The sequence below is a fragment of the Microbacterium sp. DMC48 genome (assembly GCF_056313825.1).
The window spans coordinates 450,101-505,885 of sequence record NZ_JBQUZN010000005.1; the positions used below are offsets into that span (position 1 = coordinate 450,101).

54 protein-coding genes, 1 tRNA gene and 1 other RNA gene (2 of these 56 only partly in view) are annotated in these 55,785 nt (G+C 70.3%); 22 read left to right on the forward strand and 34 right to left on the reverse strand.

Features of this window, described 5'->3' with window-relative positions; genetic code table 11:
• On the forward strand, positions 1–492 hold the 3' portion of the coding sequence (locus tag ACT53O_RS11270; protein WP_476152452.1) for an NAD(P)-binding domain-containing protein. Its footprint begins 666 nt before the window's first position; only the last 492 of its 1,158 coding nucleotides appear in the window; its start codon lies off the left edge, out of view; it ends in the stop codon at positions 490–492.
• A gap of 6 nt (positions 493–498) precedes the next feature.
• Here the strand turns inward: ACT53O_RS11270 and ACT53O_RS11275 are convergent, their stop codons facing one another.
• From ACT53O_RS11275 to ffs, 5 genes are all read right to left on the reverse strand, one after another.
• On the reverse strand, positions 499–3,042 hold the full coding sequence (locus tag ACT53O_RS11275) for a glycoside hydrolase family 65 protein (RefSeq protein ID WP_347417581.1): 2,544 nt from the start codon (positions 3,040–3,042) through the stop codon (positions 499–501).
• A gap of 29 nt (positions 3,043–3,071) precedes the next feature.
• Positions 3,072–3,812, reverse strand: coding sequence for an HAD family hydrolase (locus ACT53O_RS11280; RefSeq protein ID WP_036315470.1), 741 nt, complete (start codon positions 3,810–3,812; stop codon positions 3,072–3,074).
• Between the two features lie 34 nt (positions 3,813–3,846).
• Positions 3,847–5,037, reverse strand: coding sequence for an acetate/propionate family kinase (locus tag ACT53O_RS11285; protein ID WP_036315461.1), 1,191 nt, complete (start codon positions 5,035–5,037; stop codon positions 3,847–3,849).
• The gene (gene pta / locus ACT53O_RS11290; protein WP_039411671.1) at positions 5,034–7,184 is read right to left on the reverse strand and encodes a phosphate acetyltransferase; all 2,151 of its coding nucleotides are present in this window, start codon (positions 7,182–7,184) and stop codon (positions 5,034–5,036) included. Before pta ends, ACT53O_RS11285 begins: the two co-directional genes overlap by 4 nt.
• Positions 7,185–7,310: 126 nt before the next feature.
• Positions 7,311–7,407: signal recognition particle sRNA small type (ffs, locus tag ACT53O_RS11295), an RNA gene on the reverse strand.
• Positions 7,408–7,489: 82 nt separating this feature from the next.
• Between ffs and ACT53O_RS11300 the strand changes: the two genes are divergently transcribed.
• From ACT53O_RS11300 to ACT53O_RS11310, 3 genes are read left to right on the forward strand one after another with little or no spacing between them, the layout of a single operon-like run.
• Complete coding sequence (locus ACT53O_RS11300) at positions 7,490–8,470, forward strand: AAA family ATPase (RefSeq protein ID WP_347417582.1); 981 nt, start codon at positions 7,490–7,492, stop codon at positions 8,468–8,470.
• 13 nt (positions 8,471–8,483) lie between these two features.
• Positions 8,484–9,773 (forward strand): DUF58 domain-containing protein, encoded by a 1,290-nt coding sequence (locus ACT53O_RS11305; RefSeq protein WP_476152456.1) that lies wholly within the window; start codon positions 8,484–8,486, stop codon positions 9,771–9,773.
• Positions 9,760–12,006 (forward strand): transglutaminase TgpA family protein, encoded by a 2,247-nt coding sequence (locus tag ACT53O_RS11310; RefSeq protein ID WP_476152458.1) that lies wholly within the window; start codon positions 9,760–9,762, stop codon positions 12,004–12,006. The genes ACT53O_RS11305 and ACT53O_RS11310 overlap by 14 nt, the downstream gene beginning before the upstream one ends.
• Before the next feature lie 22 nt (positions 12,007–12,028).
• Here the strand turns inward: ACT53O_RS11310 and ACT53O_RS11315 are convergent, their stop codons facing one another.
• The 3 genes from ACT53O_RS11315 to ACT53O_RS11325 form a co-directional block, all read right to left on the reverse strand.
• Positions 12,029–13,438 (reverse strand): dicarboxylate/amino acid:cation symporter, encoded by a 1,410-nt coding sequence (locus ACT53O_RS11315; protein ID WP_476152460.1) that lies wholly within the window; start codon positions 13,436–13,438, stop codon positions 12,029–12,031.
• Positions 13,439–13,647: 209 nt separating this feature from the next.
• A complete protein-coding gene (locus ACT53O_RS11320) occupies positions 13,648–14,052 on the reverse strand; it encodes an arsenate reductase ArsC (RefSeq protein WP_294947529.1) in 405 nt (134 codons plus the stop codon).
• A gap of 19 nt (positions 14,053–14,071) precedes the next feature.
• Complete coding sequence (locus tag ACT53O_RS11325; RefSeq protein WP_476152463.1) at positions 14,072–15,394, reverse strand: FAD-dependent oxidoreductase; 1,323 nt, start codon at positions 15,392–15,394, stop codon at positions 14,072–14,074.
• 88 nt (positions 15,395–15,482) lie between these two features.
• Between ACT53O_RS11325 and ACT53O_RS11330 the strand changes: the two genes are divergently transcribed.
• Together ACT53O_RS11330 and ACT53O_RS11335 are read left to right on the forward strand one after the other, a co-directional pair.
• Entirely contained in the window at positions 15,483–15,830 is a 348-nt protein-coding gene (locus ACT53O_RS11330) for an ArsR/SmtB family transcription factor (RefSeq protein ID WP_433718829.1), read from the forward strand.
• Positions 15,827–16,342 (forward strand): N-acetyltransferase family protein, encoded by a 516-nt coding sequence (locus tag ACT53O_RS11335; protein ID WP_476152465.1) that lies wholly within the window; start codon positions 15,827–15,829, stop codon positions 16,340–16,342. Before ACT53O_RS11330 ends, ACT53O_RS11335 begins: the two co-directional genes overlap by 4 nt.
• A 33-nt stretch (positions 16,343–16,375) precedes the next feature.
• Here ACT53O_RS11335 and ACT53O_RS11340 read toward each other — a convergent pair whose 3' ends face one another.
• From ACT53O_RS11340 to ACT53O_RS11360, 5 genes are all read right to left on the reverse strand, one after another.
• Positions 16,376–16,684: a hypothetical protein gene (locus ACT53O_RS11340; protein WP_476152467.1), complete on the reverse strand. Its 309-nt coding sequence runs from the start codon at positions 16,682–16,684 to the stop codon at positions 16,376–16,378.
• A 151-nt stretch (positions 16,685–16,835) separates the two neighbouring features.
• Positions 16,836–16,924, reverse strand: a tRNA-Ser gene (locus ACT53O_RS11345).
• A gap of 39 nt (positions 16,925–16,963) precedes the next feature.
• The gene (locus tag ACT53O_RS11350) at positions 16,964–17,680 is read right to left on the reverse strand and encodes a hypothetical protein (protein WP_476152469.1); all 717 of its coding nucleotides are present in this window, start codon (positions 17,678–17,680) and stop codon (positions 16,964–16,966) included.
• A 208-nt stretch (positions 17,681–17,888) separates the two neighbouring features.
• Positions 17,889–18,593 (reverse strand): NUDIX hydrolase, encoded by a 705-nt coding sequence (locus tag ACT53O_RS11355; protein WP_476152471.1) that lies wholly within the window; start codon positions 18,591–18,593, stop codon positions 17,889–17,891.
• 26 nt (positions 18,594–18,619) lie between these two features.
• The gene (locus ACT53O_RS11360) at positions 18,620–19,069 is read right to left on the reverse strand and encodes a cell division protein FtsK (protein ID WP_476152473.1); all 450 of its coding nucleotides are present in this window, start codon (positions 19,067–19,069) and stop codon (positions 18,620–18,622) included.
• 81 nt (positions 19,070–19,150) lie between these two features.
• On the opposite strand from ACT53O_RS11360, the gene ACT53O_RS11365 reads away from it, so the two are divergent.
• Positions 19,151–20,059, forward strand: a complete 909-nt coding sequence (locus ACT53O_RS11365) for an ATP-grasp domain-containing protein (RefSeq protein WP_295819019.1) — start codon at positions 19,151–19,153, stop codon at positions 20,057–20,059.
• Here ACT53O_RS11365 and ACT53O_RS11370 read toward each other — a convergent pair.
• The 5 genes from ACT53O_RS11370 to ACT53O_RS11390 all read right to left on the reverse strand — a co-directional run bounded on the left by ACT53O_RS11370 (position 20,056) and on the right by ACT53O_RS11390 (position 23,895).
• Complete coding sequence (locus tag ACT53O_RS11370) at positions 20,056–21,741, reverse strand: ABC1 kinase family protein (protein WP_476152475.1); 1,686 nt, start codon at positions 21,739–21,741, stop codon at positions 20,056–20,058. The two genes, ACT53O_RS11365 and ACT53O_RS11370, sit on opposite strands and share 4 nt — an antisense overlap.
• 6 nt (positions 21,742–21,747) lie before the next feature.
• Positions 21,748–22,320 (reverse strand): PadR family transcriptional regulator, encoded by a 573-nt coding sequence (locus tag ACT53O_RS11375; protein ID WP_476152477.1) that lies wholly within the window; start codon positions 22,318–22,320, stop codon positions 21,748–21,750.
• Positions 22,321–22,405: 85 nt separating this feature from the next.
• Positions 22,406–22,960 (reverse strand): NYN domain-containing protein, encoded by a 555-nt coding sequence (locus tag ACT53O_RS11380; RefSeq protein WP_036319911.1) that lies wholly within the window; start codon positions 22,958–22,960, stop codon positions 22,406–22,408.
• A 70-nt stretch (positions 22,961–23,030) separates the two neighbouring features.
• Entirely contained in the window at positions 23,031–23,210 is a 180-nt protein-coding gene (locus ACT53O_RS11385) for a hypothetical protein (RefSeq protein ID WP_039411607.1), read from the reverse strand.
• 37 nt (positions 23,211–23,247) lie between these two features.
• Complete coding sequence (locus tag ACT53O_RS11390) at positions 23,248–23,895, reverse strand: NAD(P)H-binding protein (protein ID WP_112930886.1); 648 nt, start codon at positions 23,893–23,895, stop codon at positions 23,248–23,250.
• Between the two features lie 36 nt (positions 23,896–23,931).
• Between ACT53O_RS11390 and ACT53O_RS11395 the strand changes: the two genes are divergently transcribed.
• Positions 23,932–24,966 (forward strand): lactonase family protein, encoded by a 1,035-nt coding sequence (locus ACT53O_RS11395; RefSeq protein ID WP_476152480.1) that lies wholly within the window; start codon positions 23,932–23,934, stop codon positions 24,964–24,966.
• 70 nt (positions 24,967–25,036) lie between these two features.
• On the opposite strand, the gene ACT53O_RS11400 is transcribed toward ACT53O_RS11395, so the two are convergent.
• The 3 genes from ACT53O_RS11400 to ACT53O_RS11410 all read right to left on the reverse strand — a co-directional run bounded on the left by ACT53O_RS11400 (position 25,037) and on the right by ACT53O_RS11410 (position 28,252).
• On the reverse strand, positions 25,037–25,870 hold the full coding sequence (locus ACT53O_RS11400; protein ID WP_036319969.1) for an SDR family NAD(P)-dependent oxidoreductase: 834 nt from the start codon (positions 25,868–25,870) through the stop codon (positions 25,037–25,039).
• 94 nt (positions 25,871–25,964) lie between these two features.
• Entirely contained in the window at positions 25,965–26,861 is an 897-nt protein-coding gene (locus ACT53O_RS11405) for an SDR family oxidoreductase (RefSeq protein ID WP_112930884.1), read from the reverse strand.
• A 62-nt stretch (positions 26,862–26,923) separates the two neighbouring features.
• Complete coding sequence (locus ACT53O_RS11410; RefSeq protein ID WP_476152482.1) at positions 26,924–28,252, reverse strand: MFS transporter; 1,329 nt, start codon at positions 28,250–28,252, stop codon at positions 26,924–26,926.
• 249 nt (positions 28,253–28,501) lie between these two features.
• On the opposite strand from ACT53O_RS11410, the gene ACT53O_RS11415 reads away from it, so the two are divergent.
• The gene (locus tag ACT53O_RS11415) at positions 28,502–29,737 is read left to right on the forward strand and encodes an MFS transporter (protein ID WP_476152484.1); all 1,236 of its coding nucleotides are present in this window, start codon (positions 28,502–28,504) and stop codon (positions 29,735–29,737) included.
• 12 nt (positions 29,738–29,749) lie between these two features.
• Here the strand turns inward: ACT53O_RS11415 and ACT53O_RS11420 are convergent, their stop codons facing one another.
• Genes ACT53O_RS11420 through ACT53O_RS11430 form a run of 3 tightly spaced genes read right to left on the reverse strand, consistent with a single transcriptional unit; the run spans position 29,750 to position 32,251 of the window.
• Complete coding sequence (locus ACT53O_RS11420; RefSeq protein WP_135949441.1) at positions 29,750–31,030, reverse strand: M18 family aminopeptidase; 1,281 nt, start codon at positions 31,028–31,030, stop codon at positions 29,750–29,752.
• Positions 31,031–31,057: 27 nt separating this feature from the next.
• Positions 31,058–31,438 carry a DUF3054 domain-containing protein gene (locus ACT53O_RS11425; RefSeq protein WP_036319961.1) on the reverse strand — a complete coding sequence of 127 codons (381 nt, stop codon included), beginning with the start codon at positions 31,436–31,438 and terminating at the stop codon, positions 31,058–31,060.
• 30 nt (positions 31,439–31,468) lie between these two features.
• Positions 31,469–32,251, reverse strand: coding sequence for an isocitrate lyase/PEP mutase family protein (locus ACT53O_RS11430; protein ID WP_135949442.1), 783 nt, complete (start codon positions 32,249–32,251; stop codon positions 31,469–31,471).
• A 70-nt stretch (positions 32,252–32,321) separates the two neighbouring features.
• Here ACT53O_RS11430 and ACT53O_RS11435 point away from each other — a divergent pair, with 70 nt between their 5' ends.
• Positions 32,322–32,990 (forward strand): NADPH-dependent F420 reductase, encoded by a 669-nt coding sequence (locus tag ACT53O_RS11435; RefSeq protein WP_347877428.1) that lies wholly within the window; start codon positions 32,322–32,324, stop codon positions 32,988–32,990.
• Between the two features lie 9 nt (positions 32,991–32,999).
• Here the strand turns inward: ACT53O_RS11435 and ACT53O_RS11440 are convergent, their stop codons facing one another.
• Positions 33,000–33,362, reverse strand: coding sequence for a winged helix-turn-helix transcriptional regulator (locus ACT53O_RS11440; protein WP_036286201.1), 363 nt, complete (start codon positions 33,360–33,362; stop codon positions 33,000–33,002).
• Between the two features lie 95 nt (positions 33,363–33,457).
• On the opposite strand from ACT53O_RS11440, the gene ACT53O_RS11445 reads away from it, so the two are divergent.
• A complete protein-coding gene (locus ACT53O_RS11445; protein ID WP_476152488.1) occupies positions 33,458–34,318 on the forward strand; it encodes an NAD(P)H-binding protein in 861 nt (286 codons plus the stop codon).
• Between the two features lie 30 nt (positions 34,319–34,348).
• Here ACT53O_RS11445 and ACT53O_RS11450 read toward each other — a convergent pair whose 3' ends face one another.
• Complete coding sequence (locus tag ACT53O_RS11450) at positions 34,349–35,776, reverse strand: dihydrolipoyl dehydrogenase family protein (protein WP_347417599.1); 1,428 nt, start codon at positions 35,774–35,776, stop codon at positions 34,349–34,351.
• 94 nt (positions 35,777–35,870) lie between these two features.
• On the opposite strand from ACT53O_RS11450, the gene ACT53O_RS11455 reads away from it, so the two are divergent.
• From ACT53O_RS11455 to ACT53O_RS11470, 4 genes are read left to right on the forward strand one after another with little or no spacing between them, the layout of a single operon-like run.
• A complete protein-coding gene (locus tag ACT53O_RS11455; RefSeq protein ID WP_039411552.1) occupies positions 35,871–36,695 on the forward strand; it encodes an ABC transporter ATP-binding protein in 825 nt (274 codons plus the stop codon).
• Complete coding sequence (locus ACT53O_RS11460; protein WP_112930874.1) at positions 36,692–37,384, forward strand: ABC transporter permease; 693 nt, start codon at positions 36,692–36,694, stop codon at positions 37,382–37,384. Before ACT53O_RS11455 ends, ACT53O_RS11460 begins: the two co-directional genes overlap by 4 nt.
• The gene (locus tag ACT53O_RS11465) at positions 37,381–38,094 is read left to right on the forward strand and encodes an ABC transporter permease (protein ID WP_347417600.1); all 714 of its coding nucleotides are present in this window, start codon (positions 37,381–37,383) and stop codon (positions 38,092–38,094) included. Before ACT53O_RS11460 ends, ACT53O_RS11465 begins: the two co-directional genes overlap by 4 nt.
• A gap of 36 nt (positions 38,095–38,130) precedes the next feature.
• A complete protein-coding gene (locus tag ACT53O_RS11470) occupies positions 38,131–39,060 on the forward strand; it encodes an ABC transporter substrate-binding protein (RefSeq protein ID WP_135949446.1) in 930 nt (309 codons plus the stop codon).
• A gap of 161 nt (positions 39,061–39,221) precedes the next feature.
• Here ACT53O_RS11470 and ACT53O_RS11475 read toward each other — a convergent pair whose 3' ends face one another.
• From ACT53O_RS11475 to ACT53O_RS11500, 6 genes are all read right to left on the reverse strand, one after another.
• Positions 39,222–40,538, reverse strand: a complete 1,317-nt coding sequence (locus ACT53O_RS11475; RefSeq protein WP_476152492.1) for an LLM class flavin-dependent oxidoreductase — start codon at positions 40,536–40,538, stop codon at positions 39,222–39,224.
• A complete protein-coding gene (locus ACT53O_RS11480; protein WP_476152494.1) occupies positions 40,535–41,845 on the reverse strand; it encodes an O-acetylhomoserine aminocarboxypropyltransferase/cysteine synthase family protein in 1,311 nt (436 codons plus the stop codon). Before ACT53O_RS11480 ends, ACT53O_RS11475 begins: the two co-directional genes overlap by 4 nt.
• A gap of 103 nt (positions 41,846–41,948) precedes the next feature.
• Positions 41,949–42,914: a squalene cyclase gene (locus ACT53O_RS11485; protein WP_476152496.1), complete on the reverse strand. Its 966-nt coding sequence runs from the start codon at positions 42,912–42,914 to the stop codon at positions 41,949–41,951.
• 31 nt (positions 42,915–42,945) lie between these two features.
• Positions 42,946–44,022 (reverse strand): DNA glycosylase AlkZ-like family protein, encoded by a 1,077-nt coding sequence (locus ACT53O_RS11490; protein ID WP_476152498.1) that lies wholly within the window; start codon positions 44,020–44,022, stop codon positions 42,946–42,948.
• A 50-nt stretch (positions 44,023–44,072) separates the two neighbouring features.
• Positions 44,073–44,819: a sulfurtransferase gene (locus tag ACT53O_RS11495; RefSeq protein ID WP_476152500.1), complete on the reverse strand. Its 747-nt coding sequence runs from the start codon at positions 44,817–44,819 to the stop codon at positions 44,073–44,075.
• Positions 44,820–44,839: 20 nt separating this feature from the next.
• Positions 44,840–45,790 carry an aldo/keto reductase gene (locus ACT53O_RS11500; protein WP_476152502.1) on the reverse strand — a complete coding sequence of 317 codons (951 nt, stop codon included), beginning with the start codon at positions 45,788–45,790 and terminating at the stop codon, positions 44,840–44,842.
• A gap of 56 nt (positions 45,791–45,846) precedes the next feature.
• On the opposite strand from ACT53O_RS11500, the gene ACT53O_RS11505 reads away from it, so the two are divergent.
• From ACT53O_RS11505 to ACT53O_RS11525, 5 genes are all read left to right on the forward strand, one after another.
• A complete protein-coding gene (locus ACT53O_RS11505) occupies positions 45,847–46,179 on the forward strand; it encodes a hypothetical protein (protein ID WP_476152504.1) in 333 nt (110 codons plus the stop codon).
• Between the two features lie 184 nt (positions 46,180–46,363).
• Positions 46,364–46,855: an FBP domain-containing protein gene (locus ACT53O_RS11510; protein WP_135949453.1), complete on the forward strand. Its 492-nt coding sequence runs from the start codon at positions 46,364–46,366 to the stop codon at positions 46,853–46,855.
• Between the two features lie 45 nt (positions 46,856–46,900).
• Entirely contained in the window at positions 46,901–47,932 is a 1,032-nt protein-coding gene (locus ACT53O_RS11515) for an LLM class flavin-dependent oxidoreductase (RefSeq protein ID WP_135949454.1), read from the forward strand.
• A gap of 168 nt (positions 47,933–48,100) precedes the next feature.
• Complete coding sequence (locus tag ACT53O_RS11520) at positions 48,101–48,745, forward strand: dihydrofolate reductase family protein (RefSeq protein ID WP_476152507.1); 645 nt, start codon at positions 48,101–48,103, stop codon at positions 48,743–48,745.
• Between the two features lie 22 nt (positions 48,746–48,767).
• Entirely contained in the window at positions 48,768–49,700 is a 933-nt protein-coding gene (locus ACT53O_RS11525) for an extracellular catalytic domain type 1 short-chain-length polyhydroxyalkanoate depolymerase (RefSeq protein ID WP_476152509.1), read from the forward strand.
• A 265-nt stretch (positions 49,701–49,965) separates the two neighbouring features.
• On the opposite strand, the gene ACT53O_RS11530 is transcribed toward ACT53O_RS11525, so the two are convergent.
• Both ACT53O_RS11530 and ACT53O_RS11535 read right to left on the reverse strand, forming a co-directional pair.
• Positions 49,966–51,270, reverse strand: a complete 1,305-nt coding sequence (locus ACT53O_RS11530; protein ID WP_347417606.1) for an alpha/beta hydrolase — start codon at positions 51,268–51,270, stop codon at positions 49,966–49,968.
• A gap of 9 nt (positions 51,271–51,279) precedes the next feature.
• Entirely contained in the window at positions 51,280–54,105 is a 2,826-nt protein-coding gene (locus ACT53O_RS11535; RefSeq protein WP_476152511.1) for a lamin tail domain-containing protein, read from the reverse strand.
• A 225-nt stretch (positions 54,106–54,330) separates the two neighbouring features.
• Between ACT53O_RS11535 and ACT53O_RS11540 the strand changes: the two genes are divergently transcribed.
• Both ACT53O_RS11540 and ACT53O_RS11545 read left to right on the forward strand, forming a co-directional pair.
• Entirely contained in the window at positions 54,331–54,954 is a 624-nt protein-coding gene (locus tag ACT53O_RS11540) for an ArsR family transcriptional regulator (protein ID WP_061682653.1), read from the forward strand.
• Between the two features lie 100 nt (positions 54,955–55,054).
• Positions 55,055–55,785, forward strand: the 5' portion of a protein-coding gene (locus ACT53O_RS11545; RefSeq protein WP_039411509.1) for a cytochrome ubiquinol oxidase subunit I. 715 nt of this gene lie beyond the right edge of the window; the window shows 731 of its 1,446 coding nt (coding positions 1–731); the start codon lies at positions 55,055–55,057; the stop codon falls past the right edge of the window.

Sequence of the window (55,785 nt, forward strand, 5' to 3'; positions counted from 1 at the left end):
GAGTTCGACACCGCCGCGCGCGTCGCCGCGATCGCCGGCGTCGAGGAGCGCGTGCGCCGCGGCGACCCGCCGGGAAGCGTCATCTCCGTCACGGGCCAGCACTGGACACCGTGGGCGCGAGCCGCTGAGAAACGCGGAGTGCTGGTGCGCCACCCCATGTTCGAGCGCATCGAAGAGCACGGCGTGCGCATGCCGGACGGCACGTTCGAACCCGCCGACGCGATCCTGTGGGCCACGGGCTTCCGCGCCGACATCGCCCACCTCTCCCCCCTCGGCCTGCGGACCGCGGCGGGCGGAGTCCGCGTGGCGAACGGTCGCGCGCTCGACGATAGGCGCCTGTTCCTCATCGGCTACGGCCCTTCGCAGTCCACGGTCGGCGCCAACCGCGCGGGGCGCGACGCGGCGCGCGCCATCGCCGCCGAAACGGATGCGCACCGCAGCCCTGGTGCGGGCCCATCGATGTCGCGCACCGTCGCCTCCGCGACGGCGTGACGGGACTCAGGAGTCGATGCCGAGGTTCGCGTCGTCGCCCGGCATCGCCCCGGCGATCGGGATGCTGCCGGTGATCACCGGAATCGAGGTCGTCATCGTCGGCACGGAAGCCGACAGCAACGTGCCGTCTTCGCGCAGGGCGTCGCCGATGTCGCTGATCGTGGGACGCCCCGACAGCTCAGGCCCCTGACCGCGCAGCGGCACCGTCAACGTCGACTCCGGTCCGACGACGAACGTCTCGCCGCGCACCGAGAAGGAGACCGGCTCGCCGGCACCGGCATCCACGCGCAGCTGCTCCGCGGTGATCTCGATCTTCAGCGGCGTGCCCTGCCAGCGCAGGGTGAACGACAGTGACGGCCAGGCCTTGGGCAGGCGCGGATCGAAGCTCAGCTCGCCGTAGTGATCCCGCATGCCGCCGAAGCCGGCGACCAGCGCGGTCCAGACGCCGCCGGCGGAGGCCACGTGCACCCCGTCGGACGCGTTGTGGTGCAGGTCGCCGAGGTCGACGAAGATCGACTGCGAGAAGTACTCCAGAGCCAGATCTTGGTACCCGACCTCTGCCGCAAGGATCGCCTGGACGACCGCCGACAGCGTCGAATCTCCCGTCGTCAGCGGGTCGTAGTACTCGAAATCGGCCAGCTTCTCCTCGTCGGTGAAGTGATTGCCCTGCAGGTACAGCGCCAGCACGACATCGGCCTGCTTGAGCACCTGGTACCGGTAGATCACGAGCGGGTGGAAGTGCAGCAGCAGCGGACGCTGCTCCCGCGGCGTGTTCTCCAGATCCCATACCTCGCGCTCGAGGAACACCTCGTCCTGAGGATGGATGCCGAGGCCCTCGCTGTACGGGATGTGCATCGCCTCCGCGGCGGCATCCCACGCGTCCGCCTCCGACGGGTCGAACGAGAGACGCTCCACCATCTGCGCGTAGTGCTCCGGCGCATCCTGCGCCATCTCACGCACGATACGCGCCGCGAAACGCAGGTTGAAGCGCGCCATCACGTTCGTGAACAGGTTGTCGTTGACGACCGTCGTGTACTCGTCGGGACCGGTGACGCCGTGGATGTGGAACACCTCGGGCTGGCCGTCCTCGGTGAAGCGCCAGAACCCGAGCGTGGCCCAGAGCCGCGCCGTCTCGACGGCGATGTCCACGCCCTCGCGGTACAGGAACTCGTCGTCGCCCGTGGCACGCACGTACTTGGCGAGCGCGAAGCTGACGTCGGCGTTGATGTGGTACTGCGCGGTGCCGGCGGCGTAGTAGGCCGACGCCTCCTCACCGCTGATCGTGCGCCACGGGAAGAGGGCGCCCGCCTCGTTGAGCTGAGCGGCACGACGACGCGCGGCCGGCAGCATGAGGTAGCGCATCCGCAGCGCGTTGCGAGCCCAGAGAGGGGTCGTGTACATGAGGAACGGGAGCACGTAGATCTCGGTGTCCCAGAAGTAGTGACCGCTGTACCCCGAGCCCGACACGCCCTTGGCGGGAACGCCCTGACCGTCGGCGCGGGCCGCTGCCTGCGCGAGCTGGAACAGGCACCAGCGTGTCGCCTGCTGCAGGTCGTCGTGACCGCCGATGGCGACGTCGGAACGGTCCCAGAACGCGTCCATCCAGGCCCGCTGGCGCTCGAACTGCCGAGAGACGCCCTCGGCACCCACGCGATCGAGCGCGCGGCGACCCCGATCGACGAGCTCGCGCGCGGGGACGCCGCGCGACGTGTGATAGCTGACGAGCTTCGTGACCGTCACCGGCACGCCCGCCTTCGCCTGTACGCGATAGACGTTCTTCGCGATGTCGGGTTCGATGAGCGTGCGCGAGGAGTACTCGTTCTCGGTGTCGACGATGTGGTCGGCGACGACCGCCATCGTCATCCCCGACGCGTTCACCCGGTACGACAGGGCGACGCGGTCGCCGTCCTGCCAGTACTCCTCGGGGTGCAGGACGCGGTCTTCGATCTTCTCCGCCTTGCGCGGGTCGAAGCCCTTCTTCGCAGCGCCGCCGGGCGCCGATCCACCGTAGACGTCTTGCCCGTCCTGGCGGTTGACGATCTGGCAGCTGATCGTCACCGGCGCATCGCTGTTGAGCACCGTCACGGTGACGCGCATGACGGCGAGATGACGCTCCTCGAAGGAGACCATCCGCTCGAAGTCGATCACGACGTCCTTGCCGCTGGGCGTCATCCACCGGATGTGACGCGTGAGCGTGCCCGCGCGCATGTCCAACGCGCGCTCGTACTCGCGGATGTCGGCGACGTCGAACGACAGGGGCTCATCGTCGACGTAGACGCGCATGACCTTGGCGTCCGGAGCGTTGATGATCGTCTGCCCGACCTCGGCGAAGCCGTAGGCCTGCTCGGCGTGACGGATCGGGAAGATCTCGTGGAAGCCGTTGATGAACGTGCCGTGCTCGTGGGCGTGGCGGCCCTCGGGCTGATTGCCGCGCAGGCCCAGATAGCCGTTGCCGAGCGCGAACAGCGTCTCGGTGACCCCGACGTCGTCCAGGGAGAAGCGCGTCTCCACGAGGCGCCACGGGTCGATCGGAAAACGGTCGCGATCCATCCTGTCCATCCTTTCGTCGGAAGGGCCGGTCATCGGGTGACGAAAGCCGAGAGATCGTCGACGACGAGCGTCGCGCCGAGATCGAGCAGCGCCTGCGCCCCGGCGCCGCGGTCGACGCCCACGACGAGGCCGAAGCCGGCGGCCGCCGCCGACGCGACGCCGGAGTGGGCGTCTTCGACCGCGGCGCTGCGGGCGGGATCGACGCCGAGCATGCGGGCACCGGCCGCGAACATGTCGGGGGCGGGCTTGGAGCGAAGCCCCTCTCGCGCCGAGACCACCCCATCGACGACGACGGGGAAGAACTCACGGATGCCGGCGATCGTCAGCACCTCTTCGGCGTTCTTCGAGCTCGACACGACGCCGATCGGAGTCCCCGCGGCGCGCAGCTGCTCGATCAGCGCGAGAGAGCCCGGATACGGGGCGATGCCGTCGGTGCGCAGCACGCGGGCGAACACCTCGTTCTTGCGGTTGCCGATGCCGCAGACCGTGTCGGCGGTGATCGGGTCGGACGGGTCCCCCCACGGCACTTCCACGTCGCGCGAGCGCAGGAGGCTCGCGACGCCGTCGTAGCGCTGCTTTCCGTCGAGGTAGCGGAAGTAGTCGTCCTCCGTGTACGGCGGCTCGATCCCCCACGAGGTGAACAGCTCGGTGAACATCGACTGCCACGCGTGCATGTGCACGTCGGCCGTCGGCGTCAGCACGCCGTCCAGGTCGAAGAGCACGCCGTCGAGTGCGCGCAGGTCGGGAAGCTCGGGAAGCTCGGCTGTCACGGGTTCAGCGTAGTGGCCCGCTGCGCCGTGCGCGTCACGAAGCGACGACCGCGAGGGTCTGCCGCGCGATCTCGAGCTCCTCGTTGGTGGGAACGACGAGCACGGTGACGGCGGAGTCGTCGGTGGAGATGGTGCGGATGCCGCGTTCGCGGGCCTCGTTGCGCGTCGGATCGATGCGGATGCCGAGGAATCCCAGCGTCGCCATCGCCTCCGCCCGCACGAGAGGGGAGTTCTCCCCCACCCCGGCGGTGAACGAGATGACATCCACGCCGCCGAGCTGTGCGATGTAGGCGCCGATATAGGCACGCAGTCGGTGGATGTAGACGTCGAAGGCGAGCATGGCCGCCCCCGCACCCTCGGCGCGGCGCTCCTCGATGTCACGCATGTCCGACACGCCGGCCAGCCCCAGCACACCGCTGCGCTTGTTGAGGAACTCGTCCAGCTCCCCGGGGCTCATGTCCTCGCGACGGGCGAGCACGAGCAGCACCGAGGGGTCGAGGTCGCCGGAGCGGGTGCCCATGACCAGGCCTTCCAGGGGGGTGAGGCCCATTGAGGTGTCGACGGAGTGCCCACCGTCGATCGCGGTGATGGAGGCGCCGTTGCCCAGGTGCAGCACGAGCTGCTTGAGCTCTCGCAGAGGCCGCTCCACATACGCCGCGGCGGCCTCGCTGACGAACTTGTGACTGGTGCCGTGGAAGCCGTAGCGGCGGATGCGGTGCTTGCGCGCGATCGTCTGGTCGATCGCATAGGTGTACGCCGCGGGCGGGAGCGTCTGGTGGAAGGCCGTGTCGAACACGGCGACGTGCGGCAGGGCAGGGAACGCGGCGCGCGCGGCGCGGACGCCCTGCAGCGCCCCGGGGTTGTGCAGGGGGGCGAGCACCGACAGCTCGTCGATGTTGATCTCGACCAGATCGTCGATCAGCGTCGGGCGGAAGAAGCGGGCGCCGCCCTGGACGACGCGGTGCCCCACCGCCGACGGCGGGGTCTCGACCAGCGACGGACCGTACTCCTCGAACGCGTCGAGCATCACGCGGAAGCCGGCGGTGTGGTCGGGGATCGGCAGTTCGCGCGAGTGATCGGCATCCCCCACCTTGTGGCGGGCCGAGCCGGTCTCCTGTCCGATGCGCTCGACGAGACCCGACGCGAGCGCCGTCTGGGACTCGACGTCGACGAGCTGATACTTGAACGACGAGGAGCCGCTGTTGATGACGAGGACGACGGTCATGCGTTGTTTCCCTGCTGCTGGTTCTGCGCCTGGATCGCGGTGATGGCGATCGTGTTGACGATGTCTTCGACCAGCGCGCCGCGCGACAGGTCGTTGATGGGCTTGTTGAGTCCCTGGAGCACCGGCCCCATGGCGATCGCACCCGCCGAGCGCTGCACCGCCTTGTACGTGTTGTTTCCGGTGTTGAGGTCGGGGAAGACGAACACGGTCGCCCGTCCCGCGACGGCGGAGTCGGGCATCTTCGCCTTGGCGACGGCAGCGTCGGCCGCGGCGTCGTACTGGATCGGGCCTTCGACCAGCAGCTCGGGGGCGCGCTCGCGGACGAACGCCGTGGCCTCGCGGACCTTGTCGACGTCCTCCCCCGACCCGGACTCGCCGGTGGAGTACGACAGCATCGCGATGCGCGGCTCGATGCCGAACTGACGTGCCGTGGCGGCCGACGAGATGGCGATGTCCGACAGCTGCGCGGCGGTCGGGTCGGGGATCACGGCGCAGTCACCGTAGACAAGCACGCGGTCGGCGAGCGCCATGAGGAACACGCTGGAGACGACTGAGACGCCCGGGCGCGTCTTGATGATCTCGAACGCGGGTCGGATGGTGTGCGCCGTCGTGTGGGCGGCACCCGACACCATGCCGTCGGCCAGCCCCAGGTGCACCATCATCGTGCCGAAGTACGACACGTCGGTGATGGTGTCGGCCGCCTTCTCGTACGTGATGCCCTTGTGCTTGCGCAGCTCGGCGTACTCCTCGGCGAAGCGGTGCACGATCTGCGGGTCGAACGGGCTCAGCACCTGCGCGGCGCTCAGGTCGAGGCCGAGCTCCACCGCGCGACCACGCACCTCCGCCTCGTCGCCGAGGATCGTCAGGTCGGCGATGCCACGGGCGAGCACGGTGGCCGCCGCCCTCAGCACGCGGTCGTCGCCGCCTTCCGGCAGCACGATGCGCTTACGGCCGGTACGGGCGCGCTCCAGGAGCTGGTACTCGAACATCAGCGGCGTCACGACGGTGGAGTGGGCGAGCCCGAGGGCACGCGTGAACTCGTCGGTGTCGACGTGCTGCTCGAACAGGGCCAGCGCCGTGTCGTAGCGGCGCTGCGAGCCGGCGGCGAGGCGGCCGCGGGTGCTCATGACCCGGACGGCGGTGTCGTACGTGTCCAGGTCGGTCTGGATGATCGGAAGCGGCGAGTCCAGGCCCACCATGAGGTCCTGCACGGCCGGTGGCAGCGGGAACGGACCATTGAGGATGATGCCTGCGATCGAGGGGAAGGTGCCCGACGAGTTCGCCAGCAGCAGTCCGAGCAGCACCTCGGTGCGATCGGCCGGCACGATGACGATGGCGCCCTCGGTGAGGCGCGGGAGGATGTTGTTGAGCGACATACCCGCGACGACCACGTCCAGCACTTCGCGCACGAGCAGCGCCTCGTCACCACGGAGAAGCGTGCCGCCGAGGGCGAGCATGATGTCGCGGACGGCCGGGGCTACGAGGAACACGTCTTCGGGGATGGACCACACCGCGACCTCGGCCTCACGATTGCCGTCGACCGCGGGCACGCCGCGCACGACGTCGCCGATCGCCGCGTTGATCTCGTCGAGGTGCGCGGGGTCGGCGCGGTTGGTGATGACCGCGAACAGCTCGGCGCGCTGGTGCGTGATGTCGGTGAGGGCGAGTTCGGTGAGCTGCGCCAGCTGCTGCGGCGTGCGCGGAACGCTCACCCCGAGGCGGTCGCCCTGGTCTGCCCGACCGTTGAGCACGACCAGCACGGGAGCGCCGAGGTTCGCCGCGATGCGGGCGTTGTAGCCGAGCTCGCTGGTCGAGCCGACGTCCGTGAAGTCACTGCCGACCACGACGACCGCGTCGCACTTCGCCTCGACGGCCTTGAACCGCTCGACGATGCGCGAGAGCGCGGCATCCGGGTCTCGTCGCACGTCGTCGTAGGTGACGCCCACGGCCTCCTCGTAGTCGAGGTCGACGCCGATGTGATCGAGGAGCATCTCGAGCACGTAGTCGCGTTCGTCGATCGAACGGGCGATGGCCCGGAACACGCCCACACGGGGAGTGGAACGGGTCAGTGCGTCGAGCACTCCGAGGACGATGGTCGATTTGCCGGACAGCCCCTCGGTGGAGGTGATGTAGATGCTCTGCGCCACGGGTTCCAGCCTAGGTGGGGGGCGCTGCGGCCCGGCAGGGATCTGCCGGAGAAAACCTTCCGGCGGGACGGAAGCCGCGCCGTGTCGGGGCCGCGCGACGAGCCGGGCACCGGAGATTCCGGGCAAAAGAAAGACTCTCCGCGAACCCGGCAGAGCCTGGTTACCCTTGCTACGTTTCCGTCCTGGGGGAGTTGGCCTGGGTGCCGCCTCGCGGAGAGCTGTATGCGAGTTTACCCGACGACGGGCTCCCCCCTCGCCAGCCGGGTTAGCATCGAGCAAGCACCGCCGCTGAGACAGGGAGACGCATGCCCGACCACCCGCTCACCGCCGAATCGTTCGCTCGCGCGGCCGAGGCCGTCGAATCCTCGATCACGCGCGTCATCGACGGCAAACCGGATGCCGTGCGCGCTGCGCTCGTCTGCCTCCTCGCCGAAGGACACCTCCTCATCGAGGATGTGCCCGGGGTCGGTAAGACGATGCTGGCGCGGGCGCTCGCGGCATCCGTCGACGCAAGCGTGCGTCGCATCCAGTTCACGCCCGACCTCCTCCCCGGCGACGTGACGGGGGTGAGTGTCTACAACCCCGTCGATCGCGAGTTCGAATTCAAGCCGGGTGCCGTCTTCGCTCAGATCGTCATCGCCGACGAGATCAACCGGGCCTCACCGAAGACGCAGTCGGCTCTTCTGGAGGCGATGGAGGAGCATCAGGTCACCGTCGACGGCACCAGCCACCCTCTCGCCGACCCGTTCCTCGTCGTCGCGACGCAAAACCCGCTCGAGATGGAGGGCACGTATGCCCTGCCCGAGGCGCAGCGCGACCGCTTCATGATGCGCATCTCCATGGGCTACCCGGATGCCGAGAGCGAAGTCCTGATGCTGCGTCAGCGCGAGCGCATCAACCCTCTCGACGCGCTCACTCCCGTGCTCGGCGCCGGCGACGTCAGGGCCCTCATCGCCTGGGTGCGCGGCGTGCACGTCTCCCCCGCCGTCGAAGAGTACGCCGTCGGGCTGTCGCGGGCGACACGCGAGCACCCCGACCTGCGCCTCGGGGCCAGCCCCCGTGCGACCTTGCAGCTCGTGCGCGCCGCCAAGGTGCGCGCGGCTCTGGACGGACGCGAGTTCGTCATTCCGGATGACGTGGCGGCGCTCGTCGAGCCGGTGTTCGCTCATCGACTGATCGCGTCGCGTGGCACCGCGTCGGCTCGAGGCCGCTCCGGCACGGAGACGATCGGCGCCGTGCTGCGCGCGATCGTCGGCGCGGTGCGCGTGCCGCTCGCGACCCGCTGATCGAGAGCGCCCGATGCCCCGCTGGCCCCTGCTGTCTCGCCTGCCGCTGACCCTGCGCGGCCTGGGCGCACTGGTGCTCGCCGCGGCGTGCGGCATGCTGGCCCAGCGCTTCGGCATCGCGGAGCTCGCCTACGTGGGCGCGCTTTTGGCGGCAGCCGTGGTCGTCAGCGCCGCCACCCTGTACCTGCTCCCGAGCTCCGCGCGGGTGACCCGCGCCTTCTCCCCCGACGTCGCCGCCGCCGGCAGTGAGGTGCGGGTGCGCCTCACCGTCGAGATCCGTTCCTCTCTGCCCACCAGCGAGGCGCGGTGGCGTGACGCCGTGCCCGACGGGGTGGCCGCGGCATCCACGGCCGGCGCCGCGCCGGACGGCGTGCTGCCGCCGACCGGGTCGGCGATCGCCGGCCCGTCGCAGGTCGAGGTCGACTACGCCGTGCGCGCCGAGCGCCGTGGACTTCGCCGCGTGGGGCCCTTGGCACTCGTGACGACCGATCCGTTCGGCTTCACACGGCGGCGCCGGACGGTCGGCGACACCTCGCCGCTGGTGATCGTGCCCGAGATCGTCGATCTCGACGAGCTGCACGACCTCCCCGGCGACGCCGGGGGCAGCACCCGCAGCGTGACGGATCGGATGGGTCAGGGCGCCGACAACCTGATCCCGCGCACGTATGCACCCGGCGACTCGATGCGACGCATCCACTGGCGTGCCAGCGCTCATCGCGACGAGCTGATGGTGCGTCAGGAGGAGCAGGAGACGACCCCCGAAGCCGTCGTCGTGCTCGATCGCGGCGCGGCACGCTGGTCGCCGGCCGCGGGGCGTGCCGCGGGGGCCGACCCCGCCTTCGAGACGGCGGTCTCCGCCTGCGTCTCGACGACGGCGCGATTGGTGCGCGAAGGCTACGTCGTCACCGTGATCGACGCCGACGGCGCCGTGCTGTGCGATCCGATCGAGGGGGGCGACACGGCGGGCGTCGAGCATCTCGCCGTCGCCCTCGCCACGATCACCGCACGGCGCGATCTTCCCCTCGAGGCGCTCGCCCGATTGTTCACGGGAATCGCGGCCGGTCCCGTGATCGTCGTGACCGGTGGCCTCACGACCGCGGACGTCGTCGCGCTCGCCCCCGTGCCGCACCACAGCACCATGCCGATCCTTCTTCCCGTATCAGAGGCACGCGAGGCGCTGGCCGCCGCCTTGGACACCGGCTGGCGCGTCGGCGCGCTGACCGCGGGCGGCGACGTCGCCGCCGCCTGGAGCGACGCGCTGGCGTCGCGCGAGACGCGGAGCGTGCACCATGCCGCCTCGTGAGCGCCGCCGCCGCGGAGAGCTGCGCCTCGCGGTGGCGCTGTGGCTCGGCATCCTCAGCACGCTCGTCCCCCTGACCCGCGTCGTGCAGAGCGGCTCATGGCTGTGGGGCGCGATCGCCCTTCCGTTCGCACTGCTCGCCCTCGGTTACGGGCTGCGCCGCCTGCGACTGCCGGTGATCGTCGTCACGCTCGTCGAGCTCGCCGTGTGGACCGGGGCGGTCACCGCTGTCTTCTTCCCGGCGAACGCCCTCCTGGGCGTGATCCCGACCGGCGGGCTCGTCGAGGCGCTGCCCCGCACGATCGCTGCGGCATCCACATTCATCGCGGACGGCGTCGCTCCCCTGACGCCGACGCAGCCGTTGGTGTTCCTCATCGTCGCATCGCTGGGGCTCTTGACCGTCGCCCTCGATCACGTCGTCGTCACCGCACGGATGCCGCTGCTGGCCAGCGTCGCCCTGGTCGCCGTCTGGCTCATCCCGGCCATCGCCGTACCGGCCGGGGTGGACGTCGTGGCGTTCGTCCTGCTCGCGGCATCCGTGCTGCTGCTCATCCGCGCCGAGACCCGCACCCGCGAGACACCCAGCGCCGCCGCGTCCCCACGCGCCGTCACCGCGCGCGCCGGCGGCGTCGCGGCCGTCGCCACCTCGATCGGCGCCGTCGCGATCATCGCGGCGCTCGCGGTCGGACCCACGCTGCAAGCGTCGGTTCCCGCGGCGGGGTTCGGTACCTCCACGATGATCGATCCGTCGCTGGATCTCGGCAAAGACCTGCGTCGCCAGGACGGCGCGACGGTGCTCACCCTGCGCACCGACGGCACCAGCGTGCCCTACCTGCGCGTGGCGACGCTGTCGCTGTTCGATGGCACGGTGTGGCAGCCCGATCGCACGAGCACGGTCGATCTGAGCGCAGCGCCGCTCGAGCCCGTCGAGCTCTCGGCGGACATCGCCGTCGTACAGACCCGCACGACCGTCGCGATCAAGAACCTCGCGTCGGCGTACGCGCCCGTCCCCTACCCGGCCACCGAGGTCGACGGATTGACCGGGGCGTGGCAGTTCGCCCCGTACAACCGCACCGTCGCCGGCGCGGCCGGAGCGACGCAGGGACAGCAGTACACGGTCGTCTCCGACATCGCCCAGCCGACGCTCGAGCAGATCCGCGCCTCGTCGGCAGGAGGTGCGGGTCTGCGCATCGACGTGGACTCCATCCCGGCAGGCAGCCCGCCGATCATCGCGCAGCTCGCTCGCCAGGTCACCGCGCAGGCCGCCACCGACTACGACAAGCTCATCGCTCTGCAGGACTGGTTCCGCGGTCCGGAGTTCACCTACTCGCTCGACGCGCCGGTGCAGGACGGCTTCGACGGACAGGGCGTCGACGCCGTGGCCGCCTTCCTCCAAGCCAAGACCGGATACTGCGTGCACTTCGCGGGCGCCTTCGCCCTCATGGCTCGCAGCCTCGGCATGCCGACGCGGATCGTGGTCGGGTTCCTTCCCGGCTCGTTCACGGGCCAGGTCATCGACGGCCAGCGCGTCATCGATGTGACGGGGCGCCAACTGCACGCGTGGCCCGAGGTGTACTTCCGCGGCATCGGATGGGTCCCGTTCGAGCCGACCAAAGGCCTCGGCACCGAGACGCGGTTCGACAGCGCCGCCTCGACCGCGACCACGCCGCCGACGACCTCGGCCACTCCGGAGGCGACGACCGCTCCGACGACCGCTCCGACGGCCGACGTGAACGATCCGCAGCAGGGCGCGCAGACGGATGCCGCAGGCTCGGGCCCGACGCTGATCGATCTGCGTCCGCTGCTGAGCATCCTCGGCGCCGTCGTCGTGGTCGCCGCGCTGCCGGGGGTGGCGGGGGCGGTGCGGCGGCTCATGCTGCGCCGGCGCGGAACGGTGGCCGCCGCGTGGCGCCTCGTGCAGGACACCGCGATCGACGCGGGGTTGCCGGTGCCGTCGTCGCGCTCGCCACGCGCCTTCGGCGCCTTCCTGGTCAGCGCCGGGGGCGCCCCCGCGACGCCGATGTCTCAGCTCGTGGCCGCCGTCGAGCGGGCGAACTACGCGGCGGACGCGGCCGGCGCGGGCCCGGATGCCGCCGCGATGAGCGCCGCTGTCGGCATCCGATCGGCCATGCTGGCGGCACTGCCCGCAGCGCGGCGCGCGCGCGTCGTGGCGCTGCCGTGGTCGCTCGTCGTGCGGCCGGGCTCCGGCCTGGCCGATCGCGACGCGCCGGCCTGAACCGGCGCGTCGCGATCAGTCATCAGCGGCGCGCGAGCGCCGGGGCCTGCTCGTCGGCGTCGTCGGCCGAGTCGTCGGCGAACGGCTCGCCGTCGCGCGGCGCGTCGTACAGCTCGCGGTCGAGGATGCCCTCGCGCTTCGCGACGATCGTGGGCACCAGGGCCTGGCCTGCGACGTTGACCGCGGTGCGGCCCATGTCGAGGATCGGGTCGATCGCGAGGAGCAGACCGACACCCTCCAGGGGCAGGCCGAGAGTGGAGAGGGTCAGCGTGAGCATGACCGTCGCGCCGGTGGTGCCGGCCGTGGCCGCCGAGCCCACGACCGAGACGAGCGCGATCAGCAGGTACGACACGATGTTCAGCTCGATGCCGAAGAACTGGGCGACGAAGATCGCGGCGATCGCCGGGTAGATCGCGGCGCAGCCGTCCATCTTGGTCGTGGCGCCCAGCGGCACCGCGAACGAGGCGTACTCGCGCGGCACGCCGAGGTTGCGCTCGGTCACGCGCTGGGTCAGCGGGAGTGTGCCGATCGAGGAGCGCGAGACGAATCCGAGCTGCACGGCCGGCCAGACGCCTGAGAAGTACTGCTTGATCGACAGGCCGTGGCTCTTGACGAGGATCGGGTAGACGACGAACAGCACGAGCACGAGTCCGACGTAGACGGCCACAACGAACCAGACCAGCGTGAGCAGCTTGTCGGTGCCGTACTGCACGACCGCCGATGCGATGAGGCCGAGCGTGCCGAGGGGCGCGATGCGGATGATCCACCAGAGCACTCGCTGCACGATCTTCAGCGACGACTGCGTGAACGCGACGAACGGCTCGGCGCGCTTGCCGACCTTGAGCGCGGCGATGCCGACGGCGACAGAGACCACGATGACCTGGAGCACGTTGAATCCGACCGTCGAGGTGATCGCACCGGAGTCGCTTGCGGAGCTCGAGACGGTCAGACCCAGGACGTTCTGCGGAATGAGGCCCTTGAGGAAGTTCCACCACGTGCCGACCGTGTAGGGGGCGCCGGTCGTGAGCTGGTCGTGGGCGACGCGGTTACCGGGCTGGATCGTGATGCCCAGGACGATGCCGATGGTCACGGCGATGAGCGCCGTGATCCCGAACCACAGCAGGGTCTGACCCGCCAGCCGCGCGGCGTTGGTCACGTTGCGCAGTTGCGTGATGCTGGCGACGACCGCGAGGAAGATGAGCGGGACGACGGCAGCCTTCAGCAGCGTCACGTAGGACGAACCGATGGTCGACAGGGTCGCGGACAGGCCGTTGGGGTTGCCCGCGGCATCCGGACCGAGGTTCAGGGCGAGGATGCCGAGCAGGATGCCGGCGATCAGCGCGACCGTGATCTGGAAGCCGAACGAGCGGTAGAACGGCTTCTTCGGCTTGGGCGGACGCGCGGCGGGCGCGGTGGTGCTGGTGGAACTCATGAGGGGGGATATCTCCTGTTTCGGCGGATGCCGGGTGGAACTTCGCAGGGTGTCGACGTTACGTCGCGGCCGGTGCAGTCGCGAGTCACGATGACGCACGATGACGCGGGTGACACGCGAGCGCGGACCGCCCGTCACTCCAACGGCGGCGATGACCGGCGCATTCCCGGCGGTCGGGATTCGTTCCCGCCCCCTCGAGCCGCGGCTGGTCAGCTCAGGCTGGCGATGAGTTCCTGCACCCGCCCCTTGATGTCGTCACGCACCCCGCGGACGACCTCGACGGGCTGGCCCGCCGGGTCGGTCAGCTGCCAATCCTCGTAACGCTTTCCAGGGAAGATGGGGCATGCATCCCCGCATCCCATCGTGATGACGACGTCGGCCTGGCGCACGGCGTCCGTCGTCAGAATCTGCGGGGTCGCCGCGGACAGGTCGATGCCTTCTTCCGCCATCACGGCCACGGCTGCCGGGTTGACCGCGTTGCCCGGCTCGCTGCCGGCCGAGAACACATCGATGCGGTCGCCGGCGAGCGCACGGAGGTATCCGGCGGCCATCTGAGAGCGGCCGGCGTTGTGCACGCAGACGAAGAGGACGGCGGGCTTGGTGGAGTCGGTCATGGCATTCCTCGTTCGGGTGTCAGGAGAGGGCGGGCGCGGTCGGGATGATCGAGACGGGCTGAGGCCGCGGTGCGCAGCAGGCGCCGCCACGTGAAGCGCCCGAGGAGTCGAAGAGCCCGGCACCGCCGCACACGCCAGTATCGGGCAAGACCAGCTCGACACGCCGTGCGGCCTCGTGATCGCCCGCCACGTCGGCCACGACGCTGCGCACCTGCTCGTACCCGGTGAGCGCGAGAAAGGTCGGCGCGCGGCCGTACGACTTCGCGCCGACGATGAAGAAACCCGGTTCGGGGTGGGCGAGGTCGGCGGCGCCGGTGGCGGCGACCGAGCCGCACGAGTGCACGTTCGGGTCCACCTCGGCGGCGATGCGAACGGGAGCCTGCAAGGTGGAGTCGAGCTCCAGACGCAGCTCCGACAGGAACGACAAGTCGGGGCGGAACCCGGTGAGCACGACGGCCCTGTCGGCAGCGAGGTGACGACCGTCCTCCGCCACGAGGACCACGCCATCACCGGCATCCGTGACGCGTTCCACGCGGAACCCCGTCACGAGCGAGACGAGACCGGCATCCACGAACTCCTTCGCCCGGATGCCGAGGGCTCCGCGCGCGGGCAGCTCGTCTGCTTCACCCCCGCCGAACGCCTTCCGCGCGCTCGCACGACGCAGCGCCCAGGTCACCGTCGTGGACGGGTCGCGGCGCGCCATCCGTGCCAGGGCCAAGACCGCGGTGAGGGCGGAATGCCCGGAACCGACGACGACGGTGTGTCTGCCCTCGAACCCGGAGCGATCTCGGAAATCGGGGATGCGGTAGCTGAGCCGGTCGGCCGCCGCGCGCTCGCCGAGAGCCGGCAGACCGTCCGCACCCGCGGGGTTGGGGGTCTCCCACGTACCGGAGGCGTCGATGACGGCGCGTGCCGCGAGGCGGTAGTCGTCGCCGCCGGTCGGTCGGACGTGCACCGTGAAGGGCTGATCGCCGCGACCGGCATCGACGAGGCGGTCGCGTCCCGACCGCGAGACGCCGACGACGCGCGCGCCGTAACGAACACGATCGCCGAGTGCGTCGGCCAGCGGTGCGAGATAGCGACCGATCCACTGCGCGCCGGTGGGGTAGCCGCTCGGCGGCGGTGTCCAGCCCGTCGCGTCAAGGAGGCGAGCGCTGGCGGCATCGACGAGCTCGGACCAGTCGGAGAACAGGCGCACATGGCCCCACTCGGCCACCGCAGCGGCCGGAGTGTCTCCCGCTTCGAGCACGACGACCGGCATCCGGCGTTCGATCAGGTGAGCGGCGGCGGCGAGCCCCTGGGGGCCGGCGCCGATCACGACGACGGGCAGTGCGTCATCCACCGGAGTCCTCCTTCGTATCGACATCTGTCGATGGGTAAAGATTCCGGCATGCATCGACAGATGTCAATACGAGGTGCACAATCGAAAGATGCCGACGCTGCTGCCCCTCCTGACGAACACCGCCGACGGGTGCCGCTCGACCGCGCCCGCGACCGCGCTGACGGCGGACGAGGCAGAGATGCTCGCCCGCACCTTCAAGGCGCTCGGCGACCCCACGCGGGTGCGCCTGCTGTCGCTGATCGCCGCATCGCCGGGCGGTGAAGCCTGCATCTGCGATCTCACCGCACCGGTCGGCCTCTCCCAGCCGACCGTGTCCCACCACATGAAGCTTCTCGTGGATGCCGGGCTCGCCACACGTGAGCAGCGCGGGCGCTGGGCGTACTTCCGGGTCGTCACCGATGCCCTCGACCAGGCCGCGAACGCTCTCCGCCCGTGAAGGCGGTCGCGATCCGCGCGATGCGGCCCGAAGATTGGCCGGAGGTGGAGGCGATCTATCACGAAGGCCTCGCCACGGGAAACGCCAGCTTCGAGGCTGAGCCGCCCGTGTGGGAGGCCTTCGACACCGGCAAGCTCGGCGTCGGCCGGTTGGTCGCCGTCGACGCCGACGGCGGCGTCACCGGCTGGGTCGCCGCGTCGGCCGTCTCCACCCGCGAGGTGTACCGCGGCGTCGTCGAACACTCGGTGTACGTCGCCGCCCGCGCTCGCGGGGGCGGTGTGGGACGGGCGCTGCTTGCCGCGTTCGTCGAGGCGGTGGATGCCGCCGGGGTATGGACCGTGCAGTCGAGCATCTTCCCGGACAACCACGCGAGCCTCGCCCTTCACGAGCGAGCGGGGTTCCGCCGCGTCGGTCACCGGGAGCGCATCGCGCTCATGACCTACGGACCGTGGGCGGGTCAGTGGCGCGACACGATCCTGGTCGAACGTCGCCGCCCCGACGGAGCGCCGTAACGCGAGAACCCCGCCCAGGCTTTCGCGTGGACGTCAGTCCTGCAGCCAATCCACGCCGCCGCGCAGTGGCCTCCAACCGAACCGAACTCTCTCCAGCTCAACTTCGTCAGCATAGCGCGGTAGCCACTCGACTCTCCACTGCTCGAGCAACGATCCCACCTCGTCGTTGCCTCTGAAGTACATATCACCGGGAACTCCGTCTACAGCTGGCGGATCCAAGACGAACGTCCACCACTCCGCGCCGGTGTCGGGGTAGACGAACAGAAGTCGACCCACCCACGGACCAGATGTCACGCGCGCGAGTCGCCCCTGGTCACCCCAGAAGCCATTCGTGAGTTCCATGCGAGACATCCTCGACTGGTTTGCGCACCACACGCTAGGGGCAAGGCTCCCGACTGGATCGCCGATCACGTCGATCCTGCTCGCTTTCCAAAGACAGCGCGAATGCGAGAACCCCGCCCAGGCTTTCGCGTGGACGGGGTTCTCGACTGAGCGGAAGTGACAGGATTTGAACCTGCGAGGCGAGTTACCCCGCCTACATGGATTCCAGCCATGCTCCTTAGGCCGCTCGGACACACTTCCGTCGACGATCCTATCAGCCGCTGCGACAGCCGCCGTCGCTCAGGCGGTGGTGGGAAGATCACCGGCCAGCAGCAACTGCGGCACCTGCGCGAATCGCCACGCCCCGGCATCCGCGGGGCTCAGGCACCACACCAGGTCGAATCGATCCCCCGGCCACGCGGCGGGCGGGGGCGGGTCGATCGATCCGAGGTGGCTCAGGATGTCGGGGATCAGCTCGTGCTCCCACGCGACGAGCGTGCACCCCGTCGTCGTACGCAGCGCCGCGGCAAGCGCGGCCGTGTCGTCCTTCTTCCACGTCGTCTCCAGAGTGAGCCCCAGCCGCGCGGCCAACGGGGTCACCGTCTGCGCGGGGCGTTTGCTCCCCTTCTCCGGATCGGCCGCGATGAGGCGCGTCGGGCGCCCGAGACCCGCACGCACGGGCACCAGGCCCTGCGACGTGCGCGGATCGAACAACCCCACGAGGGCGCCGGCGCGGGTCCACCCGGCGACGGTGAGCGACTCGGCATCCTGCGAGCCGTCGGGCTGCACGCCGAACGGAGCCCCGGATGCCGCCGGTTTCTCCGCATGTCGGATGAGCATGATCAGCGGCGCGCCGTTGGCAGAAGCGGATGCCGAGGGCGCGCGTTCGGTCGCCGGCACGGCGCCCGACGCCACCGCGGAGCACGCCGAGAGCGCCAGCGCCGCTGCAGACCCCACGCCCGCGGTCAGGAGGGTTCGTCGTGAGAGGGCATCGCGCGCCTGCCGACGTTCGTCCATGTGTTCCTTCTCCGATCGTGCTCGCCGATCGTCACACGCCGGTCCGCGCCAACTCCACGGACCGAGCATGTTCATCGGGCGTGCTGGCAAAACGCCCAGCAGCCACACGGAACGCGGGGTCGCAAACGGTGCTCACGACGTCGCGCACACCGCGGATCGGATCCCCGTTTCGGACCCGCACCGCCGCGGGCACAGGGCGCCCGGCAGCCTAGATCGGCAGCGGTATGCGCCGGGTCTGGGCGCCCAGGTCCCACGGCTCGGTCCAGCCGAGCCGGTCGAACAGCGCGTCGATCACCATCGCGGTGAAACCCCAGACGAGATGACCCTGCACCTCGAAGGCGGGCCCGCGCCACGTCTGCCCTTCGCGCTCGATCACCGTCACCCCGCGGTTGCGCGGGTCGAGCAGGTCGGCCACCGGTGCGCGGAACACGGCGGCGGACTCCGCATCGTCGACGACACGCACGGGCGACGGATGCCGCCACCACCCCAACACGGGCGTGACGAGGTGCCCGGAGAACTCCAACGGCACCGGCGGCAGCGCGCCCAGCACCTCGACTCCGGCCGGATCGAGCCCCGTCTCCTCCTCGGCTTCGCGCAGTGCGGCGGCGATCGGTCCGGAGTCGCCGGGATCGAGCCGTCCGCCCGGAAAGGCGACCTGCCCCGGGTGAGCACGAAGCGTGGTCGCCCGTTCGAGCAGGAGGACGTCGAGATCGCGCGAGACCGCGGCATCCTCCGCCGCGCGCGCACTCGGCACGGCATCGAGCACGCCGAACAGGATCAGCACGGCGGCGGCGCGCGGCGAGACCGCTGCGGGCAGTTGGCGCCGTGGCACTCCCCAGTCCCGGCCATCGCGAGCCAGAGCGGCCAACTCGGCGCGTGCCCCGGCGGCGGAAGCGGTGGAGTCGGAGGGCACCCGTTCAGGCTACGACGCGTCGGCCGCTACGGGGTCATACGCAACTCGCCGGACGCGAAGGGGAACGGGAAAGCGATCGCGTACGGCTCGCCAGGGTCCGGCACCGGCACCAGTGCGAGCCACGTCAGCGACACGACCGTCGCGACGACGAAGAGCACGACGACACCGGTGGCCGCGCGCCCGAGAATCCGCCGCGCATCGTCATCGGATGCCGCGTGATGAACAACACGCTTGAGCGAGAGCAGCACGATGATGGCGGCCGCGACGAAGACCAGAGGGCTCGGACTCAGAACGAGTTCCGCGCACGCGCCCGGTCCCGAGGCCTGCCCGATGCACGACTGCTTCTGACCGCGCACGAACATGCCGTAGCCGCACGCGAGAAGCACCGACAGCAGGACGAGTCGACGCACGCGCTCGACGAGGATGACGCCGGGGAGCGTGCTGCTCTCGACGAGGGGAACGGCCGTGGCTGCCATGACACCTCCGTGGTCTTCCCGCCAGCCTGCCGCCCGGGAGGGGCCCGGTCAAGGAGAACGCCCTCGGTAGGGTGGTCTCTCGTGACCTCGCCTGCACCGCGGATCGGCATCGTCGTCACCGACGCCGCCTTCTACTCCGACGAAGACCCCGACCACGACACCCCGGTGCTCCTGGATGCACTCCGCGCTCGCGGCGCGGCGGCCGAGGCCGTCGTCTGGCACGACGACACCGTCGATCTCGCCGCCTTCGACCTGCTCGCGATCCGCTCCCCGTGGGACTACCCCGAGCGTCCCGATGAGTTCCAGGCCTGGCTCGAGCGCGCGGCGGCATCCACCCGCGTCGTGAACGCCCCGGCGACGATGCGCTGGAACCTCGACAAGCACTACCTCGCCGACCTCGAAGGCGCCGGCATCCGCGTGGTGCCGACCGCGTACGCGGACAGCGTCGACGACGTCCGCGCGGCGCTGGCCGCGCACGACCGCGTCGTCGTGAAGCCGGCGGTGTCGGCGGGGGCGCGCGACACCGGCCTCTTCGACGCCGACGACGAGCGGGCCCTCGACCTGGCGACACGGATCATCGAGGCCGGCGACACCGCGATGATCCAGCCCGAGGTGCCCGAACTGTCCCGCGGGTGGGAGAAGGCCCTCTACCTCATCGACGGACGATTCACGCACGCCATCTCCAAGGGCGCCCTGCTCGAAGTGGGCGGCGGACTCATCGGCGGCGTCTACGAGGAACATCCCGAACAGGTACCCGCCTACGACGACGAGATCGCCTTCGCCACCGCCGTCGTGCAGGCGGTGCAGGCCGTCACCGGCGGTCCGCTCCCCCTCTACGCCCGTGTCGACACCGTGCGCTCGCGGGCCTACGGCCTGGCGCTGCTGGAGGTCGAGCTCGTCGAGCCCGCCCTCAACCTGCACGTCGCACCGCACGTCACCGATGCCGTCGTCGATGCGCTTCTCACGGCGGCGCGAGGCGGAGCGTCCTAGCGGCGCCGGCGCCGACCGCGCGGCAGGAGGCTGACGACGAGCGGGACGAGCGACGCGATCATCATCGCCACACCGAAGACCTCGTCGGTCACCCGCAGCAGGATGCCGCCGATGAGCAGGATGCCGAAGACCACCGCAGCAAGGCCACGCTGAGCGATCCGCTCCAGACGATCGAGTCGGCGTTCGAGGCGCGACATGTCGACCGACACCGTGCCCTCCTCGAAACCCGTGATGAGCCCGTCGAGGCGTCCGGGCAGACGCCACGCGGTCGTGGCGACCTCCGCGACCTGCGCGAGCGCGTCCTTCACGACGTTGCCGCCCTCATCACGCAGCACCTGACCGGCGAACGGCTCGATGCTCTCCCAGATGTTGTAGTCGGGCTCCAGCGTGCTGCAGACGCCCGAGGTGAGCGAGATGGCGCGCACGATCAGCAGGAAGTTCTCCGGCAACTGGAACGGCAGGCTCCGCACGACATCGCCGAACTCCTCCGCGAAGTCGCGGAACTCGCGGGGATCGACCTCGCGCAGTTGCGCGAACCCCATGCCGCCGAAGCGGGCGAACAGTTTCGCGTAGGCACGCTCGAGCTCGCGCGTGTCGGCGCCGGGCAAGAGCGCGCCGACATCGCGAATGCCCTGCACCAGTCTCTTGCTGTCGCGAGCCGCGACGGCCAGCAGCACGGTACGAAGCCCTGAGCGCAGCCGGTCGTCGACGATGCCCATCATGCCGAAGTCGATGAAGGTCAGTGTCCACGCCGGCGCCGCGGCATCCGCGCCGGCGGGGCGGGGCGTCACGAAGACGTTGCCCGGGTGCGGATCGGCGTGGAAGAAACCCGTGCGGAACAGCTGCGTGAACATGGTCGTCGCGAAGGCCTCGGCCACCTCCACGGGATCGATGCCGGCCGCGCGCAGGCCCGCGACGTCGGAGATCTTGATCGCCGTCACATCCTGCAGCGCCAGCACCTTGCGCGTCGAGCGCTCCCAGACGACCTCCGGCACGGCGACGGCGGGATCATCCGCCATGTCCGCGGCGAATCGCTCCGCGTTCTGCGCCTCGTGCAGGTAGTCGATCTCCTCGCGCGACGTCGCCGCGAACTCCTCGGCCAGAGCGGGCGCATCGACGCGGTCCGAGACCAGTCGCACGCGACTCAGCCACCCTGCGACTCGGCGCAGCGCCGCCAGGTCGACGTCGACGATCTCGTCGATCCCCGGGCGCTGCACCTTCACGACGACGGCGCCGAATCCGCTCAGCGTCGCATCTGCCGGCGTCAGTCGGGCGCGGTGCGCCTGCCCCAGGGATGCCGCGGCCACCGGAGTCTCGTCGAACCAGGCATACGCGCGCTCCAGCGGCATCCCGAGCTGCGCCTCCGCTGCGGCGCGGATATCGGCGAAGGGCACGGGCGGCACCTCGTCCTGCAGCCCCTCGAGTTCTTTCGTGATCTCCGGCGGCAGCACGTCCAGACGCGACGACATGAACTGGCCGACCTTGATCATGAGACCGCCGAGGTCGACGGCGAGCGCGTGGAAGCGGCGGGCGATGCGCTGCATCCGCGCGCTGCGCGAGCGCGCGGCGAGGCGCGCGAGGCCCACGCGCGGCAGGAACAGGTCGTACCACCAGGTCTGCGCCAGCGACAGTGCGGCGAAGCGGAGGATGCGCCGGTACCGCGCACGTGAGCCGGACTGCACCGCCGATCAGCCCTGTGCGAGCAGCGCGTACACGCGGCGACGGGCCTCGTCGAGGATCTCGACGGCGCTCTGCACCTGCTCCGGCGTGCCGGTGCGCCCCACCTGCCCGACGGCCTGCGCGAGCGCGAAGCCGGCCTTCGGCAGCGCGCTCATGCGGCCGCCGTCGCGCTGACCCGGTGTCTCCCAGGGCGCCGGACGGTCCGCGGAGGCTTCCGCCTCGGCGCGACCGGCGTCGGTGAGCGCATACGTCTTTCGGCCGTTCGCCTCCTCGGCGAGGATCAGGCCCTCGTCGGCCAGCATCTGCAGCGTCGGGTACACCGAGCCGGCGCTGGGCTTCCACGCGCCGTCGCTGCGCTGTTCGATCTCCTGGATGATCTGGTAGCCGTGCATCGGCTGCTCGGACAGCAGGGCCAGCACCGCCGCGCGCACGTCACCTCGTCCCATGCGGGGGCCGGTGCGCTGCTCGAAGGACGCGCGGAGATTCTCCATCGCCTCCCACATGCCCGCTGAACCGGCCGCGAAGGACCCGGAGCCGAACCCGCGTCCGCCGAAGCTCGGACCGGAGAATGAACCGTTCATGATGCCTCCCGAAATCGCGCCGATCATTCGGCGATAGTGAACGATATATCGTTCACCTATGTTCGCGCCGTGAGTTCTCGCGCGCTCAGCCGAGGAACTGGAACGGGTCGAACTCTTCGATGGGGATCACGCGCACGCGCGGCAGCTGGGCGTCGAAAGCATGCACGTCGTATTCGAGATCGAAGAACTCGATACCCGGGACGGCGGCGAACTCGCTGCTGCGGAACTCGTGGAATCCGATCAGCCCGACACGTCGGTCGTCGTCGACGAGTGCTGCGAGGTCATCGACGAAGTCACGGTCGTGGCTGACGAGAACGACGTCGCCGCTGCGGTCCTCCAGCGCCCGCAGCGTCCGCTGGATGGCGAGGTCGACGACCTTCGCGTCGGCGGGGCCCGACAGCGGCACCGGGGTGTAGCCCAGCGCCAGCAGCGCCTGCACGAATGGCATTGGCAGATGCGTCGACGCATTCAGGAAGAAGAGGCCGCGCACCGGCTGCTGCCAGCGCTCCTCGAGGAAGCCCAGGAGGCGATCCCACCGGGGACGCTCGTCGGGCTGCGGGCGACGGCCGAGGATCGATCCGCCGAGCGTGGCATCGATGTTCTCGCCGTCCACGAGGATCCAGCTGGTGCGGTCCGTCACGTTGCCTCCCTCGGCATCCGCGCGCACCCGCCCGGGCCGCGCCCTTCGACGCTAGCAGGGACGCACGAGCTCACTCGTCGCCGCGGGAGAACATCCGGCGCAGCACGAAGAAGACGATCACCGCGACGACCAGCACCACGACGAGCTTGGCCACGAACCACAGCACGCTGAAGATCACGTTGACGATCACCCAGGCGATCGCGATCGCCACGATCACGCCGACGACGCTCCAGAGAGTGCTCCTGCTCATGCGTCCAGCGTAGGGGCGTGCGCCGTCGCGCCGCGCGTCAAGCGGCCGCCAGCGCGGCGGCGATCGGCGTCGAGCCGGTGTTGAAGCTCACGGTGCGCCCTCGCGTCGCCGGCTCGTCGACCGCGGCCGCGAGCACCGCGGCGACGTCGGCGCGCGACACCGAGGTGCCCGACTCGGCATCCGTCTCGATCAGACCGGTGGCTGCGTCGTCGGTCAGGCTGGACGGCGCCAGGATCGTGAAGTCGACGCCGCTCGCGCGCAGATGATCATCGGCAGCGGCCTTCGCCTCGGCGTAGGCGAAGAAGCCGTTGTCGGGGTCGACGCCATGGTCTGCTCCAGCACCGAAATAGGACACCATGATGAACCGGTCGACGCCCGCCGCCACGGCGGCATCGATCGTGCGGATCGCGGCGTCACGGTCGACGGCGTAGGTGCGGGCCGCGTCACCGCCGCCGGCGCCCGCCGACCAGATCACGACGTCGGAGCCGCGGACGAGGTCGGTCAGCTGCGCGATGTCGAGACCCGCGACGTCGGCCACCTCGGGATGAGCCCCGGCAGCCGCCACATCGTCGGCGTGATCCGCATTGCGGATCACCGCCCTCACGTCGTGTCCGGCCCGAACCAGCAGCGGCTCGGCCTGCAGCGCGACCTTGCCGTGCCCGCCGATGATCAGGATGCGTGCCATGGTTCCAGCCTACGCGCGGCCGCCTACGCTGGAACCATGACCGCCACGATCGCTCTCGTTCTCGTCGCCAACGCCGCAGACGGCTCCCTCACCACCTTCCGCCTCGCCGACGGCACCCTCGAGCGCCTCGCCGTGACCGAGGGACTGACGGGATGCTCCACCTTCGCCGTGGATGCCGCGCGCGACCTCGTCTACGCGGCGGTCAAGGGGGATCCTGCCGGCATCGTCACCCTCTCGCTCGACCGTACGAGCGGCATCCTCACTCCGCTGTCGCGCCGCGATCTCCCCGCCGGCGGCATGAACTACCTCGCGCTCACGCGCGACGGCTCGGCCCTTCTCGGCGCGAGCTACGGCGGTGGCTACGGCATCCTCTCCCCCATCGTCGACGGCGTCGTCGGCGAGCCGGTGTCGACGATCTCCTACCCCAACCTGCACTCGGTGCTGCCGAGCGCTGACGGCCGGTTCGCCTACTTCGTCTCGCTCGGCGCCGACCTCGTCGCCCAGTACGCGATCGCCGACGAGCTCGCCCTCGTCCCGCTGGAACCCTCGACCGTGGCGGCCCCCGTCGGCAGCGGACCGCGCCATCTGCTGGTGAACGACGCGCAGGATGCCGTCTACGTCATGACCGAGTTCTCCGGCGAGGTGCTGCATTACGCCCGCGATACGGCGACCGGCACGCTGGAGCTGGTGGGCGCGGCATCCGCCTTCGACCGCTCGAAGGGTCTCGGCCACAGCGAGTTCGGCGCCGATCCCCTCGCCCACCACTTCATCTGGGGCGCCGACCTGCACGCCGGCGCGGACGGCCGCGTGCTGTGGGCGTCGGAGCGCACCGAGAGCACGCTCGCCGCGGTTGCGGTGGCCGCCGACGGCAGCCTCTCGGATGCCGCGACCTTCACCGTCACCGAGCAGCAGCCCCGCGGCTTCGCCACGAGCGCCGACGGCCGCTACCTCGTGGCCGCCGGCGAGAAGTCGACGTCGGTGTCGCTGTACGCCGTGGACGGCGAGCGCCTCGAGCTGCTCCAGCGCGCCGAGACCGGCAACGGCGCCAACTGGGTGCGCTTCATCGACTGACGCCCCGTCGTCCGTCCCGCCTCGCCGCATCCGCCGACCGATGACGACCAGAGCGGACGGATGAACCGCCTCAGAGGCCGACCATCTCCGCGCTGCGCTCCCACAGGCGCGCGGCGATGACCGGATCGGCGGCGACCGGCGAGGTGCGCGCCAGGCGGTTGGCGACGTAGTAGCCGCCGTGCTCCCAGTCCAGACCTGGCTTGCCCAGCGCGAGCCAGGCCAGCCGCGCCCCGCCGACATCGGTCGAGGTCAGCAGCCGGCTCGTCACGGGATTGGTGTACATGAAGCGCCACGGTCCCTTGGCCGTGGCCGCGAAGCTGCTGCCGATCACGCCCGGGTGGAATGCGGCCGCCGCCACACCGTCGTCGCCCCAGCGCCGCTCGATCTCCTTCGTGAACAGGATGTTCGCGAGCTTCGCGTTGCCGTATGCCGAGCTCGCAGAATATCGCCGCTCGGCGTTGAGGTCGTCGATGTCGAAGCGCGAGAAACGTCGCGCGGCGACGCTCGAGGTCTGGATGACCGCGGCTCCGGAGTCGACGAGGCGATCGCGCAGCAGATTGGTGAGCAGGAACGCCGCCAGATGGTTCGTCTGGAAGGTCGCCTCGAATCCGTCGACCGTGACGGTGCGATCGCCGAAGATGCCGCCCGCGTTGTTCGCGAGGACGTCGATGCGCGGATAGCTCGCCCGCAGTTCATCGGCGAGCGCGCGCACCTGCGCGAGGACGGCGAAGTCGGCGACGTGGAACGGCATGCCGATCCCCTCGGCCACCTGCCGGGTCCGCCGCGGGTCGCGCCCGACGACCACGACCCGCTGCCCGGCCAGGGCGAGCTGTCGGGCCGCGGCGGCACCGATGCCGCTGCTGGCTCCCGTGATCACGATCGTGCGGGGGTCGTTCTCGTTCATGCCGGGAGGGGTCATGCGGCGAGTCTACGTCCGCCGACAGAGGGTCCTGCCGGGCCGCCCCCTGCATGACCGCGACCCGACAGGAGTGCAGGGGTCAGGGCGAGGGGATGCCGCCGTTGACGTTCAGCGTTTCGCCGATGACATAGCTGGACTCGGCCGATGCGAGGAACACGTAGGCGGGGGCGAGTTCGGCGGGCTGGCCCATTCGCCCGAGCGCGGTGTCCTCGCCGAAGCTGTCGAGCTTGTCCTGCGGCTGGCCGTCGGTGGGCTGCAGCGCCGTCCAGATCGGCCCGGGCGCGACCGCGTTGACGCGGATGCCCCGGGGTGCGACCTGTTGGGCGAGCGCCTTCGTGAACGCATTGATCGTGGCCTTCGTCGACGCGTAGTCGACGAGCACATCAGAGGGCTTGTACGCCTGGATGGAGGTCGTGTTGATGATCGACGAGCCGGGTTCGAGGTGCGCGAGGGCGGCCTTGGTGATCCAGAACATCGCGTACACGTTGGTCTTGAACGTGTCGTCGAACTGCTCGTCGCTCAGGGTCTCGAGATCTTCGTTGAAGATCTGCTTGCCCCCGTTGTTGACGAGGATGTCGAGTCCGCCGAGGCCGTCGACGGTCTTCTCGACCAGGTCGCGGCAGTAGGCGGCATCCTTCAGATCCCCCGGAAAGGTGAGCGCCGTGACGCCGGCGTCGCGGATGAGCCCGGCGATGCGCTGCGCGTCCTCCTCCTCTTCGGGCAGATAGGAGATCGCGACGTCGGCGCCTTCGCGCGCGAACGCGATCGCGGTGGCGGCACCGATGCCCGAGTCGCCGCCGGTGATGAGGGCGCGGCGGCCGCGCAGACGCCCGGTTCCGCGGTAGGTGTCCTCGCCGAGATCCGGACGGGGCGTCAGTTCGGCCTCGAGGCCGGGTTCCGGCATCCGCTGCTTCTGCGGCTCGATGTCGGCATAGAGGGCGGCCGGGTCGGTGAACGTGTACTGGTCGCGGGTCATTCCGGCAGTCTCGGCGACCGGGCGCCGCCGCGCAGGTGGATTGACAGTGCCGTCGGGCGGTGTTAGCGCGCGCGGGCGCGCTCGTCCGTCCCGTCGTGCCGCCATGCCTCGTCCACAGCGACATCTGCGGCCGGACGACCGGGGGCGGCGCGGCCGCGGCGTGCGATCGCGACGTTCACGACGCCCAGCGACAGGACGATCGCCGCGGCCAGGGCCGGCACGGCCATCGCGACGCCCAGCGAAACCTCTTCGGCGATCCAGCCGGTGGCCGCCGCGGCGAGCGCCTGCGCGAGCGTGAGGGCGGAGCTGAGCAGCGTCATGGTCGTCGCCGATCGTCCGCGCGGGGCACGCTCACCCGCGAGCGAGAACAGCGTCACCAGCGTCGGCCCGACCCCGAGGCCCATGACGAGCAGCCAGCCGGCGACCACGCCCAGGCTCGACGAGGTCGCATACCCGACGGATGCCGCCGTCAGCACTCCCGCGAAGGCGAGCCAACGGTGGCGCAGGGCGAAGCGCGCGGGCAGCAGCACGACGCCGAGGGCCAGCACCGCGGAGCCGATGCCCATGAGCCCGTAGAGCAGGCCCGCCTGCGCCTCGTCGCCCGCAGCCCGCGCGAAGGCCGTCAGTGACGTCAGCGCCGCGCCGAAGAACATTCCCACCCCGAACGTCGCCGCCACCAGCACGAGCATCGAGGGCGTCAGCACCGCGCGGAAGGCGGCGCGCTCCGCCGCGGTGTCGGCGCGACTCTGCAGCAGGCGCGCGGTGGGGTGCAGCGCGAACGCGAGCACGAAGCCGAAGCTGAGCGCTGCGGCCACCGCGATCGGAGCCCACGGTGCGATGAGGGCTGCGAGGATGCCGACCAGGAACGGGCCGATGACGAAGGCCGTCTCGTCGGCAGCCGACTCGTACGACATCAGCCGCGAGGTCGTCTTCGTGCGCCGCTCGGGAGCGATGCGCGCGGCGACGATGGCCAGCAGCCGGCTGCGCGACATGGCCGCCGCCTGCGGTCCGGTCAGCCCGATCGCCAGAGCCGCCGCCAGGATCACGCCCGGGGGCGCCTCCGCCGTCGCGACCAGCGGGAACAGCGCGAGCAGGATGCCGTTGGCGAGCCCCACCGGGACGAGCACGCGCCGCTGTCCGTGTCTGTCCACGAGATCGCCCATGATGGGGCCCGCGATGACGACGCCGATGCCGACGGCGGCCGAGGTGAGCCCGCCGAAGCCGACCGAGTCGGTCGCGTGGACGACGAGCATGAGCACGCCGACGGTCATCATCGCGAAGGGCAGACGTGCAACGAATGCGATCGGCCAGTAGGCCCATCCGGTGTGCGCGATCAGCGATGAACGACCGCTGGCGGTCGAGGGGTGGTGCACGGGGTTCCTCCGGGACATGGGCTCGTTGTTCACGTGCCGCCTTGCCCTCCGAACGAATCCGGGGCCGGGTGCCGTCCGCGACGTCGCGGTCGGATGGCTGGGTGGAGCAGGTAGATGCACTTCGCGCTCCGCGAAGGAGCACGACACTCGAGTGTACCGGATGGATATCTCCGGTGGTCTGACCACACGGCGAAATCGGAGTAGCATCGAACGGTCCCCGACCGCCAGCGACAACGGTGCCGCCTCCTCACAGATGGGCACCCGCGCATGTCAGTCGCCACCTCCTCCCTGCCGATTCCGGTCGCAGGGGCCAGACGCCGTGCACGCGTGGCACCCTGGCTGCGCGTGAGCGCCGCGGTGTTCGCCGTGGCATGGGGCGGCAACGAGTTCACGCCGTTGCTGGTCACCTACCGGCTGGAGCAGCACCTCAGCGCTCTGACCGTGAACCTCCTCCTCGGCGCGTATGTCCTCGGCATCGTGCCGGCCCTGCTCATCGGCGGCCCCCTCTCGGATCGGTTCGGCCGCCGGGCCCTCGCCCTGCCCGCACCCGTCCTCGCGCTCACCGGTTCCGCCGTTCTCGCCGCCGGCGGCGGATCGGCCGCGCAACTCTTCACCGGCCGGGTCTTCTCGGGCCTCGCGCTCGGTCTCGTGATGGCCGTGGGCACGGCCTGGATCAAAGAGCTCTCGGCAGCTCCGTTCGACACCGGCGCCGACGCCGGCGCCGGTGCGCGCCGCGCGGCGCTCGTGCTGACGGTCGGGTTCGCCCTGGGAGCCGCGGTGGCAGCCGCCATCGCGCAGTCGGGGACGGCTCCGGAAGTGCTGCCGTATCTCGTCAACATCCTGCTGTGCGCGCTCGCTCTCGCGCTCATGTGGTCGGCCCCCGAGACGCGCACGCGCAGCGCGCACCCCGGTCGACTGCGCGACGACCTCCGTATCCCGGCGGCGACTCACCGCCGCTTCGTGTTCGTCGTCGCCCCGCTCGCCCCGTGGGTGTTCGGCACGGCGGCGAGCGCCTATGCGATCCTGCCCGTGCTCTTCTCCGCCCAGGTGCCCGGCTTCGAAGTCGGGTTCGCGGGTCTGCTGTGTCTCATCGCGCTCGGATGCGGTGTGGCAGCCCAGAGCCTCGTGCGGCGCATCGATCGGGCCGGCAGCGCGCGGACGATCATCGCGTCCTTCGCGGCAACGGCGATCGGGCTGGCCCTCGCGGCAGCGGCGGCGCTGAGCATGTCACTGGCCGTCGCGATCATCGCCGCGGCAGCTCTGGGCACGGCCTACGGCTTCCTGCTGGTCACCGGCTTGCAGGAAGTGCAACGGATCGCCGGCCCCGACGATCTGGCCGGTCTGACCGCCGTCTACTACTCCCTCAGCTACCTCGGATTCTTCGTTCCGGCCCTACTCGCCTCGCTGAGCCCTGTGATCGGGTACCCCCTGCTGTTCGGGGCAGGCACCCTCTTCGCCCTCGTCAACCTGGTGGCGACGTCGGCGGCGCACCGCCGCTGCTGAGGTCGGCGGCGCTCAGGCGGAGAAGAACGCTTCCGCCGCGCGGCTGAGGGCGAACAGGTCGGCCGTGCCGGCGAGCTCGCGGGCGGAGTGCATCGAGAGGATGGGAATGCCGACGTCGACGGTGCGGATGCCGAGTCGCGTCGCCGTGATCGGCCCGATCGTCGACCCGCAGGGCACGGCGTTGTTCGAGACGAACTCCTGCGAGACGACGCCCGCGGCGTCGCACCAGCCGTGCCACGCGGCCGCACCGGCGGCATCCGTCGCGTAGCGCTGATTCGCGTTGATCTTCAGGATCGGACCACTGCCGAGGACGGGCTGGACGACGGGGTCGTGCTTTTCGGGGTAGTTCGGGTGCACGGAGTGGCCGACATCGCTGGAGACACACCAGGATGCCGCGAGTGCCCGCAGCTGCTCGTCGCGATCGGCCCCGAGTCCGCGCTGCACCCGCTCGATCACGTCCGACAGGAACGGGCCGGCGGCGCCGGAGCGCGTCGCCGAGCCGACTTCCTCGTGGTCGAAGACCGCGAGCATCGGGATGTGCGCGGTGTCGGACGGCGCGGCGACGAGGGCGGTGACGCCGGCGTGCACCGACGCGAGGTCATCGAGACGGCCGCTGGCGAAGAAGACGTCGTCCTTGCCGAAGACAGCGCCGCGCGCGGCGTCGGCGGTCACGATGTCGTAGCCACGAATGCGTGCGGCGTCGATGCCGGCGGCGGCCGCGAGCTCACCGAGCAGGTCGGCCGACGCGGCGTCGCCGAGCCCCCAGACGGGCTGGGTCTGGGTCTGCTTGTTCAGAGCGAGGTGGTCGTTGGCCTCACGGTCGAGGTGGATCGCGAGCTGCGGCAGACGCAGCAACGGCCCGGTTGCGGTCAACACGGCGGAGCCGTCATCGAGTACCAGACGCCCGGCGAGGCGCAGCTCGCGATCGAGCCAGGAGTTCAGCAGCGGGCCGCCGTAGATCTCGACTCCCGCCTGCAGCCAGCCGAAGCGACCGGTGGTCGGCTTCGGCTTGAGCTTCAGCGCCGGGGAGTCGCTGTGGGCGCCGAAGACGTGGATGCCGGTGCGCGCATCGGCCGCACGCGGCACCACCCAGGCGATGACGGCGCCGTCGCGCACGACGACGTACCGCCCGCCCGCAGCGAGCGACCACGCCTCTGCCTCGACGAGGGAGGCGAATCCGGCATCCTCCAGCCGTCGCGCGACCTCCGCAGCCGCGTGGAAGCTCGAAGGAGACGCGGCGACGAAATCGGCGAGATCGTCGGCGTGGGCGCGGGCGGCAGCGGAAGCGGGCATCTCCTCAGCGTAGTTCGGGGTCCGGGCTCATGCCGCGCGGCGTCGCGCCGCCGCGCGCTGAACGATCAGCGCGATCAGCCGCCACCCCAGCAGGAAGACGGCGAGCACGATGCCCGCGACGATCACGAACGACACGGCGATGCCCTGGCCCGACACGACGCGCAGCAGCATGCCGCCCGCGAGCGTCATCGCCCACACCGGCAGCCCGGTGCGAGCGAGCGCGCGCGGCGCCCGCCACGCCTGCGCAATCAGCCAGCCGAGCACGAGAGCCGCCAGAAACGGCCACGCCGTGATGGCGAGTCCCGTCCACACGTCGGAATCGTGGCTGGCTCGACCCACGGCCGCGAAGGTGACGACCAGCGCCGCGTCGAGGGCGAAGGAGAGGAGGACGGAAGCGGATCGTGACATGCCTCCATCCTCCTCCCGTCGCGCGGTGGGTCAGTTGAGCGCGCGGGTGCCCGCGGGGATCACACCGTCGGCGTAGAGGCTGCGGGTGACGTCCTGGAACGCGGTCAGCGCGACCCGCTGCGTCAGCGGACCGTACGAGATTCGGGCGACGCCGAGCCGCTCGTATTCCCCCGCGGAGAGGGCACCGGGAAGGCCGATCACACTCACCGACCGCTCACCGATGCCCGCGACGAGCTGCGCGGTCGCTTCGGCATCGAGCACCCCCGGGACGAACACCGAGGTCGCGCCGGCATCGAGGAAGGCCCGTCCGCGTGCGATGGCGTCGTCGATCGAATCGGCCAGCGGGCGCTCGCCTCCGCGGACGACCGCGTCGGTGCGGGCGTTGAGCGCGAACGGGACGCCCTCGGCATCCGCGGCGGCGACGGCGGCCGCGACCCGAGCGACGGACTCGTCGAACGGGCGCAGGCGATCCTCCATGTTCGCACCGACGACACCGACCGCGATCGCGCGGCGGATCGTGTCGGCGGGGTCGTCGTACCCGTCGTCGAGATCGGCACTGACCGGAACCTCACCGGCGACGGCGACGATGCGCCCGACCATGTCGAGCGTCGTCTCCAGCGGAATCGTCCCATCCTCGTAGCCGAAGGATGCGGCGATGGAGTGCCCGGCGGTCGCCAGGGCGCGCGTCTCGGGCAGCGCGAGGACGGCTTTCGCGGAGACCACGTCCCACACGTTGGCGACGCGGAGGATCTCGGGGGCGGCGTACAGGTCGCGCAGGCGCTGAGCGCGGGCGGCGAGGGAGGCATCTGTCATGTCTCCAGCCTGACCACCGGATGCCGCGGGCACCATCTCTTGACACGGTCTTCTCAGCAGCCTCGTGGGAATGCGGGGGCGCGCGGCCGGTGTTGGAACCCGCATGACCACTGTGGGAATCATCGGAGCAGGACACATCGGCAGCGCGCTCGCAGAGGGCCTCGTCGGACGTGGGTACGACGTCGTCATCAGCAACTCGCGGGGACCCGAGACGCTCGAAGGGCTGGTGGCCCGCTTGGGCGCGAACGCGCGCGCGGCGACGCCCGCCGAAGCAGCGGAAGCCGCGGACTGGGCGATCGTCACCGTTCCCTTGAAGGCGATCGCCGACATTCCGGCCGCGCCGTTGGCCGGCAAGGTCGTGCTCGACACGAACAACTACTACTGGGAGCGCGACGGGCGCATCGACGCACTCGAGGCCAAGGAGACGACCACGACGCAGATGGTTCAGGACCACCTCGCCGACGCACGCGTCGTGAAGGCGTTCAACCACATCCCCGCCGCCGCCATCCTCACCGACGGCGCCCCGGCCGGCACCCCCGGTCGTCGCGCGCTCGCGATCGCGAGCGACCACGCGGATGCCGCGGCCCTCGCGACCGCCGTCTACGACGAGTTCGGCTTCGACACCGTCGACATCGGCTCGGTCGCCGAGAGTTGGCGGGTCGAGCGCGACCAGCCCGCCTACGTCGTCCGTCAGGACGCCGACGAGCTCCGCGCGAACCTGGCCCGAGCGACCCGCTGAGACACGCCGTCAGCGCGCGACGATCTCGTCCGCGTTGTCGGCGATCCAGCCCATCAGCGGGAGCACTCGCTGCATGAGCTCGTCGCCGCGGGCGGTGAGCGCATACTCGACGCGCGGCGGCACCTCGGGGTAGGCGGTACGCACGACCAGGCCGTCGGCCTCGAGGGTGCGCAGCGTCGACGCGAGCATCTTCTCGCTGATGCCGTCGACCGCTCGCCGCAGTTGACCCCACCGGGCCGTGCCCTCGCTGAGCGCCAGCAGCACGAGAATGCCCCACTTGCTCATCACGTGGTCGAGCACGGTGCGCGTGGGGCAGTTCTCGGTGAAGACCTGGTCGTGCTGTGTCCGGATTTCCGCGAGACTTACCGCCATGTGGGTACCTTACCGAAAAGTGGGTACCCGATCGACGGAATGCATCGAAGGCCCCGCAGGGTTCTTCTCCTCGGACCCCAAGGAAAGGACCTCCCATGACCATCCTCGTCACCGGTGCCAGCGGGCACCTCGGCCGCCTCGTCATCGACGCACTGCTGTCTCGCGGCGCCACGGCATCCGACATCGTCGCCGGCGCGCGCACCCTCTCCGCGATCGATGACCTCGCCGCGCGCGGCGTGCGCACCGTGCACCTCGACTACAACGACCCCGCGACGATCGCGGCGGCGCTCGACGGCGTCGACACCGTGCTGCTGGTCTCGGGCTCGGAGGCGGGCCGCCGCTACGCCGGCCACAAGAACGTCATCGACGCAGCCGCCGCCGCCGGCGTTGCGAAGTTCGTCTACACGAGCGTGTCGAAGGCCACGAGCTTCGACTGGCCGCTGGGTGCCGAGCACAAGGCCACGGAGCACGCCCTGTCCGCGAGCGGGCTGCCCACCGTGATCCTGCGCAACGACTGGTACACCGAGAACTACGTCGGCGACGTGCAGCGCGCCGCCGAGTCCGGCGTCATCGCAGCCTCGGTCGCCGACGGCCGGGTCGCCCCCGCGGCCCGCGCCGACTATGCCGAAGCCGCCGCGGTGGTGCTCCTGGAAGACGGACACATCGGTGAGGTCTACGAGCTCGCGGGCGATGCGAGCCTCGGCTACGCCGACCTCGCCGCCGCCGCCGCCGAGGCCCTCGGGCGAGAGGTCGCCTACGTGCCGGTTTCGCGCGACGACTTCGTCGCCGCGCTGCAGGGATCGGGACTCGACGCCGGAACCGCCGAGTTCGTGGCGAGCATGGAGGACGGCATCCGCGGTGGCGTCCTCGCCGACACCGACGGCACGCTGTCGCGCCTCATCGGCCGCCCGACGACTCCCGTCGTCGACACGTTCCGCGCCGCGCTGGCGGGCTGAATCGACGGCTCGAGGCGGTCGGCACGGCGCTCACTCCGGTCGCCCGATCGCCTCGAGCCACCGCAGCCACACCTCACTCAGGGTGGGGTAGGCCGGCACGGCGTGCCACAGCCGCGCGAGCGGAACCTCGCCGACGATCGCGATCGTCGCCGCCTGCAGAAGCTCTGCCGTATCCGCACCGACGAGGGTCGCTCCCACCAGCACGCCCCGATCGGTGTCGATGACCGCCCGCGCGTGCCCGCGATAATCGGCGGAGCGCGTGCTCGCCCCCGCGATGTTCGCGAGGTCGTAGTCCACGACCCGGACGGCGAGCCCTTCCTTCTGCGCCTGCGCGGCCGTCCGGCCGACGGCGGCGACCTCGGGCGAGGTGAACACGACCTGCGGGACGGCGACGTGGTCCGCCGTCGCGACGTGGGTGCCCCACTCCTGGTCGTCGACGGCGCGGCCGCGGGCGCGGGCCGCGATGACGTCACCGGCCGCCCGCGCCTGGTACTTGCCCTGATGGGTCAGCAGTGCCCGGTGGTTGACGTCGCCGACGGCGTACAGCCAGTCGCTGCCGCGAACCCGCATCGTGTCGTCGACATCCAGCCACGAGCCGGGCGTCAGATCGGCCGTCTCCAGGCCCACGTCCCCCGTCCGAGGCACGCGCCCCGTCGCGACGAGGATCTCGGATGCCGTGATCTCGCCGTCGGCCAGCGTCACCGTGACCGCGCCGGTCGCGGCATCCCGCGATACCGCCTGGATCTCGGCGCCGGTGCGCACCTCGACGTCCGCCGCGCGCAGGGCTGTCGCCACCGCTTCGCCGGCGAACGGCTCCATCCCCCCCAGAAGGCCGGAACGGGCGAGCACGGTGACGTGGCAGCCGAACGAGGCGTACGCGGTCGCCATCTCGCACGCCACGACCCCGCCGCCGAGAATGACGAGAGAGTCGGGCACCCGATGTGCGCCCGTCGCTTCGCGCGAGGTCCACGGTGCGCAATCGGCGAGTCCGGCGATGTCCGGCAGCAACGCCGCCGATCCGGTGCAGACGGCGACGGCGTGCCGGGCGCGCAGCACGACGGCATCCGTCCCGCCCTGGCGCACCGTGACCTCCCGCGGGGCGCTCAGACGCCCGTGGCCACGGACGAGGGCGATGCCGGCACCGTCGAGCCACTCGACCTGTCCGGAGTCGTTCCAGTCGTGCACGATCTCGTCGCGCCGGCGAAGCACCGCCGCGACGTCGACAGGCCCGGACGGGGCGGCTGCCAGGGCGCCGGGGGCATCGGCGGCGTCGGCGCGGGCGGCGCCGGCGCGCAGCAGCACCTTCGACGGCATGCACGCCCAGTAGCTGCATTCGCCCCCGACGAGCTCGGACTCGACGATCGCCACCGTCAGCCCTCCCTGCACGGCACGGTCGGCGACGTTCTCGCCCACGGGCCCGGCACCGATCACGATGAGGTCGTACTCTGCGGATTCCATCCCTCACGCATACCCGACTGTGACGCCAGATTCCAGCCCCTGTCACGGTGTCGGAGGGATGTGGTTGGGTGGATCATCCGACCCCGGAGGACGTATGGCGATCGAGTTCCGCTCCGTCACGAAGCGCTTCGCTGACGGCACCACCGCTGTGGACGACTTCAGCCTCGTCCTGCCCGCGCACAAGACCACCGTGTTCGTGGGCTCCTCGGGCTGCGGCAAGACGACACTGCTGCGGATGATCAACCGCCTCATCGAGCCGACCAGTGGCGAGATCACGATCGACGGAGAACCCATCCGCGACCGCAACCCCGTGCAGCTGCGCCGCGGCATCGGCTACGTGCTGCAGAACGCAGGACTGCTCCCCCACTTCAGCGTCGTCGACAACGTCGCCACGGTTCCGGTCCTGAACGGCACTCCGAAGAAGCAGGCGCGAGCGCGCGCCCTCGAGCTGCTGGACATCGTCGGTCTCGATCGGTCTCTGGCCGATCGCTACCCCCGTCAGCTCTCCGGCGGACAGCAGCAACGCGTCGGCGTCGCGCGCGGCCTCGCCGCCGACCCCAACATCCTGCTGATGGACGAGCCGTTCGGCGCCGTCGACCCGATCGTCCGCAAGGAACTGCAGGCCGAGACCATCCGCCTGCAGCGCGACCTCGACAAGACGGTCGTCTTCGTCACCCACGACATCGACGAGGCCTTCCTGCTGGGCGACCAGGTCGTCATCCTCGAAAAGGGCGCCCACATCGCCCAGGTCGGCACCCCCGACGAGATCATCGCCGCGCCTGCCAGCGAGTTCGTCGCCGAATTCGTCGGCGTCGAGCGGGGCTCACGCGCCCTCACCGCGAAGAAGACCGCGCACGGCACCGTGCTCGTGGATGCCGCGGGTCGCGCGCAGGGCGTGCTGGTCGACGGAGCGCCATGAACTGGGTCGTCAACAACCTCGATCTGATCGGCGGGCTGACCCTCGCGCATCTGCGCCAGAGCGCGATCGCGATCGTCGCGGCCTTCGTCATCGCGCTTCCCCTCGGCTGGGTCGCCTGGCGCTACACGGCTCTGCGAGGGTCGGTGCTCACCACGATCGGCCTGCTGTACACCATCCCCTCCCTGGGGCTCTTCGCGCTGCTCTGGGCGGTCTTCGGCATCCCCTACCTCTCGGAGAACAACCTCATCATCGCGCTGACGGTCTACGGCGTCGCGATCATGACACGGTCGGTCGCCGACGGCCTCGACGCGGTCGACGCCGCGACCCGCGACGCCGCCATCGCGGTCGGCTACGGGCCCTGGCGACGTTTCTGGACCGTCGACCTCCCGCTGGCCGGTCCGGTGCTGCTCGCGGGGCTTCGCGTGACGGCCACGTCCACGATCGCGCTGGCGACGGTCGGCATCCTCATCGGCGTGGAGAACCTCGGGTACCTGTTCACCAACGGCCTGCAACGGCGGATCATCCCCGAAGTGCTCGCGGGCGTGGTGATCGTGGTGCTGATCGCGCTCCTCTTCGATCTGCTGCTCGTTCTCGCGGGACGCCTGCTCATGCCGTGGGTGCCTCGCCGCGACGGCAGTCGCGCCGAGCGACGCGCCCTGCGCCGCTTCGCGGCCGAGGGGGCGGCATGAACCTCTTCGCCGACGCCTTCGCGTGGATCTTCTCCCCCGACCGCCTCACCGGCTCGCTCCCGCTGCCCGAGGCGATCGCTCAGCACCTGGCGTTCACCTTCGGCTCGGTTCTCGTCGCCGCGCTCATCGCCATCCCCGCCGGTTGGGCGATCGGCCACACCGGCCGCGGACGGGAGTTCGCGGTCGCCCTCTCCGGGGCGGCGCGGGCCATCCCCACGCTCGGTCTGGTCGTGCTGCTGTATCTGCTGGTCGGCGTCGTCTACAAGAGCCAGGCCGCCGTCGTGGCCTTCGTCATCCTCGCGATTCCCTCTATCCTCGCCGGCGCCTACGCCGGCTTCGAGGCGATCGACCGGTCCACGATCTCCGCGGCGCGCGCGGTCGGCATGACCGGTCGCCAGATCCTCTGGAAGGTCGAGGTGCCGCTCGGCCTGCCGCTGCTGATCGGCGGCGTCCGTTCCGCGACCCTGCAGGTCGTCGCCACCGTGACGATCGCCACCTATGTCGGTCTCGGCGGCCTCGGCTTCTACATCATCCAGGGCATCCAGCTGCGCGACACCGCCCAGATCCTCGGCGCCTCCCTCCTCGTCGTCGCCTTGGCACTCGTCATCGACGGAATCTTCGCGCTGCTGCAGCGCATCGTCGTGCCGCGCGGCGTCGCCGGTCGCGCCGCGCGTGCACGGCCGACCAGCCGGCCCGCCACGGCATCCTGACGTCCTCCTCACAGCACCCAACGAAAGGCACCCCTCATGTCCGCACTGCGCACCTCCCGCGTCGGAGCGCGCCTGGCCCTGGCGGCCACGGCGCTCACCGTCACCGCCCTCGCCCTCACCGGCTGCGGCTCCAGCGGCTCCCTCGAGCAGCCGGCCGCCACCGGCGGCGCGACCGGCTCGTCCGAGACGATCACCATCGGCTCGCAGGCCTACTACTCGAACGAGATCATCGCCGAGATCTACGCTCAGGCGCTCGAAGGCGCCGGCTTCACGGTGGACCGCAAGTTCAACATCGGACAGCGCGACGCGATCGTGCCGTCGCTGCAGAACGGCACGATCTCGCTGACCCCGGAGTACACCGGAAACCTTCTGCAGTACTTCGACAAGAGCACCACCGCAACGACCACCGAGGACGTGTACGCGGCTCTGAAGAAGGCGCTGCCCGAAGGCCTGAGCGTGCTCGACCAGGCGTCGGCGACCGACCAGGACTCCTACAACGTGACGGCGGCCTTCGCAGCGCAGCACAACCTCAAGAGCATCGCCGACCTGGCCAACGTCCCGAACCTCGTCCTCGGTGGCGCACCCGAGCTCGAACAGCGCCCCTACGGTCCGACCGGGCTGAAGGACAAGTACGGCGTCACGGTGAGTTTCAGCGCCACGGCCGACACGACCGTCGACGAGCTCGTCGCCGGCGGCATCCAGCTGGCCGACGTCTACAGCGCCGACCCGAGCATCAAGACGAAGAACCTCGTGACGCTGGAAGACCCGAAGGGCCTGTTCCTCGCCTCGCACGTCGTGCCGCTCGTGGGAACCTCGTTCCCGGCCGATGCGGCGGACGTCATCAACGCGGTGGACGCGAAGCTCACCCCCGAGGGTCTCGTCGCGCTGAATGTCGAGTCCAAGGTCGACCAGAAGTCGACGAAGGACATCGCCGCCGCCTGGCTGAAGTCCAACGGCCTGGGCTGACCTCGCCCCCGATTCGCTCTTCTGCGTTTCGATTCGTCTGCGTTCCGACTCGTCACTGCGCTCCTCGCTCAACGACCGGGTACAAACCCCCGGTCGTTGAGCGAGCGCGCGTCGAAACGCAGAGCGCAGCGCGTCGAAACGCTGCGCCCTCGGTCGCGGCGTCAGAACGACTGCAGGCTCGCGCGCAGGCCGCCGTCCGACAGCTCGTCGCGCAGGATGCCGCGGCGACGCAGCACCGGTACGAGCTCGTCGAGCGTGCGGTGGATCGTCACGGGGTGCAGGTCGCCCCACAGCAGCACCCCGTCGTTGCCCCACTCGCCGAGTTCCTCGACGAGATCGGCGAACTCCTCCGCCGTGCCCACGAAGCCGGTGCGGTCCGAGATGCGACCCGCCCGTGACAGCGCGGTGAGGTGGGTCCGCAGTGGCGCGGTCGCGGCATCCCGGTCGCCGATGAGTCGACGGATGGATCCCTGCGAGACGTGTTCGGCGAAGATGCCTTCCGGCAGCGGAGCATCCAGATCGAGGACGGTGAGGTCGGTCTCGAGGTCGCTCGACTGCCGTTGGGCGATCGCACGCAGAGCGGCGTCGTCGGGGTGCGCGGAGGCGGCGACGACCCGGTCCGCCTCCTCCGCCGACGAGACGATCACCGGCTGCAGCGCGAACAGGATCTTGACGTCGGACGGCGCCCGCCCGCGCTCCGCGGCGGCGGCGTGGATCTTCGCGCGGTAGGCGCGCACGCTCTGCTCCGTCAGCGGCGCGAGCGCCAGTTGGATGTCGGAGTTCGCGCCCGCGAAGCCGAGCCCACGCCCCGACCCTCCGGGTGAGGCGATGACGGGTTCGCCGCGCCGGAACGGCACGGCATTGAGCGGGCCGTCGAAAGCGAAGTACTCGCCGCGGTGTCGCACCGGATCCAGTTTCGTGCCGTCGGCGTAGACGCCGGTGGCCGCATCGCGCACCAGCGCCCCCTCACCCCACGAGTTCCAGAGGGCGCGGATGCCGTCGAGCCACTCCTCGGCGCGATCGTAGGCCGCGTCGTGGCTCAGCTGTGGAGCGCCACCGAAGTGGCGGGCGCTTCCGGTGTCGGTCACGACGTTCAATCCGAGCCGGTCGCCGCTCAGATGCTGCAGCGTCGCGAACTGGCGGGCGGCCGTGTAGGGAAGGTACGCGGCCGGGTTGACCGTCGGGATCACACCCAGGCGCGTCGTCGCTTGGAAGAGGTACGGGGCCAGCAGCAGCGAGTCGAGCTTCGGACCGCCGAAGGCGTGCCGTACGCGCAGGTCGATGGTCTCGGGCGAGCCGAGCGAGGGCGCGTCCTCGATGAGCACGAACTCGAAGCCGGCACGTTCGAGCTCTCGTGCGGACTGCTGGTAGAGATCGGGACGCGTCCAGTCCCAGTTCCAGTCCAGGTACGGATGCCCCCAGCCATGCGGCCCGAAGCCGCGCGCCAGGAACCAACCGAAGTGCTGCAGCCGGCTCACGCGAGCACCGCGACGGGAACGTCGCTGGCGACCGACAACGCCTGGGCGAGGTCGTCGATCAAGTCGTGGACGTCTTCGATGCCGATCGAGACCCGCAGCGTTCCGGGGTGCACGCCGACCGCGGCGCGCTCGGCGTCGGTCAGCGCCGCGTGGGAGGTGGATGCCGGGTGCAGCACGAGCGAGCGCACATCGCCGAGGTGCGTCATGTGCGTGAAGACGTCGAGGGCCTCGACGAACCGGCGCGCCATCTGGGCGTCACCGTGGAGTGTGAAGCTGAAAACGGATCCGAACCCGTCGGCAAGATCGCGCTGGGCGAGTTGATGATCGCGATGCGAAGCGAGACCGACGTAGTCGACCGCGGCCACTTCGGGGCGCGCTTCCAGCCATTGCGCGAGCGCCCACGCGTTGGCGCTCTGGCGCTCGACCCGCAAGCTGAGAGTCTCGATGCCCTGTCCGATCAGAAACGCGTTCAGCGGCGAGGGCGTGGGGCCGAATCGCGGAGCAACCGACTCACGGGCATACGCGATGCGCGCGTCTGCGCCCATCCGCTCGAAGATGCTCGGCGCGCCGCCCCGACCCGGCGCCACCAGATGCGGGTAGGTCTGCGCGATCGTCGCGGCGTCGATACGGCCACTGTCGACGATGGCGCCACCGAGCACGCTGCCGTGGCCGGCGAGGAACTTGCTCGCAGAGTGGACCACGATGTCGGCGCCGAGCTCGAGCGGTCGGACGAGGTACGGAGTGGCGAAGGTGTTGTCGATGACCAGAACGATCCCGTGCCGATGCGCGAGCGCCGCAAGCGCCGGAATGTCGACGAGTCGGTTGCTCGCGTTGGAGATCGATTCTGCGAACAGCGCACGGGTCGTCGGGAGGATGGCGGCCTCCCAGGCGGAGAGGTCGTCGATCTCGCTGACGAAATCGGTCGTCACGCCCAAACGTGGCAGGTTTTCGCGCAGCAGGCCGCGGGTTCCCTCGTAGATGTGGGTCGATGCCACAATGTGCTGCCCCGCTTCGAGCAGCGAAAGCAAAGCGACCGTCGTCGCCGCCTGGCCGCTGGCCAGCAGCAGTGCCTGCGAGCCGCCTTCCAGGGCGGCCAGGGTGTGCTCGACCGCGTCGATCGTCGGATTGCCGATGCGCGTGTAGGCGTAGCCCTCTCCCCGACCGAAATGCGCGGCGGCGTCGTCGTACTCGCCGAACTCGAAGCCGGCGGTGAGATAGATCGGTGTCGCACGGGCCGCCGCGATCGCGCCGTGGTCTCGCCGCGGCCGGTCGTGCAGCTGCCGTGTGCTGAATGCTCGCCTGCTCACGGGTCCTCCTGTCGACATCGACGGATCGGGCGTCGATGACCGACCCATCGTCGCGGTCGAGCGCGGTCGAGGACCAATCGCGTTTCGTCGTGTGACGGCCCACTCAGGCCGACGCCGCTCCCGCCCGCGACAGCGCGCGCAGTGCGAGGAACGTCACCCATCTGGAGGGCTCACCGACCTCGACATCCAGGGGGAACCACACCTCGCCGGGAAAGTGAAACCCCTGCAGCCAGCGACCGTCGCTCTGACAGCCGGCACGCACGATCTCGAGAGTGTCCGCGGCACGCGGATCGAGCGGGATGCCGTCGCGCACGGCCGCCGCCGTGACGTGGTCGGCGGCCTTCAGCGCACTGAACGGCGCTCGGTAGGGATACACGAGCAGATCCGTCCAGGGTCCGACCTGTTCGCCGGTCGACAGGCGGGTGCGCAGACGCCGGGCGAGCAGGTACTCCTCGCCTCGTCGCCGCGAGGCCGTCACAGAGCTGTCACCGGTCAGCTCCTCATACGCGAGCAGGCCGCGCACGGCATTGATCGTCGAGTGGAACGATGAGCGCACCGACCCGTCGACCCACTCGCAGTTCCAGCCGCCGTCCGGCAGCTGATGAGCGTCAAACCACGCGGCGAGCGGCGACATGTCGCGACCCAGCCACGCCCCGTTCGCCAGCGTCATCGCGTTGATGCAGACATCGACCTCACCGTCCCAATAGGGCAGATCGTCGTACTCCCAACGGGCGCTCACGGCCAGCCGGTCGGCCGTGTCGCCGAGCGCGGCGGCATCCATCCCCCACTCGCGCAGGGTCGTCAGTGTCCAGGTCGTCGCGGTGTACGGCTGACCGGGAATCTCATCCTGGGTGGCGACATCGAAGCCGCCCGGAAAGAAGGCGCCGCCCGCCCACTGTCCGTCGGGGTCCTGATACGAGAGCAGACGCGCACCGTCGCCCTCGAGAGGGATTCGGGCGCGCGTCGCGCGCCACACCTCGGCGGGTTCGTCCAGGAGGTCGCGCTCGACCTGCCATCGCAGCGTGGGGTCCGAATCGAGCAGCCAGTCCCGAACCGTCTCGTCGATCATGCGCACACCCCCCTCGCCAGACCCGCGCGCCTCACCGCGCCCGTTGAACGGGAACACCGAGCCAGTCGGCCAGATCACCGATCTCGGCCTCCACCATCTCGCGCTCCTCGGGTTCGAGCTCGATGAACTCGTGCACGGCGGTCACCATGAGGTTCTCCTTCTTCTTGTCCAGCTCGGCATCCAGGAGACCGACGAAGCGATCACCCACGAGGATCGGGTGTGCGAAGTATCCGTAGCGACGTTGGGCCTTGGGCTTGAACTGCTCGAGTACGAAGGAGAACTCGAAGAGCTCGGTCAACCGTGGACGGTCGAAGAGCATGCCGTCGTACGGATTGAGGATCGCCACCCGACCTCCGGCGTCGTCGTCGAGCGCGGCGAGTGCTGCCGGATCGACCCGCCATGACCATGACGATCCCTCGACCGTTGCCGGCTCTCCCACGGTGCCCACCGGCGTCCATCGCGAGTTCTGCCGTGCGATGCCGGCGGCCTGCAACCGGCGCTCTTCCAGAACGCGCGCGGCCTCGTCGGGATCGATCACGGGCACGTCGGCGTACACCCGCTCTCCCAGGTCCCACACGCGCTGGCGGCCCTCGCGGCCGACGACCGCCGCCTCGCCGACGTAGGACAGCAGATCGAGCATCCGCGGCACCTGGTTCGAGCCGTACCAGCCGGCCTCGTCCTTGTGCGCGACCTGGCTCGTATCGTCGATCTGGCCCGCCAGCAACGGGCCGTCGGCGCGCAGGCGCGCGAGAACGTCTGCGCGAAAACGCGCATTCGCCTCCAACCAGCCCGCCGCCTGCGCTCGGAACACCCGCGCACGCATGCCTGCGAGCAGTGCAGGTCGCAGGGATGCCGCGTGGACCTGCCCGTCGAACTCGAACAGCGTCCGATCGTCCTCGACCGCCTTGGTGAGCTGGCCGGGTTCGTACCCCCAGCCGATCCGGGTGAACGGGATGGTCTGCTCAGCGGGCGCGATCGTGGCCGTGGGATCGATCTTGATCGACCCGAGCTGTTCGCCGACTTCGACGACATCTCCGGGGCGGTCGGCGTCGAGCAGCTGAGCGCGCACGGCGATGCGTCGCGCCTGCTCCCGACTCAGGTGATGCATGCAGCGAGCGTACTCGCCGTCACGGACACGCGCCGCTGCCCGTGCCGCCCTCAGCCCGCCGTGGCCGGTGCGAGTGCACTGTCGACGGCGACGCGCTCATCGAACACGAAGCAGTCGCCGCGGTAGTGCGCCTGCCCCTGCGCAGCGAACCACCCCAGGATGCCGCCATCGAGCTGCCAGGCCTCGATGCCCTCCTCGCGAAGGACGAGCGCAGCCTTCTCGCACCGGATGCCGCCGGTGCAGTAGCTGACGACCGTCTTGTTGCGCAGCTCGCCACGATGTGCGGCGACGGCATCCGGAAACTGCGTGAAACGCTCCAGCCGCCAGTCCAAGGCCCCTTCGAAGGCACCGTCGTCGACCTCGAAGGCGTTGCGGGTGTCGAGCATGACGACCTCGCGGCCCGCGTCGTCGTGCCCCTGATCGAGCCAGCGGCGCAGCGTCTCCGGCGAGACTGCCGGAGCGCGCCCCTCTGCCGGGCGGATCGTCGGGCGGTCCATCCGGATGATCTCCCGCTTGAGCTTCACCAGCATCTTGCGAAACGGCTGCGCGGAAGACCAGCTCTCGGTAGCCCGCAGCGGGGCGAAGCGAGGGTCGGCGCGAAGCTCGTCGAGGTAGGCGCGCAACGGCTCCGCCGCACCCGCCAAGAAGAGATTGATCCCTTCTTCGGCGAGGATGATCGTCCCCTTCAGACCCGCCGCGACCGCACGCTCCCACATCGGCCCGCGCAGCTGCGCGGCATCCGTCAGATGGGTGAACAGGTAGGCGGAGACATTGAGCACGGCGGGAGCGGCAGACACCGTTCGAGCCTACGGCGCGCTCACATGTCGGTCGGAGCCCACTCCGAGACCTCGTCGAGCTCGGCCACCTCGTCGGCCGTCAGCTCGACGCGGCCGCCGTCGAGAAGGTCGGCGACCTGCGACAGCTTCGAGGCCGACGCGATCGGGGCGACGACGGTCGGCTTCGCGCGCAGCCAGCCGAGGGCGGTCGCGGCGATCGACACGTCGTGCGCGGCGCCGATCCGCTCGAGCACCTGGATGATCTGAAGCCCCTGGGGGGTGGCGTACACGGCCGCTCCCTGCGCGCGGGGGGTGTCGTGCGCGGCGGCATCCGTGGAACGGTACTTGCCCGTCAGGAAGCCCTTCGCGAGCGAGAAGTACGGCACCAGAGACAGGCCGAACTCCTCGGCGACCGGCACGATGTCGTTCTCGGTCTCGCGGTGCACGAGGTTGTAGTGGGGCTGGATGGCGACGGGTTCGGCGACGCCCAGCTCGCGGGCGATGCGCACCCACTCGCGAATGCGGTCGGCGGAGTAGTTCGACACGGCGGTGTAGCGGACGAGACCGTCGGACACGAGCTGGCCGAAGGCCGCGACCGTCTCCTCCAGGGGCGTGTCGGCGTCGTCGAAGTGCGCGTAGTACAGGTCGATCGACTCGACGCCCAGCCGCTCCAGCGAAGCCTCCGCGGCGGCACGGACGGTGGATGCCGCGAGGCCCTTGAACTGCGGGTGCTGGCTGACCTTGGTGGCCACCGTGACGTCGGTGTGGCCGCGCTCGGCGAGCCATGCGCCGATGATCGTCTCGCTCTCGCCTCCGGTGTGTCCCGGCGCCCAGGCGCTGTAGGAGTCGGCGGTGTCGATGAAGGTGCCGCCGCCGGCGTGGAACGCGTCGAGGATCCGGAAGGACTCCTCGCGGTCGGCCGTCCAGCCGAACACGTTGCCGCCGAGGGCGAGGGGGAAGACGTCGATGTCGGTGTGCGCGATGCGGGTCATGCCTCGATCCAACCACCGCCGTGGCGGAGGTGTTCCCCGGGTCTTACGCTGACGTCATGATCGGGGCTGCCGTGATGTGGTTCTTCCTGGTGATCCTCAGCGCGGCACCATTGTGGTTCTGCTGGTATGCCTGGGACACGGCGCGCCGACGCCGGCGAGGCGAGGCCGTCTCTCGGCCGTCCGGCAGCTCCTTCGGGTTCGACGAGGTCTGGCGTCCGAGCGCGGCAGAGGCGCAGGCGGTGTGGGAAGCCGAGCAGATCACTCCCGCTCCCGCCCCGATTCCCGGTGACGGCCCGGGCGTGATCGCGGACGGTCGCATCGTGATCGAGACCGGCCTTCGGCCCCCGCGCGCCACCACCGCAGACCAGAGGCGTAGCCTGGAGGGGTGAGTATCGGGAACGGCCCCCGACGTGCGGGCCAGAGGGAGGTCATCGGCGAGCTCTTCGCCGATGAGAGGTGAGGTCGCCTCGGCGCCGTGAGCCGCGTGTCAGACGCGCCCGGCGCCGACCGTCGACCTCGCTTCACGGATGCCGCCAGGGCATCCGCTCATACGACCTCACGAAAGGCATGCTCATGCACGCACTCACCGAAGCGCAGATCCGCGCATCGCTCATCAACGTCACGCAGTCCGAGCGCCGCAGCCTCACCCTCCCGAACGGCGTCTCCGACACACCCTGGGACGCGCTGCAGTTCTACGGCGCACGCGACCGCAAGCTCGCGCTGGTGGGCTACGTCGTCGTCGAACTCGACGGGGAACCGACCGGGCTGTTGCTGCGACAGGCCGACGCTCGACCGAAGAATCGCGCGCAGTGCTCGTGGTGCAACGACATCCATCTGCCCAACGACGTGCTGCTGTTCACGGCCAGGCGCGTCGGCGACGCCGGACGGCGCGGTGACACGGTCGGCACGCTCGCCTGCGACCGCTTCCAATGCAATGAGAACGTGCGACGCCGCCCCGCGTCGGCATACATCGGGTTCGACGTCGAGGCCGCGCGCGCGACGCGCATCGCCGCGTTGCGCGAGAACGTCGAGGCCTTCGTGCGCAGCGTCCGCGACGGCCGTTGACCCATTCAGCGGAATGGATATCGGAAGCGTAGCGTTGTCATCATCATGCAACGTTTCGGAACTCTCTCGTTCGGCCACTACGGCCCGCTCGGCGGCGGTCGCGAGCTGACCGCCGGCGACATGCTGCACCAGGCGATCGATCTCGCGCAGGGCATGGACGATCTCGGTGTCAACGGTGTCGCGGTGCGGGTGCACCACTTCGCCCGCCAGCAAGCCGCCCCGATGCCGCTGCTGGCGGCGATGGCCGCGAAGACGAAGCGGATCGAGGTCGGCACCGGCGTCATCGACATGCGCTACGAGAACCCGCTGTACCTCGCCGAGGAGGCGGCCGCGGTCGACCTCATCTCCGACGGTCGGCTCGCGCTCGGCGTCAGCCGTGGGTCACCCGAGACGGTCGTGCGCGGCTACGAGAAGTTCGGCTACACGGCATCCGACCCGCGCGGCGCCGACCTCGCACGCGAGCACATGGACCTGTTCCTGCGCGCGATCGACGGCGAGGGCCTGGCCGAGCGCGACGCCAACTCGCCTTTCGGCGGCGGTCACGGACTGCAGCGCATCGAGCCGCACGCGCCGGGTCTGCGCTCGCGCGTCTGGTGGGGCGCGGGCTCGCGCGACACGGCCGAGTGGGCGGGACGCACGGGACTGAACCTGATGTCCTCGACCCTCGTCACCGAGGCCGACGGGCGCCCGTTCGACATTCTGCAGGCCGAGCAGATCGATCGTTTCCGCGCCGCCTGGGCGCAGGCGGGCCACGCCGGCACGCCGCGGGTCTCGGTGAGCCGATCGGTGTTCCCGATCACGACCGCCGAGGACGAGCTGTACTTCGGCCACAGTCAGGAGGGCGACGGCATCGGCTACATCGACGGCTTCCGTTCGACGTTCGGCAAGACGTATGCCGCCGCGCCCGACGTGCTCGTCGAGCAGCTGCTCCAGGACGCCGCGGTCATGTCCGCCGACACCTTGATGCTCACCATCCCCAGCCAGTTGGGCGTGGAGTTCAACCTCCGCATCGTCGAGTCGTTCGCGACGCACGTCGCGCCCGCCCTCGGCTGGCAGTCCACCCTCGCGTCGGCCTGACCCGTCGCTCGCGGGGGTTTCGCACACGCAGATTCGGAGATGCGCAACGGATGCGGACCGTGGATGCCGCGGCATCCGCATCCGGTGCGCAGATCCGAATCCGATGCGCGCGGGGCGAGCGCCGGGGCGACCTTGCGCGGAGGCTGACGATGACCGACGCTGGTCGTCATGAGCCGTGTGCGCCTGGACCTGAACATCTCCCTCGACGGATTCGCGACGACGACCGATCAGACCCCGGAGAACCCTTTCGGTGACGATTGGGGGCGCCTGACCCGCGACTACACCGCGACGCGAACGTTCCGGGAGCGCGTGCTGCACGACGACACGGGCGCGGGGACCACCGGCGTCGACGACGAGTATGCGCAGCGCTACTTCGCCGACCTCGGCGCCGAGATCATGGGCGCGGGCATGTTCGGCCTGCACGAGCACGGCGACGACCCCGACTGGCGGGGATGGTGGGGGGACGAGCCGCCGTTCCGCGTGCCCGTGTTCGTGCTCACCCACACGCCGCGGCCGTCCATCGAGATGGCCAACGGCACGAGCTTCCGCTTCATCGATGCGTCAGCCGAGGATGCCCTCGCCCAGGCGCGCGCCGTCGCCGCCGGGGGTGACATCCGTATCGGCGGGGGCGCCAGGACGGCGCGCTCCTTCCTCGATGCCGGCCTGGTCGACGAGCTGCACGTCGCTGTCGTGCCCATCATCCTGGGGCGCGGCATCCGCCTCTGGGACGACCTGCGCGGCCTGGAGAACGGGTACGAGGTGCGCGCCGAGGCAGCCGAAAGCGGCGTGACCCACCTCACGTTCCGCCGCTGAGGCATCGGGAAGGCAGCCGCGGATGCGCCGGGCGATCGCCGTCATCGCACTGCTCGCGATCATGGCGAGCCTCACCGCGTGCGCCGGCTCTCGGTTCGACCCGCCTGCGCTCTCCACGGCCGGCGTCAGCGCCCCCGGAAGCTCGGAGCATCGCCTCACCGTCGGCGGCCACGACCGGTCGTATCGGCTGTACGTGCCCGCTCACCTCTCCGCGCCGGCGGCACTCGTCGTGATGCTGCACGGTGGCTACGGGTCGGCGCAGCAGGCCGAGGCGTCGTACGGGTGGGACCGGATCGCCGACGAGCACGGCGTCGTCATCCTCTACCCGGACGGCGATGGCCGGGCCTGGAACGCAGGTGGGGGATGCTGCGGGCGGCCCGCCCGCGACGGCACCGACGACGTGGCGTTCATCGCTGCGGCCGTCACCGACGTGCAGAAGCGGGTTTCGATCGATACCGGGGCCGTCTTCGGCGCCGGCATGTCCAACGGCGCAATGATGGCCTACCGACTCGCGTGCCAGACGACGCTGTTCGCCGCGATCGGCCCCGTGTCGGGAACGATGCCGGTCGGGCTGGAATGCGCGGCTCCCGCCCCGATCTCGGTGATCGCCGTTCACGGCGTGGACGACACCCGTGTGCTCTACGAGGGCGGTGCGTCCACCGTCGGCACCGCCCGGATCGACGCCGCCGCACAGCAGGATGTGCACACGCTCTGGGCGCGCGCGGCGTCGTGCGACGAGGACGTCACCACCTCGGCACCGCCGCTGAGCACCGAGACGGCGGCCTGCCCCGATTCCCGCGCGGTGCAGCTGGTCAGCATCGCCGGGTACGGCCACGAATGGCCCTCGCCCGACGGCGGATCCACGCCGCAGGGCGAGCAGGTGTACCGCGGATGGGACGCCACCGCGCAGCTGTGGTCGTTCTTCGACGCGCACCGGCGAGCGGCATCCGGCTGAGCGAGCAGGACGATGAAGGCGACCGTCGCATCCCCCCAGACCGACGATCGCCTTCATCGTGTCGCTGTCCGGCTTCGGGCGCCGGATCGCGTACCCACGACGCTACGTCCCCGAGCCGCGCACGCCCAGCGAATACAGCCAATCTTGCGCTGACCTCCACATTCGAGTGAATGGAACGCTTTGGACGGGCGCACCGACCACTCGGAACGCATGGATCTTGCGCAAATCTTGAGGAAGTCAGTCTTGACGAGAAGTCAACAGCTCGTTAAGGCGTGGTGCCGACCGAGAGGCCGAGGACGGGATAGAGCACGGTGAATCCCTCGACCAGGCCGAGCTTCAACGCGTCTCCCGTGTGCCCGACCCCCGGGATGTCGTACCGGGTGACGGTCATCCCCGCCTTTCGCGCGGCCTCGGCCACGGTGTCGGCGTGCGCCATGTAGGCGGGGTCGGCCGATCCCGCCGTGAACACCGCGGTCATCCCGGCATACGTCCCGGCCGGAGCAGCCGCCAGGATGTTGACGGGCTTGGAAGCCTCGAACGCCGCGCCGCTGCCGCCGTACACGGTCTTGGTGATGTTGGCGACCTGCTCTGATCCCGGAAAGGGCTCGCCCGAGATGTCGAGGATGTTCTTCCACATCGTCGGATAGTCGGCCCCGAACGAGATCGCACACCCTCCTCCGTTGGAATATCCGGCGATGGTCCAGAAGGCGGGGTCGTCGATGATGTGCAGGTGCGTCTTGGCCCATGCGACGACGTCCTGCGTCACATAGGTGCGCGCCCGACCGAGCGCCGCGGAATCGGCGCACGCAGTGTCGGCGTTGGCGGATCCGACCTGGTCGGCGACGATCACGATCGGCGCCAGGCCGTGGTTGCGCGCAGCGAACTCGTCGAGCACGTCACTGATCGCGGTCGGGTCGGGGTTTCCGGGATGGCCCATCATCATGATGACCAACGGGAGGGCCGGGGCGTTGGCGACGAGCGCCGCCGGGGGAAGATAGAGACCCGCGGGGCGCGCCGCGAACCCGGATGCCGTCGCAGGGATGATCTGGGTGCCGCGCGACCCCTTGGCCGGCATCCCGGCAGGCGGCACGAAGGATTGAGCCAGCGGAACGGTCGGAACCCCGGAGGTCGGCCCGACATCGGGCAGATCGAGCCGGTCGTAGCCTGATACGCCGAACAGCGTCGCCAAGGTGGGGTTCAGGCCGAAGCCGGCGTTGATGCCGATCGTCGCGGCGAGCAGGAACGCCACCACGGCGAGGGCGGAAACGATCCGCCGCCACCACCGCGCGCCGACCATCGCGGCGAGGGCCCCTCCCGAGGCGGCCAGGGCGCCGGCGGCCCACTGCACGACGAAGACCGGCAGAGGCGCCGTCCCGAACAGCTGCATCCGGTCGACGATGTGCACGAGCGCCACGCCGAGCCCGGCCCCGACGATCGCGCCGCCCGCGGCCCACAGGATGCTGCGCCTGTTCCAGCGGCGCACGAGCACGACCAGGAGGAACGCTCCCGCGATCGTGTAGACGATGATCGGGACAGCGCCATCGATGATCGGCAACTGCCAGATCTGCATGCACCGACTCTAGGGCGACACACCTTGGCCATCGCTGAGCGCCGCGGGAGAGATCTCCCCGACTCGTCGCCGGCGGCTGCGCCTGTGCAGCGCGCCGAGACCCGCGAGCAGCGCGATCAGCGCGAACGTGACGAGCGTCGGAAGCGACTGCGCGTCGGAGCCCGTGCTCGCCAGCGCGGATGCGTTCACCGTGATCTCCGTCCAGCCGAGTACTGCTCCGGCGGCATCGGTCACGACCAGGCGGTGGACACCCGCCGACGCCGTCAGCGGCAGGGCCGCCGACACCGTGTGCGCCGCCGTGACGGTCGCCGCACCGAGGTGGACGGGGGTCGAGAACATCCAGATGTCTACCGTCTGGCCGGGCAGCGCCGCCGGAACGGTGATCGTGACCGTCTGGCCGGGCAGCGCGGACGCCGGACCACTCAGCCCGCCCCGGTTCGCACCGGTCAGCGCGGATGCGGCGGGAGGGACGGGCGTCGTCGCGCCGGCGGTCAGGGCGAGGGTCGGCGACGGCAGCGGCGTGGGAGCGGATGTCGGTGTGACGGTCGGGGTCGGCTGCGGGGTCGGCTGCGGTGTGGGCGTGGAAGAGCCGGCGGTGCAGGCGATCGTGCCGCTGCGCAGCGAGAAGCCGTCGGTACGCGCATCGTCGGCGTAGAAGGTCTCCGCGACGCCGTCGACGCAAGTATCACCGATGGCGAACCCTTCGTTCGCGACGTTCGCGGTCTGCGCCGGGCGTGCGTACAGATGCGTCTGGCGGAATGTGCCGCCCGCCGTGCCGGCAGACGGCGGGGTGATCTCGAAGGTCGCGATGCGGCCGTCGCACGCGTCGTCGCAGACGATCCAGAGGCGATCGTCGGAGAACTGCACCTCCGCGACGATCGGGAACGGCGAGGGGATCGTGGCGATGCGTGAGAATCCGCCGTCGGCGGCCAGGGCATAGGCATAGACCGCCGCCGTCCCCTCGACGCCGACGAAGAACAGACCGTCACCGTGGCCGGGGTAGCGCGTCGGGACGTACGCGGCGCCCGTCGTCGCATCGACGAACCCGCGAGCGGTCAGCCATGCGTCCGAAATCCAGGTCAGACCCTCGATGCCCGCGTTGGCTCCGAGTCCCGGCAGATCGGCGGCGAGGTTCCACTCGGCCGTCGCGACGAGTTCGCTCGCCGACGTCGAGGGCTGATAGCGCAGCACCGCGGGGCGGCTGACCTTGTTGTTGTCGTTGTCGCGTTCGCTGCCCACGTACACGGCGTCGCCGACCGCGGTGACCGCCTCGGCATCCACCCGTCCCGACCCGTTCGGGTAGTGCAGCGCCTTGCCGTCGGCCCAGCCCGCGGCCTGCACCCACCCATCGCCCTGCGGGACGATGCGGTGAAGCCGGCCGCGGCCGTTCTCCACCGCCCACAGTGCGCCGTCCGCGACATCGAGCCCGCTGAGGTTCGCGTCGGGGTACTCGTTCTTGGCATCGAGCACCCGCACGCTCGCACCGCCCGGCCACACCTCGGCGGTGGGTGCATCTGCGGTGCAGGCGTTCACAGAGCCCGGGGTGGATTCCACGGTCTCACCGAACGAGCCCGTGGCGTCGGGGCAGCGCCCCCAGGTGGTGGCGGCGTGTGCGGTCCACGATGTCGCATCGAGTTCGGTGACACCGTCGCTGTCGAAGAGGTGGACCGCGTCGGCCCCGCCCAGACCGAAACCGAACGCCGCCTTCTCGAGGACGAGGTGGCCCTTGGCCGCAATCGTCGTGCCCGACGGGATCGTGTAGCGGTTCTTCGTGATCTCGGAGTCGGTGACGACCAGGCCCGCGACCGAGATCTCGGCGTTGGAGCGGTTGACGAGCTCGATCCAGTCATCGGGGCTGCCGCCGTTGGACTCGACCTCGTTGATCGCCACGGGCACACCGCACGCGTTGGCCGCCCCCTTGGTCGCCGCGGCCGTCTCCCGCAGCTCGCCGGTGCCGTCGGGGCAGCGACCGAGCGTCGTCGCAGCGTGAGCCGCCCATGCCGCCTCGGCGACGAGCGTCGTGCGATCCGGCGCGAACAGGCGCACCTTGTCGGCACTGCCGAGCCCGAACGGGAACCCGGCGGCGGAGCCGACGCTCTTCTGCACGACCAGGAAGCCCCGCGCGGGCAGGATCGAGCCCGACGGCAGGTCATAGCGGTGGTCCGAGGCGTCGCCGTCATCGCGCACCTCGAAGCCGGTGAGATCGATCGCGGCGTTCGTCGTGTTGAAGAGCTCGAACCAGTCGTCGGGGTCACCGCCGTTGGACTCGACCTCGTTCACGACCACGGCGCCGGACGGCGGCACCGCGCTCGTCGGCGAGGGGGTCGGGGTGGGAGTCGGGGTCGCCGCGCCGCAGGCATTGGACGCGCCCCGCGTCGCCGTCGTGGTCTGCGAGAACCCACCGACGCCGTCCGGGCACCGGCCGTAGGTCACCGTCGCGTGAGCCGTCCACGTGTACGAGTCGACGAGTGTTGTGCCATCGGGACGGAACAGACGTGCCGCATCTGCTTTGCCGAGTCCGAACGACATCGCCGGGGCGGTGAACACGTAGAAGGCGCCGGGCGCGAGCGTGGTTCCCGCCGGAACCGCATCGGTGCGACTGTCGTCGTCGTCCTTGAGGATCCAGCCGGAGATGTCCACCGGGGCGCTCGAGGTGTTGACCAGTTCGATCCAGTCGGGGTTCTTGCCGTCGTCGGACTCGATCTCGTTGATCACGACCCCCGCGGGCGTCGGCACGGCGGCAGCGGGGAGGGCGACGGCGATGCCCGCTGACAGACAGGCGAGTCCGGCGGTCAGCAGCGCGATCAGGCGCAGACACGAAGACGAGGAGGACAAGTCGGCTCCAGACTCGAGACGAACGCTCGATGAGAGGGTCGGCGGGGCCGCCGCGACGGCGACTCTGCCGACGTTTGCGGGTGCGGGAGAACGCCGCATCGACGGCAGGTGAACGGATGCCGACGCCCGCGTTTCCACCCATCGGACCGCCTTCCGCCCCGCCGGAAGAAACCCCCCGCAGATCGGGGGTGGCGCACACGAGCGACACCGTGAATAATGTGAGGTATGACCACAGGTCGCCCGGTTGGGTACAGCGCCATTTCCAGCTATTCACGTGTCGAGATCCTGCACCTCGTCCAGGAGCAGCCGCGTCGCACGATCACCGAGATCGTCGAGGCGACGGGCCTGCACCCGAACACCGTGCGCGAGCATCTGCAGCGCCTGATCGACGAGGGCTACGTCGTGTCGGCGGCGGAGCACCGCACCACTCGCGGCCGCCCCCGAGTCCTCTACAGTGCGGCCGACGGCATCCTCGCCTCCAGCCCCATCCAGCGCCGCAAGGTGCGCGCCGCCGCAGAGCGGGGCGATCTGATGCGTCGCGTGCTGCCGGGGGCCGCCCCCGAGCTGGACACCGAAGCCCTCCACCAGGTCGACGCCCTCGTGGAAGACCTGATCGACGCCGGCTTCGATCCCCTCGTCGATGAGCGCGAGCTCACGGTCGACCTCACCCCCTGCGCACACGCGTCTTCGCAGGCCGAGCATCGCGAAGTGCTCTGCCGCGTGCACCTGGGGCTCATGCAGAGCGTGCTCAGCGCCGCCGGTGGGCCGCTCGCCGTCGACGACATGCGCCCCTCGTGCGACCCGCGCGAGTGCGTCGTCCAGCTGATGTTCGCCGGCGCCACGGCCTGATCAGAACGCCTTTCTTTTTCACGGCCCAGGGCGCCTGCGGCTGGGAAATCCCTGTGTAGCTTCAGTCTCGAAGAAGACTCCCGCCCTCGGAAGGATGACGATGGACTTCCTGGACCCGCTACTGCTGGCACGCTGGCAGTTCGGCCTCACGACCCTGTACCACTTCATCTTCGTGCCGCTCACGCTCGGCATGTCGCTGTTCGTCGCCATCTTCCAGACGGTGTGGCACCGCACCGGTGACGTGAAGTGGCTGCACCTGACGCGCTTCTTCGGGAAGATCTTCCTGATCAACTTCGCGATGGGCATCGTCACCGGCATCGTGCAGGAGTTCCAGTTCGGCATGAACTGGTCGAGCTACTCCCGCTTCGTCGGCGACGTCTTCGGAGCGCCTCTCGCCTTCGAGGGCCTCATGGCCTTCTTCTTCGAGGCCACGTTCATCGGTCTGTGGATCTTCGGGTGGAACAAGCTCCCCCGGCGCATCCACCTGCTCACCATCTGGATGACGGTCGTCGGCACCTGGCTGTCGGCGTACTTCATCCTCGCGGCCAACGCCTTCATGCAGAACCCGAAGGGCTACCAGATGTCGGCCGCGGGTCACCGCGCCGAAATGGCCGACTTCTGGCAGGTGCTGACCAACCCGGTCGCACTGACGCAGTTCCCGCACACCATCTCCGCGGCGATCATGTTCTCCGCCGGTGTCGTGATCGCGGCATCCGCCTGGCACCTCGCCCGCAAGCAGAACATCGAGATGCTGCGCCCGGCGCTGAAGTTCGGCCTGTGGGCGATGATCATCGGTTTCGTCGCGGTGTTCCTGTCCGGCGACCAGCTGGG

What these genes read in the sequence shown, in the direction of transcription:
- ACT53O_RS11300 (WP_347417582.1), top strand. Translation starts at nt 7,490, where the DNA reads ATGCCCGACCACCCGCTCACCGCCGAATCGTTCGCTCGCGCGGCCGAG.
- ACT53O_RS11460 (WP_112930874.1), top strand. Translation starts at nt 36,692, where the DNA reads ATGAACTGGGTCGTCAACAACCTCGATCTGATCGGCGGGCTGACCCTC.
- ACT53O_RS11405 (WP_112930884.1), bottom strand. Translation starts at nt 26,861, where the DNA reads ATGACCCGCGACCAGTACACGTTCACCGACCCGGCCGCCCTCTATGCC.
- ACT53O_RS11445 (WP_476152488.1), top strand. Translation starts at nt 33,458, where the DNA reads ATGACCATCCTCGTCACCGGTGCCAGCGGGCACCTCGGCCGCCTCGTC.
- ACT53O_RS11485 (WP_476152496.1), bottom strand. Translation starts at nt 42,914, where the DNA reads ATGATCGACGAGACGGTTCGGGACTGGCTGCTCGATTCGGACCCCACG.
- ACT53O_RS11315 (WP_476152460.1), bottom strand. Translation starts at nt 13,438, where the DNA reads ATGAGTTCCACCAGCACCACCGCGCCCGCCGCGCGTCCGCCCAAGCCG.
- ACT53O_RS11375 (WP_476152477.1), bottom strand. Translation starts at nt 22,320, where the DNA reads ATGAACGGTTCATTCTCCGGTCCGAGCTTCGGCGGACGCGGGTTCGGC.
- ACT53O_RS11385 (WP_039411607.1), bottom strand. Translation starts at nt 23,210, where the DNA reads ATGAGCAGGAGCACTCTCTGGAGCGTCGTCGGCGTGATCGTGGCGATC.
- ACT53O_RS11525 (WP_476152509.1), top strand. Translation starts at nt 48,768, where the DNA reads ATGCGCCGGGCGATCGCCGTCATCGCACTGCTCGCGATCATGGCGAGC.
- ACT53O_RS11395 (WP_476152480.1), top strand. Translation starts at nt 23,932, where the DNA reads ATGACCGCCACGATCGCTCTCGTTCTCGTCGCCAACGCCGCAGACGGC.
- ACT53O_RS11305 (WP_476152456.1), top strand. Translation starts at nt 8,484, where the DNA reads ATGCCCCGCTGGCCCCTGCTGTCTCGCCTGCCGCTGACCCTGCGCGGC.
- ACT53O_RS11470 (WP_135949446.1), top strand. Translation starts at nt 38,131, where the DNA reads ATGTCCGCACTGCGCACCTCCCGCGTCGGAGCGCGCCTGGCCCTGGCG.
- ACT53O_RS11360 (WP_476152473.1), bottom strand. Translation starts at nt 19,069, where the DNA reads ATGGCAGCCACGGCCGTTCCCCTCGTCGAGAGCAGCACGCTCCCCGGC.
- ACT53O_RS11340 (WP_476152467.1), bottom strand. Translation starts at nt 16,684, where the DNA reads ATGGAACTCACGAATGGCTTCTGGGGTGACCAGGGGCGACTCGCGCGC.
- ACT53O_RS11285 (WP_036315461.1), bottom strand. Translation starts at nt 5,037, where the DNA reads ATGACCGTCGTCCTCGTCATCAACAGCGGCTCCTCGTCGTTCAAGTAT.
- ACT53O_RS11490 (WP_476152498.1), bottom strand. Translation starts at nt 44,022, where the DNA reads ATGCATCACCTGAGTCGGGAGCAGGCGCGACGCATCGCCGTGCGCGCT.
- ACT53O_RS11465 (WP_347417600.1), top strand. Translation starts at nt 37,381, where the DNA reads ATGAACCTCTTCGCCGACGCCTTCGCGTGGATCTTCTCCCCCGACCGC.
- ACT53O_RS11520 (WP_476152507.1), top strand. Translation starts at nt 48,101, where the DNA reads ATGAGCCGTGTGCGCCTGGACCTGAACATCTCCCTCGACGGATTCGCG.
- ACT53O_RS11275 (WP_347417581.1), bottom strand. Translation starts at nt 3,042, where the DNA reads ATGGATCGCGACCGTTTTCCGATCGACCCGTGGCGCCTCGTGGAGACG.
- ACT53O_RS11320 (WP_294947529.1), bottom strand. Translation starts at nt 14,052, where the DNA reads ATGACCGACTCCACCAAGCCCGCCGTCCTCTTCGTCTGCGTGCACAAC.
- ACT53O_RS11410 (WP_476152482.1), bottom strand. Translation starts at nt 28,252, where the DNA reads ATGTCCCGGAGGAACCCCGTGCACCACCCCTCGACCGCCAGCGGTCGT.
- ACT53O_RS11450 (WP_347417599.1), bottom strand. Translation starts at nt 35,776, where the DNA reads ATGGAATCCGCAGAGTACGACCTCATCGTGATCGGTGCCGGGCCCGTG.
- ACT53O_RS11455 (WP_039411552.1), top strand. Translation starts at nt 35,871, where the DNA reads ATGGCGATCGAGTTCCGCTCCGTCACGAAGCGCTTCGCTGACGGCACC.
- ACT53O_RS11420 (WP_135949441.1), bottom strand. Translation starts at nt 31,030, where the DNA reads ATGCCCGCTTCCGCTGCCGCCCGCGCCCACGCCGACGATCTCGCCGAT.
- ACT53O_RS11415 (WP_476152484.1), top strand. Translation starts at nt 28,502, where the DNA reads ATGTCAGTCGCCACCTCCTCCCTGCCGATTCCGGTCGCAGGGGCCAGA.
- ACT53O_RS11425 (WP_036319961.1), bottom strand. Translation starts at nt 31,438, where the DNA reads ATGTCACGATCCGCTTCCGTCCTCCTCTCCTTCGCCCTCGACGCGGCG.
- ACT53O_RS11390 (WP_112930886.1), bottom strand. Translation starts at nt 23,895, where the DNA reads ATGGCACGCATCCTGATCATCGGCGGGCACGGCAAGGTCGCGCTGCAG.
- ACT53O_RS11540 (WP_061682653.1), top strand. Translation starts at nt 54,331, where the DNA reads ATGACCACAGGTCGCCCGGTTGGGTACAGCGCCATTTCCAGCTATTCA.
- ACT53O_RS11530 (WP_347417606.1), bottom strand. Translation starts at nt 51,270, where the DNA reads ATGCAGATCTGGCAGTTGCCGATCATCGATGGCGCTGTCCCGATCATC.
- ACT53O_RS11310 (WP_476152458.1), top strand. Translation starts at nt 9,760, where the DNA reads ATGCCGCCTCGTGAGCGCCGCCGCCGCGGAGAGCTGCGCCTCGCGGTG.
- ACT53O_RS11350 (WP_476152469.1), bottom strand. Translation starts at nt 17,680, where the DNA reads ATGGACGAACGTCGGCAGGCGCGCGATGCCCTCTCACGACGAACCCTC.
- ACT53O_RS11515 (WP_135949454.1), top strand. Translation starts at nt 46,901, where the DNA reads ATGCAACGTTTCGGAACTCTCTCGTTCGGCCACTACGGCCCGCTCGGC.
- ACT53O_RS11440 (WP_036286201.1), bottom strand. Translation starts at nt 33,362, where the DNA reads ATGGCGGTAAGTCTCGCGGAAATCCGGACACAGCACGACCAGGTCTTC.
- ACT53O_RS11500 (WP_476152502.1), bottom strand. Translation starts at nt 45,790, where the DNA reads ATGACCCGCATCGCGCACACCGACATCGACGTCTTCCCCCTCGCCCTC.
- ACT53O_RS11435 (WP_347877428.1), top strand. Translation starts at nt 32,322, where the DNA reads ATGCGGGGGCGCGCGGCCGGTGTTGGAACCCGCATGACCACTGTGGGA.
- ACT53O_RS11330 (WP_433718829.1), top strand. Translation starts at nt 15,483, where the DNA reads ATGCCGACGCTGCTGCCCCTCCTGACGAACACCGCCGACGGGTGCCGC.
- ACT53O_RS11400 (WP_036319969.1), bottom strand. Translation starts at nt 25,870, where the DNA reads ATGAACGAGAACGACCCCCGCACGATCGTGATCACGGGAGCCAGCAGC.
- ACT53O_RS11510 (WP_135949453.1), top strand. Translation starts at nt 46,364, where the DNA reads ATGCACGCACTCACCGAAGCGCAGATCCGCGCATCGCTCATCAACGTC.
- ACT53O_RS11430 (WP_135949442.1), bottom strand. Translation starts at nt 32,251, where the DNA reads ATGACAGATGCCTCCCTCGCCGCCCGCGCTCAGCGCCTGCGCGACCTG.
- ACT53O_RS11505 (WP_476152504.1), top strand. Translation starts at nt 45,847, where the DNA reads ATGATCGGGGCTGCCGTGATGTGGTTCTTCCTGGTGATCCTCAGCGCG.